Origin of the sequence: Propionivibrio dicarboxylicus, assembly GCF_900099695.1 — a bacterium.
Classification (GTDB): Bacteria; Pseudomonadota; Gammaproteobacteria; order Burkholderiales; family Rhodocyclaceae; genus Propionivibrio; species Propionivibrio dicarboxylicus.
Genome location: NZ_FNCY01000026.1, coordinates 1 through 50,473 on the forward strand (window position 1 = coordinate 1; position 50,473 = coordinate 50,473).

Sequence of the window (50,473 nt, forward strand, 5' to 3'; positions counted from 1 at the left end):
GTTCAATCTGAGCCAGGATCAAACTCTTCAGTTCAATCTCTGTTTAAACTCTCGCTTGACGTCCTGCAGATCCTCTCAGACCCACAGACTTTTTACATCGTGCGAGTTACTTCATCTTTTTAGCTCAAGCACCTAAATGCTTGCATCAAGACCAAGAACCCACACCTATCAATTGTCCAATTTTTAAAGAGCGTACTTCTTACCGCTTGCTTTCCCTTCACCGCCGAAGCAGCGAAGGCGCGCATTATACAGCCTTCAAACTACCTGTCAATCACTTTCTAAAACAAAAAAGCAATTAACTAAAACTCTTGGTTGCGGGGACAGGATTTGAACCTGTGACCTTCGGGTTATGAGCCCGACGAGCTGCCAGACTGCTCCACCCCGCGCCCGTTTCCACCGTTTGGCAAACACAAACAGCGCGTTTGTTTCGTCGTGCAGCGGAGAAGCGAGACTATAGCAAGGCGCGCAGGGGACGTCAACGCAATTCACAAAAATATATACACTCAAACATCATTCGGCCACTCACACAAAATGCCAAACGCTTGGCTCCGGCCTCTACGCATGACCACTATTTGCGTTCCGATCCCGCATGTCCGCGATACCGTTCTGCCATGCCGTTCTTTTCCGACCAATGCCTGCCGCTTATAATCTAGCTGTCCGGCATAGGAATCCAGCCTCATAGAATGCCCTCTGCCGAAAGCACGGAACAGCACTTAATGAAAATTCCCGTGGCTTGCCTGAGGCAGCGCAGAACGGTCTACATACATACCGACCCAAATCCGATGGAGGTGCCATGATTCTCGACAAACTCTTCCGACTGATGGCCGACAAACAAGCCTCCGATCTTTTCATTTCGGCCGGCGTGCCCATTCATATCAAGATCCAGGGAAATACGACGCCCATCAACCAGCAATCCATGACTCCCGACATGATCGAACAGATTGCCGGAGAGCTCATGACCTTGGAGCAATCAGAATCGTTTGGGCGCAGCAAGGAGATGAACCTTTCGCTGATCCTTCCTGATACCGGCAATTTTCGCGTCAATCTCTTCCGGCAAAGATCCTCGATTGCAATCGTCATTCGTTACATTTCCGCCGAAATTCCGCCGCTCGAAAGTCTTTCCCTCCCGCCGACACTTTCCGAACTCGTCATGGAAAAGCGCGGACTGATTCTCGTCGTCGGCTCCACAGGATCGGGAAAATCTACGACCCTGGCGGCCATGCTCGATCACCGCAACGCCCATAAAAGCGGGCATATCCTCACGATCGAAGACCCGATCGAGTTTCTTTTCAAGCCCAAGAAGTCAGTCGTTAACCAACGTGAAATCGGTATCGACACGCTCGGCTGGGAGCATGCTCTGAAAAATGCGATGCGACAAGCGCCTGATTGCATCCTCATTGGAGAGATTCGCGACAAGGAAACCATGCAGGCCGCCATCGCCTACGCCCAGACCGGCCACCTTTGCCTCGGAACACTCCACGCCAACAACAGCTATCATGCACTGACCCGAATCATCAACTTCTTCCCGTTGGAAAACCGATCCTCGCTTTATTCTGATCTGTCGGTCAGCCTGAAGGCCATCATTTCCCAGCGGCTTGTCAAGAAACAGGACGGAAAGAGAACCCCGGCCGTCGAAGTACTGCTCAATACACGACACATTCAGGAACTCATCGAGCGCGGTGAGGTTGCCTCCATCAAAGAGGCCATGGAACAGAGTCTCGCCCCTGGTTCGCAAACCTTCGAACAGGATTTGTTCCGGCTCTATCGCGATGGGACGATCGCGTTGGACGAGGCTTTGGCCAACTCCGATTCTCCGACCAATCTATCCTGGCTGATCAACAACGCGCAGACGCCCGACACTACAGACCGAAGTGGCGCTCAAGCAAGCGGAAACTCTCCGACACCGGAAGCAGGCGACAACAGTGCTTTCTTCAAGGATTTTGCGCTCAGCCTTAAGGCGAACGAGAATTCAACGCCATCCCATTAACCCCTGTTACCCTTATTCACCTTCAACCCCCAGTGATTACCACCATGTTCGATCAAGCCCAAGAGCAACTCAAAACCCTGCGAGACTTCATGCGATTTGCCGTCAGCCGCTTCAATGAGGCAGATCTCTATTTCGGTCACGGCACCGACAACGCCTGGGACGAAGCCGCCTACTTGCTGTTGCACTCGCTTCATCTGCCGCTCGATCGCCTGGAACCGTTCATGGACGCCCGACTGACCTCGGCAGAACGGGCCACCGTGCTGAACCTGATCCGCCGCCGCATCGACGAGCGTCTTCCGTCCTCCTACCTCACAAATGAAGCTTGGCTGGGAGATTACCGTTTCTATGTTGATGAACGCGTTATCGTCCCGCGCTCCCACATTGCCGAACTGCTCGGCGACCAGTTGAGCCCGTGGCTCGACGACCCCTGGGCGGTCGGACGCGTACTGGACCTGTGCACCGGCTCCGGTTGCCTTGCCATTCTTGCCGCACTCGCTTTCCCGGAGGCAACGGTTGACGCTGTGGACCTCTCCCCGGACGCACTCGCCGTCGCCCGGCGAAATGTCTCGGATTACGCGCTTGATTCGCGTGTCCGCCTCATTCAATCCGACGCGTTCGAATCGATCGACGGACAGCGTTACGACATCATCATTTCCAACCCGCCTTACGTCAATGCCGAATCGATGGCCTCTCTGCCACAGGAATACCGACGCGAACCCGAGCTCGCGCTGGCAAGCGGCGATGACGGCCTGGATTTCACGCGTGTCATTCTGCGTGAAGCAGCACACCACCTCACGCCAAACGGGATTCTGGTCGTGGAAATCGGCAACAACCGCGAGGCTCTCGAACACGCCTTCCCGGATACGGCCTTCACCTGGCTGGACACCGCCGCAGGCGATGACTTCGTTTTCCTGCTGCGACGCGAGGATTTACCCGCCGGCGCGTAAGGTCGCGAGCGGTGGCGCCGAGGTAAGTCGCGTCACCGCCAGCCAACCAACGCCGGTCACCAGCAAACCACCGACGACGACGCCCACGGGAATCAGCCAATAGGCGACCAGCACTTCCAACTGGAAAGCCCGCAGCGCGAGGACTTGTCCGACGATGACCGCCCCGAGCGCTCCAATCAGGCCGGCAAGTCCGCCAATAACCGCAAACTCTGTCGACATTGCCCTGCGCAACTGGACCCGCCGAGCCCCCAATGCGCGCATCACTGCCAGTTCGTAGCGACGTTCCTGCGCCGCGGACGCCAGCGCCGCATATAAGACGATTACGCCGGCCAGCAGAGCGAAAAGAAATACGAACTGAACCGCCTGCGCCACCTGGTCGATAATCGCTTGCAGCTGACGGACGATCGCCGCAACATCGATCACCGTCAGATTGGGATATTCCGCGACCAGCGCATTGACCGTCTCCGACCGATCCGGCGGCAAATAGAAACTCGTGATCCAACTGGTTGGAAAGTCATCGAGCACTTTCGGCGGCGTCAGCACGAAGAAATTGACACGCATCGAGTCCCAGTTAAGCTTTCTCAAGCCCACCACCATGACTTCGACGTGCTCGCCGGCAATCGTAAACTCAAGACGATCGCCGACCTTCAACCCCAATGTTTTCGCCAGCCCCTCCTCCACCGACGCCAGTCCACGACCGCTATCGTGCCGATCGAACCAACGCCCGGCGGTGATGCGATTTCCGGCCGGCAGATCGGCTTGATAGGACAAGTTGAACTCACGGTCGACAAGACGCTTGGCGCGCTCGTCCCCATAATTCTCGGGACTGATGGGCGCGCCGTTGATGCCCGCCAGTCGCCCCCGGATCATCGGTGAAAATTCCGGCTCCAGCCGATGTCGTGCGAACAATTCACGCACGCCTTGCAGTTGCTCGGGCTGAATATTGATGACAAAACGATTGGGCGCATCGACCGGAACCGCCCGTTGCCAAGCAGCAAGAAGGTCACCGCGGATGGCGGTCAGCAGGAAGAGCGCCATCAGCCCCAAGGCCAGCGCGACAATCTGCACGACGCTGGCCAAGGCATGTCGTTCCAGACTGGCCAGCCCAAAACGCCAACCGACCCTTCCGGCAGAACCGCCGCGCATCCGCGAAAGAAGAAATACGCTAACTCTTGCGACCAACGCAAACACCAGCATCGCGCCGACAAAACCGAAGACGATGGTAAGACCGAGGACACGGTCACCGGCCATCCAGACGATCAAACCAGTCAATCCGAGAAAACCGGCGGCATAACCGGCAAGCAAACGCCCGGGCGGCAATCCGCGTTCGATAAACTCGCGACGTAAAACCCGCAAGGTCGAGACCCGCTTGAGTTGCCACACCGGCGGCAACGAAAAACCAAAGAGCAGAACGAAGCCGACGAGAACGCCTTGCAGCGCCGGCATTGCTCCAGGCAAGGGCAAAGCCGTCGCCAACAGATGCGCCAGCCCCGCGTGCAACACAAAATGTGCGGCGAAGCCGATTAAACAACCGACTGCCGTGGAAACGCTCGCAATCAGCGCAAACTGCGTGACATAGATGCCCAGCAGAAACGACTGCGTCGCGCCGAGACAACGCATGACGGCGCAAGGGTCGAGGTGTCGCTGCACATAACGTCGTGATGCCAGCGCGATCGCCACCGCAGCGAGTACCACACTCAGCATCGCGGCAATACCGAGAAACTTCTGCGCACGCTCAAGCGCGACGCGGATTTCCGGACGGGCATTCTCGGCATCCTCGATGCGCTCGCCACGTCCCAAATCGGCGCCAACCAAGCCGCGCAAGGCCTTTACGCGACTTTCTTCCCCCGCCACCAGCAAACGATAGTTAACTCGGCTTCCTTGCTGTACGAGGCCGGTCGCTTCAAGATCGTCGAGCGATATCAACACACGCGGCGCGACACTGAAGAAATTGACACCCCGGTCCGGCTCGAAGGTCAGAATCGCGGCGACCATCAATTGCCGTTCTCCGACATCGATGGGCTCGCCGACACTGACGGATAGCGCCGATGCCAGGCGTTCGTCAATCCAGGCCGTCCCGCGCGCGGGCGTACCTTCAGCAGGCGCATCGGCCAGATGCACGCCAGGCGCCGTTCGCAACCGTCCACGCAAAGGATATACGGACGACACCGCCTTGATCTCGGTGAGTTGGGCCCGCCCTCCCCCTTCGCGGCGCCCGGCCATGACCATGCTGGGAAAAGTCTGCGTCTCGGCCATTTGCAAGCCGGAGGACGCAATCACGGCCCGCGTCGCGCCTGACCACGGGTGATCCGAAATCAACAGAAGATCGGCACCGAGCAACTGGTTGGCCTCGCGCGCAAGCGCCTGCCGGACGCGATCCGTGAAAAAACCGACGGCCGTCATCGCGGCCACGGAAACCACCAGCGCGGCAACCAGCAAGCGCAATTCCCCGGCATGAAAATCGCGCCGGAGCATCTGCACGGCAAAGCCAAAAAAGCGAAAGCCCATGAAGCGACGAGACTTCATGGGCTCTCTCATTGACGCACTACGCCGATTCTATTACTTGAACGGCGTAAACAGGACTGGATCGACCAGACGACGGCAGGCTTCTTCGATGTTGGCGCGGCTATTGAAGGCCGACAGACGGAAATAGCCTTCGCCGGCGGCACCGAAACCGCTACCCGGCGTCGTCACGATATTGGCATGTTGCAGGATGCGATCGAAGAGATCCCAGCTCGTCGCGCCGCTCGGACCCCGAACCCACAGATACGACGCATCGGCATAGCCGTTCACCAACAGTCCGACCGAGCTCAGTGCCTCCTTGAGCAGACGGGCATTTTCCTTGTAGAACGCAATGAGTTGCTTGACCTGAGCTTTGCCTTCCGGCGAGTACAGTGCTTCGGCCGCGCGCTGGACCGGATAAGCAACACCATTGAACTTGGTCGTGTGATTGCGCAGCCAGAGCGCGTGGAACGGATAGGTTTCGCCGTTGCGACGATAGCCCTTGAGCGTCTTCGGGATCACTGCGAAGCCGCAGCGCAGGCCGGTGAAACCGCCGTTCTTCGAGAAGCTGCGCAGCTCGATCGCGCATTCGCGCGCACCGGGAATTTCGAAGATCGAATGCGGAATCTCCGGCGAGCTGATGAACGCCTCATACGCCGCGTCATAGACGATGACGGCATGGCAGGACAGGGCGAAATCGACCCATTTCTGCAATTGCTCGCGCGTCGCCACGGCGCCGGTCGGATTGTTCGGATAGCACAGATAGATCAGATCCACCGGCTCCTTCGGCAATTCGGGAACGAAACCGTTCTCAGCCGTGCACGGCAGGTAGGTGAGCTTGTCGAAGCCACCCTTGCCATCGGGATCGCCGGCATTGCCGAGCATCACGTTGGTATCGACATAGACCGGATACACCGGGTCCATCATCGCGACGCGGTTACCCGGTCCGAAGATGTCGAGCAGATTGCCGCAGTCGCACTTCGAACCGTCCGACACGAAAATTTCGTCGGGATCGATATCGACGCCGCGTGCTTTGTAATCGTTATCGGCAATCGCATTACGGAGGAAATCGTAGCCTTGTTCCGGACCGTAGCCGCGGAAGGTTTCGCGCACACCCATCTCGTCGACCGCTTTGTGCAGCGCCGCGATGCAGGCTGCCGGCAGGGGCTCCGTCACATCGCCGATGCCGCAGCGGATAATGCGCGATGCCACGTCCGGACGTGCATCGGCAAACGCTTTGACGCGGCGGGCAATCTCCGGAAAGAGGTAGCCGGCCTGAAGTTTCAGATAGTTCTCATTGATGAATGCCACGATGATTGATCCTTGAAAGAATGACGAAACGACCAAGAGCCGTATTTTCCAACGTGTCGGGGGACAGAGCAAGTCGACGGGCAGGACAAATGAAACATGATCCCTCAATAAACGGGAATGCAGTGAGCTTCAGAGACCTTTCTATTCCAGACCGCGAAGGCGCTCGACCGCCTCGTCGACGCGCTTTACGGCAATGATTTCCATGCCGGCGATCGGTTGCTTCGGCCGATTCCCCTCGGGGATCAGCGCCAGTCTGAATCCCAGCTTGGCCGCTTCGCGCAAGCGCTCCTGCCCGCGCGGCGCCGGCCGGATTTCGCCGGCCAGGCCGATTTCGCCGAAAACAATCAGTTTTGCCGGCAAGGGCCGGTTCTTCAGCGAAGACATGATCGCCAGCAACACCGCCAGATCGGCCGCCGGCTCGCCAATCTTGACACCGCCGACGGCATTGACGAAAACATCCTGATCGAAACAGACGATACCCGCATGCCGATGCAATACCGCCAGCAACATGGCGAGGCGCTGCGCATCGAGCCCGACCGTCAAACGCCGGGGATTGCCGTGCGACTGATCGACCAGTGCCTGAATTTCCACCAACAACGGCCGCGTTCCCTCCTGCGTCACCAGCACGCATGACCCCGCGACATCCTGGCCATGCGGCGACAGGAACATCGCCGACGGATTATTGACCCCCTTAAGCCCCTTGTCGGTCATGGCGAACACGCCGATTTCGTTGACCGCGCCATAGCGATTCTTGACCGCGCGGATCAAGCGAAAACTCGAATGCGTGTCGCCTTCGAAGTACAACACCGTATCGACAATATGCTCAAGCACGCGCGGCCCCGCCAGCGCACCTTCCTTGGTGACATGGCCGATCAGGATGATCGTCACGCCGAGCTGCTTGGCCAGACGCGTCAATTGCGCGGCGCATTCGCGCACTTGGGCAACGGACCCCGGTGCAGAACTCAACTGCTCGGACCACAGCGTCTGAATCGAATCGATGACGGCAACCGACGGCCTTTCGGTCTGTAATGCCGCGAGAATTTTTTCCAGATTGATCTCGGCCAGCAACTTGAGCCGCGTCACATCCAGCACCAGCCGTTTTGCGCGCAAGGCCACCTGTTGTGCCGATTCCTCGCCACTCACGTAGAGGACATTACGCTCGAGCGACAGCACGGAGAGCGCCTGCAGTAGCAGCGTGCTCTTGCCAATACCCGGATCTCCGCCGATCAGCACGACACCGCCGGCGACCAGGCCGCCACCGAGCGCCCGGTCGAACTCGCCCAAACCGGTCGGCAATCGATCTTCCTCACGCGCATCGATTTCCGACAGCGTCTGCAAGCGCGTCGTCCCACCCAGAGCGGCGAACCGGTGTCCCGCCGACGCAATTTCGGCGATCGTCTCGGTCATCGTGTTCCAGGCATTACATCCGGGGCACTGCCCCTGCCATTTGGTCGCGCTCGCACCGCATTCGGAACACGAATAAATCGTTTTCGCTTTCGCCACGTCAGACCTCAACCACCGGCACACGACGCGCCAGCGCACAGAACAACTCGTAACAGATCGTCCCTGCAGCACGCGCCACATCATCCGCCGGCAGGCCACGTCCCCAGAGCACGACCGGACTGCCGACGCTGGCGTCCGAAATTTCTGTCAGATCGCAGACCAGCATATCCATCGACACACGCCCCAGCGTCCTTGTCCGCACGCCGTTCACGAGAATCGGCGTACCGGTCGACGCGTGCCTTGGATAGCCGTCAGCATAGCCGCACGCGACAACGCCGATGCGCATCGGACGATCAGCGACAAAGGTCCCGCCATAACCGACGCTTTCGCCGGCCGCAATGTCATGGATGGCAAGCACTTCGCTGCTCAGCGTCATGACTGGTTCAAGACCGAGGTCCGCCGCGGAAACATCATCGAATGGGCTGCCGCCGTAGAGCATCACTCCAGGCCTGGCGACATCCGCAATCGTTTCCGGATAACGCAGCAGTGCCGCCGAGTTGGCCATGGAAACGGCATAATTTCGGCATTCCGGCCACAACGCCCTGATCGCGTCGAAGCGCTCGACCTGCCATTCAACCCCTTTCGCGCCATCGGCTTCGGCGAAATGCGTCATCAGCGTCACGTCGCTGACTGCCTCCGTCATTGCCAAAGCCTTGCGCAAGTCGGAAACGTCATCGGCAGTAAACCCCAGTCTATTCATGCCGGTGTTGAGCTTGACGAAGACCGGCAAGCGTCCCGTCGCCGCCTGGCGGCGCAACATCGAAAACTGTTCGACGCGATGAACAGCCGGAATCAATTGATGCTGCAAGCATGCAGCCAGATCGGCTTCGTCAAAAAAACCTTCGAGCAAAAGAATCGGCTGGCTGAACCCGGCTTCACGCAGCGAAACGGCATCGCCGACATCGAGCAAGGCAAAACCGTCGGCGACATCGCGCAACGCATTCGCCACGCGCATCAGTCCATGACCGTAGGCATTCGCCTTGACGACCGGCAGGACTTTCGAGGATTTTCCGCAAATACGCGCACGATCTTTGGCGATTCCATAGTTGTGGCGCAACGATGCCAAATCGATACTTGCCTGGATGGGACGGGACATGAAACACGAATCCTTTGCGCTGATCAGCCGACGAAAACAGCCACATTGTGCCTCAATCAAGTCTGCTTCGGTATCCTTGAGCGTGGCCATATATTTGCATGTGCATACAACTTTCGTGGTATAAATCCGCCACTTCTCGTCAGAGCAAACGTCTTTTTTAGATGCCTTTCGGCTTTTACATCATCATGGCGGCGCAGTTTTTTTCAGCGCTTGCCGACAACTCGCTGCTCATCGTCGCTATCGCCGTCCTGCGCGAAATGCAGGCACCGGCAGCGTATGAGCCTTTGCTCAAGACGTTCTTCACGGTTTCCTACGTCGTCCTTGCCGGTTTCGTCGGTGCCTTTGCCGACTCGATGCCGAAATGGCGCGTCATGTTCATCAGCAATACGATCAAGATCATCGGCTGCAGCATGATGTTCTTCAACATCCATCCGCTGATTGCCTATGCCATTGTCGGACTCGGCGCGGCCGCGTATTCGCCGGCAAAATACGGAATCCTGACCGAGTACCTTCCGCACCGACTGCTGGTCGTCGCCAACGGCTGGATTGAAGGACTCACCGTCGGCGCCATCATCCTCGGCGTCGTCATCGGCGGAACGCTGATCCAGCCGACCATCGCCTATCGGCTGCTCAGTTTGGATTTTCCGATTATCGAAACCGGTATCGACACCGTCAGCGAAATGGCGATCATCTTCGTCGCCGCGTTCTATATCCTGGCCGCCGTCTTCAACCTCTACATCCCCGAAACCGGCGTCGATCACCGGGCTTTGCACAAGAACCCCTGGTATCTCATCCGCGAATTCAATCACTGCATGCTGCTGCTGTGGCGCGACCGACTGGGGCAAGTGTCACTCGCCGTCACCACGCTGTTCTGGGGCGCTGGCGCAACCCTTCAATTCATCGTCATCAAATGGGCGGAGGCTGCGCTTCATCTCGACCTCTCCAAATCCAGCATGCTTCAGGGCGTTGTCGCCATCGGCGTGGCACTTGGCGCGGTTGCCGCGGCGAAGATGGTCACGCTGCGGAAATCGGTGCGTGTCATCCCGCTCGGCATTGCCATGGGCATCATCGTACTGATCATGAACTTCGTTCGCGACATGTGGCTTGCCGTCCCGCTACTGATCATCATCGGCGGATTGTCCGGGTTCTTCGTCGTACCGATGAACGCGCTCCTTCAGCATCGCGGCCACATTCTGATGGGTGCTGGCCACTCGATCGCCGTACAGAACTTCAATGAGAACCTGTCGATCCTGATAATGACATGCCTGTATTACCTGATGGTGCGCATGGATCTCTCCATTTATGCCGTCATCACGCTGTTCGGACTCTTCGTCAGCGCCAGCATGTTCTTCGTCAAACGACGGCACGAAGCCAATCAGCGCGACCGGGATGACGTCATCCATCTCGACGACAGCAGCTGCCACTAACGCCGAGCGCAAACCGAGAGATTTAGGCTCCGCCTGAAGCGCGCTGCATCAGCGCTCGCGCACGGCAAAGATCTTCCCAAGCCTTCGCCTTATCGGGCAAATTACGCAGCAGATACGCTGGGTGATAGGTAACCACCACTGGAATTTCGCCCGCCCCATCCTTGTATGACAATGTTTTTCCGCGAAGACTGGCTAGCGATTTGTCCTCTCGCAGCACGGAAAAAACTGCTGCTCGACCAAGCAGGACGATCAACTTCGGACGAATCAGCTCGATCTGGCGCTGCAGGTAGGGCCAGCACGCCGTCATTTCATCGGCTTCCGGCGTACGGTTGTTCGGCGGTCTGCATTTCACGGCATTGGCGATATAGACGTTATTGCCGCGCTCAAGATCGATCGCAGCCAGCATAGCATCCAGCAGCCTGCCCGCCTGCCCGACAAACGGTTCGCCGCGTGCATCTTCCTCGGCACCGGGCCCCTCGCCGATAAAGAGCCAGTCGGCCTGTTCGTCGCCGACACCGGGAACGGTCTGTTTGCGCGCCTCGCACAAAGGGCAAGCACGGCATGTGCCTATGCGTTGACGCAGCTCATCCCATCCGAGCGCTTCCACCAGGCCAGCCCTCCCTTCAACCACAGGCGACGATTCGATGGACCTTTCCGACGCTATTGTCACCGGCGCCGGTTCGGTCTCCTCGACGAGAATCTGACTGAGCAGTTCTTCTCCGGACGAAGGACGGTCTCTCAGCACCCATGTCGGAGACATTCCCATCTCTTCGAAAAGCGCCTTGCGGGAGAGCTTCATGCGCACACCTCGCTCATCAACTCACGACGCAACACCAACGCGTCTTCACGACCGAAGCCAGCCGGATAGTAGCCACGCCGGAGACCGATTTTCTCGAAGCCAAAATGCTTGTAAAGAGAAAATGCCCGCTCATTCGACACCCGCACCTCAAGCAACATGAAGCGCCCACCCTTCTCATAGGCGGAATTCATCGCCACTCGCAAGAGACGGGCGCCGAGTCCCCTGCCCTGAAATGCGTCGGCAACGCTGATATTGAGCAGATGCGCCTCATCAACGGCAAGCATCACGACGAAATAACCGACAAGTTCGCCACCGATGCGGGCGACGCAGCAGACATAGCCACTGTCGAGCGAATCGGAAAAATTAGCGCGGCTCCAGGGATGCGAATAGAGCGAATACTCAATGCGCAAGATGTCGTCCACATCACGTAGCGCCATTGGCATGACTTCCAGTTCGGCACCGGAAAACTCCTTCATCATGCCCGACCGCCCTCCGCAAGGCGCTCGGCCACGGTCTTCGCGACCTTGTCACGCACATAGACCGGCAAGGCACGCTCCAGATCGAAAACTTCACCGTTCGACAGTCTCTGCGCCGCCAATCTTGCGACCGACTGCGCACAAGGCATGATCTCCGGCAACCAGACCTCGACACATGGCGAAAGCCTTTCGCGCAACTCCGGATAGGCGCCGAGTCCGTTGCCACAGGCAAGCCATCCTTGGCCGGGAGGCAATGGCACCGACGCTGGCGAATAGACCCCCAAATCCCCAATCTGCCTTCCCGCCTCGAACACCCCGAGATACACCTCCCCCATCCGGGCATCAAGCGCCACCAGTACACGCGAACCGCCCGACGATAATGCCATCGCTTCCAGGGTATTGACCCCGATCAGCGGCAGGGAACGTGACACGGCGAGGCCTTGTGCAACGCCGCAAGCGACGCGCAGACCAGTAAAGGATCCAGGACCTGAACCGAACGCAACGCCGTCCAGGTCACTGAATGTCAGTCCGCGCGAATGTAATAGATCAATCGCCAGCGGCAATAAACCGGCCGAATTCGAGACATCGGCGGGACACGTACGAGCGACAACTTCCCCGTCCAGCCAGAGCGCAACCGACCCGGGATCGGCGGCAGTTTCGAGTGCAATAATCTTCATCCCTCTATTCTACTGGATGCGACTTGAGGCACGTCACGATTAAAACCATCCACCGCCTCCGCGACCTCGAAATTTCACCGCAAGCCCCTGCTTGGCGCGAATTCGGTGCCAACGACGCAGAATAGCTTCAACCCATTTTCACGCCGCGAGAAATAGAATTTAAAAAAAGCTTGTACAAATCGAAACAGGTCTGTAGAATTCGCGGCTTCAAAAAACGCGTAGCGCCCGTAGCTCAGTTGGATAGAGTACTTGGCTACGAACCAAGGGGTCGGGCGTTCGAATCGCTCCGGGCGCGCCACGCAACTTTTTGAAAACAAGCAAATGAGCCACTCCTCACCGAGTGGCTTTTTTGTTTTCTGCGCCACAGAACATCGATGTGTCATAGACTCTTGCCGTCGAATTGCCTCCGGCACGATGACACAGCCTGAACGCAGGAGATCCCCCATGAAACATTCCCTACTCGGCGGATTTTTCTATTTTGTTATCGCATCTTCAGCCTTGGCCCAATATGCGGGGCCGAAACTGGCATTCGACGCGACAAGCGCTCCGGATCTGAACCTCCCCGAATCGGCGACCCCGGTATTTGAAGCCAACAGCCCGCGCATGATGCTACTCCGGCCGAACGGCGACGGACCATTTCCCGAGGTCGCGCGGGCACATCAATGCAGCGGGCTGATATTCAACGCGGCGAATCCGAATGCCGTGAATTGGTCAATGCTGGGCTGGGCCAAGACATTCTTCAAAAATGGCTAGGTGACCTTGCTGGTCGATTACATGACCCAGCGCGGTGCAAAATCCCTCTGCAACGGACCGGAAAACGGCGTGACCTACGGAAGGTCGGTAAAGGACTTCATGCAAGTGGCCGAGTACTTGCGCGGTCAGCCCAATGTCGATCCCGACCGTGTCGCCATGATTGGCTTCTCACAAGGCGCCATCGTTGCCTTGCTCAGCAACGGAAAAAACGTACGAGAGAGCATGGAACTCGGCAACGCCTTCGATGCATACGTATCCTTCTACCCCCTCTGCGGCTACTCGCGTAACGGCTCGGGCAATTTCGCCGGAGAAATTATTCAGAACGACATGGACCGCCCACAGTTGGTCTTTACCGGAGGTCTCGATAACGAAACGCTGTTCGAGGATTGCCAGAAACGACTCAAGCCAATGATCGAACAGGGAAAGCCAATCATCTATCAACACTACGACGAAGCCACTCACTGCTTCGACTGCAAAAACCTTAACGGCTTCAAGAAAAAGGGACATTTTGGCGAAGTTACCTACACGTTCAATCAGGAGCTCATGATCGACGCATCACGAAAGACTTTCGAATTTCTTCGAACACAAATGCCGACCAAGTAGATCGACATCGGAACGATGACGATCCTGATAACGATCATGCATAATCGTGTCCTGCGTGGGACCATGAAAACCACGGATGATGAGGACAATATGGCTTTCAGGGTAATTCGGAAAAAGAGCGGTCTTCACGGCATGGGACTATTTGCAGCGAGAGATCTCGCCGCGGGCGAACGGCTAATCGAATACAAAGGTATACGCTACGAAAAGGGGATCGTTCCGAACATGGACATCGACGGCCTTACCAAATTTCTTGGCCTGTCGGACGGCACGGGTATTGACGGCAACGGCTGGGCGGCACTGGCCAATCATGGCTGCAACCCCAATAGCGAACTCAGGGAAAGCGAGAGCCGTGGAAGACTTCGTGCATGGCTCTATGCACTTAAAGATCTCAAGAAAGGCGAAGAAATCCTCTGGGACTATCGTCTGGACGTCAAATCAGGAAAAGAAGCGTATTCCCTCTGGTCCTGCGCGTGTGGCGCCGACAATTGTCGCGGAACCATGGCAAACCCAGAAAAGCTGAAAAAACGCAGAGGCTAAGCCCCCCGCCGACGGTCTCGACCGAAGACAGTCCAAGTCGTTGCAAAAAAATCGGCGCAGGCAGCGGCACAGCGAGCGCACGCATGAACGCCGCCGCTGTGCAAAATATTGCCATAACGAGAAGCTCTATCATTCCTACCGAGAAGTCTTATCGTTCACTCCCGCACCAAAGATCACCATGGGACCGCCAGGATCCAGCCTATTACTTTGGCGCTAAAGGAACTTTTTGACGTAAAAAAAACTCAGCTTGTGTGACGTCTTTTGTATTAACATCTCGCGCCGTTAATCCCCACAAAGACGTTGAAGATGAGTTCCCAGCCTTTTCGCGCATCCTGGTTTGAAGATCGCTCGATCGCAACCAAGATCAACATCGTAACCATTGCCCTGTTCCTCGTGGTATTCGGGATTTGTAGTGCCGTGCTTTCAGGATTCCTGTCCAAGAAGCTTGAGCAATTGGCAACCGAAAACCTGAAAGCCTCCAATATCCAGATTATCCGGATGATCGAGGCATTTTCGGCAGAACTTGAGAAATCCGCGCAAATGCTGGGCGGTGCCTTCTCTGCCGATGTCACCGAAATCCTGATTCGGAACGACAGTGCCGCTGCCATGGACAAGGCCGTGGAATCTTTTTCCACCGCGACCGGCAGCATCGCCACAATCTTTGTCCGCGAAGGCGAGGATTTCATCCGCAAGAGCACGAGTTTGCGCGACACCGAAGGCAAACGTGTACTCGGGACAGCCCTTGATCGCGAATCATCGGCATTCAAGGCCATCGCGAGCGGTCAGCCGTACACCGGCCGTGCCACGCTGTTTTCCAAGAATTACATGACGCGCTACATCCCGATCCGAAACAGCGCGAACACGATTGTGGGCGCCGCATTCATCGGCATCGACTTTACGGAAGCGCTGAACGCACTCAAGAAGCAGATCCGTGAAACCAAAGTCGGCGATACCGGCTATGTCTTCGTCGTCGAAAGGAAAGGCGATGTCGGCCGAGCCATCGTTCACCCGTCGCTTGAAGGCCAGTCGATCCTCGACGTAAAGGCCGATGGCGGCCGTTTCATCGTGCGTGAAATACTTGAGCAAGGGCAAGGCGTCATCCGCTACACACCGAGCGACACAAACCTGAAACAGCAGGAAAAAGTGGCGGTATTCAACGTTTTCGATCATTGGAACTGGATCGTCGTCTCCGGAAGTTTTCTTGACGAGTTCACGGCCGACGCCAACGCCGTGCTGAAAGCCCTGATTCTCAGCTGTCTGGGGACTGTGCTGGTCATAGCCATCGCCATTCAGATGATCACCGGTGTCTGGCTGCGCAAACCGCTCACCGAATTGGGCGGCATATTTTCGAAAATATCGGGCGGCGACCTGAGGGTGGCAATCACGGTCCGCAACAACGACGAGGTGGGGCAATTGCTCTCGGCCTGCAAGACGATGTGCGCCCAGTTGCGCACGATGGTCGCAGGCATTCAGGCGGGAATGCGTGAGCTCTCGACCAATGCTGAGGCACTGTCCTTGACGGCGGAAGAGGTAGCGATGGGCTCGCACGACCAAAGCAACGAATCGATGTCCCTCGCCTCTGCGATCGAAGAACTGGCAACCAGCATCGAACAGATGTCGAGCCACTCGGAACAAACGCAGGAATTCGTCCGCCACTCGGACACCGTTTCCCGCAACGGTGCCGCCGTCATTTCCGAAGCGGTCGAATCGATGAACTCGATCGCCGGCGCCGTTCGCGAAGCTGCCGAAGTGGTTTCCAGACTCGGGACGGAAACCGAAAAAATCACGCAGGTCGTCGCGGTTATCCGCGAAATTGCCGAACAAACCAATCTGCTGGCGCTCAACGCGGCCATCGAAGCTGCCCGCGCCGGGGAGTCCGGGCGCGGCTTCGCCGTCGTCGCCGACGAAGTCCGGAAGTTGGCCGAGCGCACGACCATGGCCACGACTGAGATCGGCGCGACGATCCAGCAAATTCAGAACGGGACGAACGAGGCCGTCGCCAGCATGCGCGCCGGGGTCGCCCAGGTCGATACTGGCGTCGCCCTGGCTGGCAGGGCTGGCACCTGTATTGGCGAAATGCAGGAAGGCGCCCAACAGGTCGGACAAGCAGTCGTCGGCATTTCGGATGGCTTGCGCGAACAAACGACGGTCAGCGAAAACGTGGCGCGCAACGTCGAAGAAATCGCCCAACAAGCCGAAAGCAACCTGGCCCGCGCACGCCAAGTGGCAGAATCCTCTGCCCACATGCAAAAAATTGCCGCCAACACGCTGCAAAGCGTCGAGCGATTCGAAATCTGATCATTCCGGTTGGCGTATTCCCCATCAAACGCCGACCGGCATGCCCGGCCGGCGTTTGACGTCAGGAAACCAAAACCGGCGCAAACCTCCGGCAGCCCACCACGCCCATCGCGTGAAACACGGCAATCGATAGTACCAAGCGCCACTAACAACAAGAAGACCGTACAATCCCGAGGACATAATCCCCTCGCCCACGGCAATGAACCATAGACGCAACGCGGCTGGCACCGGAATCACTTCATCGGCATGTTGTCTTGCCTTCTGGCTGCTCTCCTCATGCGCCCAAGCCTCGGCCCAGACCGTTCGCGACGAGGAAATCGCCGAGTGCAGAAGCGGAGAATTGATCGTCTGGAATGACGGAACGGATCGTGCCATCGCCGACAGTGCACTCGTCGTCTCGTATCGCCATGACAATGCACCACTCTGGTTTAACCGATCCGAAGTCGAACAATCGATTGCAAACGCAGCAAGGGCCTGGAACGCCTGCGGCATACCGATCTCAATCGTTCCAGCCCCCCCGCAGCAGGACGGAAAAACTTCGCCCGGCACATTTCGCGTGCAATGGAGCGAAGCCGGTAGCCGAGGTAACTTCGGGCTCACCAACCTCTCGGACCGAACGCTCTCGCTAGGCCCCTCGGCATTCACCATGCTGCATGCACGCAACCCCGCCCATGACGCACGACAAACGCTACAGATGGTGCTGTCACATGAGATGGGCCATTTCCTGGGACTGATGGCGCATTCACGCCGCTGTGTCGACGTACTCTCCTATTATCAGGATACCAAGGGCACAAAATGCCAGACGCGGGACGGCAAAGGAATCGACTCGGTTCAGGAATACCGGAGCATATTGCCGACAGCATGCGACATTCAGCGCTGCCGGATCGTCAATGGGCGGCAGCACCAGACAGTTCGCCAAGGAACGGCCCAATAGGATTCAAGCCGCCGGCGATTGCGATCCGCTACGCACCGAGGCGGCATCCTCGTCCGCAACCCGACGCAATGCGGCGACAACTTCGCCGACCACGGCATCCCATTCACCGGGAACCCGCTGACGGAACACCCGCACGCCGGGATACCAACTGGACACCCCATCGGGATTATCCCATCGCCATTCACCGGAAGCGCGAAGCATCAGCCAGCACGGAGTTCCGAGCGCCCCAGCCAAATGCGCAATGACCGAATCGACGGCGATCACGAGATCGAGTTGTGCAACAACAGCAGCGGTATCGACAAAGTCGTCGAACTTGCCGCAATCGTTGAGCACGGCACCGAGTTCCGCATGGTCAGCGCAATCGCTTTCCGGGATATCTTTTTGCAGCGCAAAGAAATCGGCATCGACCGACCACAGGCGCGCCAGACATGCCAAAGGCACGTCTCGCGTCGGATTGATCATGCCACTCTGCCTGCCGGCCCAGGCCACACCAACCCGTAGACGACGCCTGACGCCGAGCCGCCGCGACCAATCGCCAACCTCGTTGGGCGACGGCTTGAGATATGGCGCACAGAGAAAATCGGCGGGCCGATCGAGTCCCAGCGCATGTGGCACACTCATCAGGGGACAATGACAGTCGTGTGCCGGAAGCGTCTCAAGCGCATCGATCACCAACACCCGTGGATCCAGCATCTGCAGCAAAGATTTCAGACTCGTCGGCACACGCAGAACAACGCGTGCGGCGCGATCAGCGACCCGTGGCACGAAGCGGACAAACTGAAGGGTGTCACCGAGCCCCTGCTCGTCCCACAACACGATTGTCTTGCCGGAAAGATCGAAATCCCCCAACCACGGCGGCGTTGCGTCCTTGAAGTAATACGGGCGTAACTGGCGCGTCGACCATCGCCATTCGAACTCCGCCCACCCCGCGGCGAACTGGCCGTCGCTGAGAAGGCACAAGGCATGCTCCATATGCGCTTCGGCAAACGCCGGACGCAACGCCAAGGCCCGACGATACGCATCGAGGGCGCAGTCCAATTGCCGCTCGTGGCGCAGCACATTGCCGAGATTGAGCCAAGTATCCGCATCGTCCGGCGCAGACGCGAGCATCGCCCGATAGCAGTCAATCGCCGGCGCATAGCGTTGCAACGCGACCAACGCGTAACCGAGATTGTTCAACGCTTCCGGATGATCGGGAAAAACGTCCAGCACGCGCCGACAGGTATCGACCACCTGCTCATGGCATTCGGCCAGCAAACAAATGCGGATCCGCCGCAACAAGCGATCAACATCGCTGGGGAATTCGGCGATTCCCGCATCGATGACATCGAGCGCACGCGCCGCCAACTGATCGCGAAGTTGTCTGGGCGCTCCCGCGTTCGACTGCGCGATGAGCGCCCGACAGTCCTCGAGACTCTCTTCGAATCGCCCCTGATCAGCAAAAAGCTGGGCGCGCTCGGTCAGCAGTGGCGGAAAGCGGAACCACGCCGGCGGCGCCGCCGAAAGAAGACGGACAGCCTCGTCAACGGCCCCCATGCATCTGAGCTGCACGCATCGCATCAACAGCGCCATGCAGTCCTGCAAAACGATTCCATCGTAGTTTTCTGGTTCCACTCGTCGTCACCCCGTGATTCGCGCAGCAAGATTATTCCCACTCCGGCAAAAACCGCAATCGAGACCGGGTAAATCACTGCAAATTCTGTTGCATCGAAACCAACAAAGTCGCCGGCCACGAGAGCGGACACCTTCTCGCCCGCATCCCGATTTCGTCTCGGGACCGTTGAAGTGATACGCTTGGGCTCTCAGTACGGGAGACGAAATATGCAACGATATTTTCGCCATGTAATCGGTCTGATTTCGGTCATCATCGCCATCGCCGCGGCGGGCTGTGCCAGCGACAAGGTGCTGGTCAATACGAATGCCAATGCGCAGGACCGCAAGACAACCGCGAACGACCCCCAGGCTGCGCTGCAGGTGTCTGACATTTCAATCCCGCCGGGGGCGAAACTCGACGCGGAAAAATCGCTGGTCATCGGAACCGGAGAGCGTTGGCTCGGGCGTCTGGTGATCAAGACCGACATCTCATCGGTGCACGCCTACAATCACTTTTTCAACGGCATGCCGGCAATCGGCTGGAGCCTGATCGCGGCCATCCAGAGCAATGTCAGTCAACTGACGTATTTGCGCGGCGAACGGGTTGTCATCGTTCAGATTGAATCCGGCTGGTTTGGCGGCACGACGATAACGATCTCGGCATCGCCACGCCAGTCTTCCGGCAACGAAGCAAAAGCGGCACGCTGACTCGCGCGAACACGGGTATGCCCTTTCAATCCTTCATCGGCCGCATTCCGAACAACTGCCTGTATTGCCGCGACACGGACATGTGGGTGCGCGACGACGACGGGCAGGTGCTGATCGGCGCAACGGCTTTCGGCCTTCACCGCGCCGGCGAAGTCATTGCATTCACGGCAAAGCCGAACGGCGCCGAAATCCTTCGCGGCAAAGGAATGGCGACGATCGAGTGCCACAAGACGGTACTTGCCGTTCATGCCCCGATTTCTTTTCGCCTGATTACCGGCAACGAAGACGCCGAAGCACGTCCTTCAGTGATTCGGGGGTCACCCTACGACGCCGGGTGGATGGCGCGCGGCCTGCCGCTAGCCTGGGCAAATGACAGCACCTGCCTTTGCAGCGCAGAGGAATACAAGCAGCACATTCTCAGTATCGACCCGGAGGCGCGCTTTGAGCCCTGAATCCCCCGGTCTTGCGTTCCTGATCTGCTCGCCCAGCATCGATCGGCCGGAGAGCTTTGTCACCCCGCTGATCCACGCCATCGCTGCACGGGCGCTCGACATACGCGTTGAAATCCACTTCGCTGGCCCCGCCGTCAGATTACTTGCCGACGGTGTTGCGGACGCGCTGTATCCGACGCCGGCAAGGGAAAAGTCGCTTGGCGTTTTTCTGCGCGAAGCATCTGCCTCAGGCGTCAGCCTCCTGGCATGTAGCATGGCTCGGGCAAACTGGCTCGACGCGGACTGTATGCTGATCTCCGAATGCGATGGAACAGTCGGCGCCACGGCATTTGTCGCGCGCAGCTTTGAGCCCGGCTGGAGAACAATGGTCTTCTGAAGACCTCGCCGCCCCTCACGCCCTTTTCAAAACCAGCGCAAGCGATTGAATTTTTTCCAATTCAGGCTATCCTATGGGTATGTGAGGTGGAATCATGAACATTACCGCAATGACCAATCAGTACCTTGGACTGTCTTCGCTGCAATCCGGGACGAGCACGACGGCATCGACCTCTTCGACGGCTGCCAACAAGGCTTATACGCAAGCCGCGGCACGACTTGAGCAAGATCGCCAGACAACGACCGCACAGATTTCCACGTATGGACAGGTCAAATCCAACTTTGCGCGTGTTCAGGACAGCAGCAAGGCACTGGCCGCCACCCAATCGACGACAAGCGCTTCAACGCTTCAGAAAAACCTGGAAACCTTCGTTTCCACCTACAACAGCGCCCGTAGCTCGGCCGCCAGCACCACCACGGGAACCGCTTCCCTAGCGGCAAGGGATCTGCAACGCACGCTGTCGTCCGACAGCGCCCGCAGCGATCTCAAATCCCTTGGTATCAGCCAGAACGCCGACGGCTCGCTGACTTTCGATGCAACGGCGCTCGCCTCTTCGCTGCAGTCGAATGCCACTACGGTCGCCAATGCCGCCAGCCGTATCGGCAACACGACCGCACAAAGTGCGACGCGGGCACTCTCCGACACGGGCAGCATCGGCACGTCCTTGAACCGGCTCAATGCGCGTGAAACGGCGATTGAATCACGTCAGGCGGACCAACAGAAGATGCTGGCCGCAGCCCAGCAACAGGTATCCGAGACGAGCGCGCAACTGACCAACGCCCTGTCGGGCATCAGCAGCTATAACCGCATCTTCTCGATGTAAGCTCGCTCAGCGACGACGTCGCGCCTCATACAGGCAGACACCGGTCGCCACGGAAACGTTGAGGCTCTGCACCGACCCAAGCATCGGGATCGTCACGAGTTGGTCGCAGCATTCGCGCGTCAACCGCCGCATGCCATCGCCTTCTGCTCCCAGCACCCAGGCCGTCGCCGCAGGCCATTGCGCCGTATAAAGACCATCTTTGCCTTCGGCGTCGGTTCCAATCACCCAGATATCGCGCTCCTTGAGTTCGCGCAGCGTCCGGGCGAGATTGGTGACGGTAATGTAAGGCACGCTCTCGGCGGCGCCGCTCGCCACCTTGATCGCCGTCTGCGTCAGCCCGACCGCGCGATCCTTCGGCGCGATCACCGCATGCGCACCGACCGCGTCCGCGACCCGCAAGCAGGCGCCAAGATTGTGGGGATCCTGAATCCCATCGAGCACCAGCAGGAATGCCGGTTCTTCAAGCGTATCAAGCACATCGTCGAGTGAAACATGACGAACCTCGCCGGTGATGCGGGCGACGACACCCTGATGGCGCATATCGCCACCGGACATGCCAGCCAGCCGCTTGGCATCGACCGGCATGACACGCACGCCTTGCAACTCGGCGTGCTTCAGCAGATCGCGAGCGCGTGCATCGTTACGGCCGGCATCGATGAAAATCTCAAGGATTGCCTCGGGCTGATGGCGCAACTTGGCGGTGATGGCATGGAAGCCATGGATGAAGCTCGAACGGGACATGAAAGGCTCAATAGAAAATAACCGGGGCGTATTTTACCCCGCCCCCGCGCCAAGCGCCTGTCCTATCCGACACCGCCTGTCTGACACCCTAAGCGCTGCGCTTGCGTCTGGTTTTTCGCGGCGCCTCGTCACCCGACACCGACACCGCCGGCATGCACAATTCCGGAGGCGGTTCGGCGAGAACGAAGTCGATGCGACCGGTTTCCAGATCGGCCCGCACTAACCGCACAAACAATCGATCCCCGAGCCGATAGCGCTGGCCGGTACGTTCGCCGAGCATCTCGTGCTTGACGCCGTCGAAGCGGAAGTAGTCCTCACCGAGCTCGGAGACGTGCACCAACCCCTCGACATAGACCGAATCGAGCGCGACAAAAACGCCAAAGGGCACGACCGACGCAATCGTCCCGGAGAACTCCTCGCCGATCCGGTCGCGCATGTAGTAGCACTTGAGCCAGTGCGTCACGTCGCGCGTCGCCTCATCGGCCCGCCGCTCGGTCATCGAACAATGCAGGCCGATGTCATCCCACTTGCCCGGCGTATACCGCTTGCCGTCGAGTGCCGCCTTGATTGCCCGGTGGACCAGCAGATCGGGATAACGCCGGATAGGCGAGGTGAAGTGCGTGTAGTGCTCGTAGGACAGGCCAAAATGCCCGACGTTGTCGGGACTGTACATCGCCTGCCGCAACGAACGCAGCATGACTGTCTGCAAGAGTTGGACATCCGGCCGTCCCTTGATGCTTTCCATCAATTTGGCATAATCCTTGGCGCTCGGATTCTCCCCGCCGGACAGCGAAAGTCCGAACTCTTTGAGGAAGGTACGCAGCCCCTCAAGCTTCTCCGGCGTCGGCCCTTCGTGGATGCGATACAGACAGGGATGCTCATGGCTTTCGAGAAACTCTGACGCGCAGACGTTGGCGGCCAGCATGCACTCCTCGATCAAGCGATGCGCGTCATTGCGCTGCACCGGCACGATATTGGCGATCTTGCCCTGGTCGTCGAAAAGCATCATCGTCTCGACCGTCTCGAAGTCGATGGCCCCGCGCTTATGCCGTGCCTTGAGCAGAATCCTGAAGACAGCCTCAAGCGCCTGCAGTCGCGGCTGCAGACTCTGATGCAAGTCGTTATCGGGTTGCAGCTCGCCCGACAGCCATCCCCACACCTGCGTGTAGGTCAGACGCGCTGCCGAACGGAAAACCGCCGGATAGAATTCGTAGGCCTTGATGATGCCACTAGCATTAATATCCATGTCGCAGACCATCGCCAGCCGCTCGACATCGGGATTCAACGAACACAGACCGTTGGAAAGCTTCTCCGGCAACATCGGAATGACGCGACGTGGAAAGTAAACCGAATTGCCGCGTTCCATGGCGTCGCGATCGAGCGCCATGCCAGGCTTCACGTAATGGCTCACGTCGGCGATCGCGACGACAAGCCGCCAGCCGCGTCCTTTCTTTTCGGCGAACACGGCATCATCGAAATCGCGCGCCGTTTCTCCATCGATCGTCACCAGCGCCAGATCGCGCAGATCCCGCCGCCCTTTCCATTCCGACGACTTGACCTTGACCGGCAGCGCTTTCACTTCCTCGATCGCCTGCGGCGAGAACTCGAAGGGCAGATCATGCTTGCGCAACGCGATCTCGATCTCCATGCCCGGATCGGCATAGTTGCCAAGCACCTCGACGATGCGTCCGATCGGCTGCGAATGGCGGCTTGGCTGCTCGATGATCTCGACCATCACCACCTGGCCGGCCTTGAACTTGGCTTTCTTGTCGGTTTTCTTGTCGGGAACGACGAGGATGTCCTGGCTGATCCGCTTGTTCTCCGGCGCCACCAGCGTGATGCCGTGCTCAACGACAACCCGACCGACAACGCGACTGTTGGCGCGTTCCAGCACCTCGACGATCGCCGCCTCGCGCCGACCACGGCTATCGGTACCGGTAATGCGAACCAGCGCTCGGTCGCGATGCAAGACCTTCGTCATCTGTTTGGCATCAAGGAAAAGATCCTCCCCGCCATCGTCAGGAACGAGGAAACCGTAGCCGTCGGCATGTCCCTCGACGCGGCCGGCGATGAGGCTCGCCCGTTCGGGAAGAATATAGGCGCCCTTGCGATTTCGCATCAGTTGCGCCTCGCGCTCCATGGCCGAGAGGCGCCGCGCGAATGACTCGCGCTCCGCTTTATGCACATCGAGCAAATCACACAGAAAATCAAAGCTCACCGGCCGTCCCTGGTCAGCGAGTACCTGAACGACATACTCGCGCGAAGGCAGCGGCATTGGGTAGCGCGCTGCCTCACGACCGAAGTGGGGATCATTTTTTCGTACTTTCGATAGTTTTTTTATTGACATTTATTTTTCTTCCTTTAGAATCTCGCCTTCGTTGCAGATGCCCAGGTGGCGAAATTGGTAGACGCGCTAGGTTCAGGTCCTAGTGGTGGCAACACTGTGGGGGTTCGAGTCCCTTCCTGGGCACCACGCAAATGCAACACAGAAGCCGCACAACCGACAGGTTTGCGGCTTTTTTGTTTGCACGATCGTCAATCGCAACGACATAAAACCTGGACGACAGGCCGCATGCTATCCCAGAACGGATTCGAAGCCAAATGAGACAGATCTCCCGCGACGATCTCGCCGCGCTGAGCGCCGCGGCCACCGCCTCGCCGCGTCGGCGCGCCAACCTCAACATTCACGAACACCTGGACGATCCTGTCCAGCGCCTGGCGATCGCGATGGAGCCCGACACACTCGTTCTGCCCCATCGTCATCCGCACACCTGGGAATTGCTCTTTCCCCTGAAAGGTCGTTTCATTGTGCTGTATTTCGACGATGCCGGTCACGTGACCCACCGCCAGATACTCGGCGAAGAAAGCGCGCTCATCGAAACACCGCCAGGACAATGGCACGCGGTGCTGTCGCAAGACACGGGCGGTGTCATTTTCGAAGTCAAACACGGGCCTTACACGCCGCTTGCATCGTACGACATCCATGACTGGCGCCAGGAAGACACACCACTCCAGACACGGGCGCTGCTCGACTGGTACGCCCGGGCGCAAATCGGCGACCGCTTTCCGGACTGACACGCGCGGTACATTCGCTTCGTATTTGCCGACGCAGCACGTATACTTGCCGTTTTCCTCAATTGATCCGGAAGCCGACCCACCGTGCAATTCACCCAGGACACGCCATCGAGAACCGCCCAGACAATCTTCTGGCTGGCCTTCGTGCTGGCCTGGCTGGTCCTGCTCGGCACCCGCGCGCTGATTCATCCCGATGAGGGACGTTATGCGATGCTTTCGCTCGGCATGCTGCAAAGCGGCGACTGGGTGACGCCACGCCTCAACGGCCTGCTCTATTTCGAGAAACCCGCCCTACAGTACTGGGCTGGCGCGATCGCTTTCAAGCTCTTCGGCATCAACGAGTTTGCCGCGCGATTCTGGCCGGGCCTGACCGGATTGCTGTCGATCCTGACCGTCGGCGTAACGGCACGACGCCTCTGGGGCAACGGACACCATGCGGCGCTGGTGATGGCCGGCACGACCTGGATCGCAGCCAACAGTCACTTTCTCAACCTCGACACCGGTCTCAGCTTCTTCCTGACCGTGGCGCTCTGCGCCTTCGTCGTCGCACAACAGGACGATGCACGCGCACCGACCATCCGACATGCCATGTGGCTCGCCTGGGCGGCAATGGCCGGCGCAACGCTATCGAAAGGCCTGATTGGCCTCGTCATCCCCGCCGGATCACTGTTCTGCTACAGCCTTTTCTGTTGGGACTGGCGCCCGTGGCGGCGCATGCACTGGCTGTCAGGCCTGCTGATTCTGTTGCTGCTCTGTGCACCGTGGTTCGTGCTGGTATCGCTGAGAAATCCCGATTTCGCTCGTTTCTTTTTCATCCACGAGCACTTCGAGCGCTTCCTCACCACCGTCCATGGCCGTGAGGCTCCGTTCTGGTATTTCCTCCCGGTACTGCTGATCGGCTTCATGCCCTGGACCTCGCTCCTGCCACGCCTCATCATTGACGGAATGCGCCGCGCTTCGAGTGACGGTTTCCAAACGGGGCGATTCCTGCTGATTTGGGCGCTGTTCGTATTCGCTTTTTTCAGCAAATCGAGCTCCAAGCTGCCGTCCTACATCCTGCCGATGTTCCCGGCCTTGGCGCTGCTGCTCGGCCAGTCGCTCACCAACATGCGCGCCGTCACACTCAAGAAACACCTGTGGGTGCCGCTCCTGCTCTGGGCCGCGCTGGCCTGCGCCCTGCCGCTCACCCACTTCCTGCCGGAAGACCCGGGGACCCCGGCAACGGCCTACACTGAGCTCGCCACCTGGTTGTCAATCGGCGGCATCCTCTTCCTGCTTTGCGGCGCCTTGGCCTGGAGAGCGCTGTCACGCGAAAAAACACTGGCCGCCATCATGTTCTTATGCGCCGGCAGTCTCGGCGGCGTGCTATGCGCCAGCCAGGGGCACGACGCGATCGGGCGGCTCAAGAGCAGCAAGGATCTCGTCGCGCAGATCCAGACCTACGTTCATCCCGAAACAGAAATATTCTCGATCAACGTCTACGAACAAACCTTCCCCTTCTATCTGCAGCGGCCGGTCGTGCTGGTCAATTACGAAGACGAATTCGCCTTCGGCCAACGCGTCGAGCCGACACGTTCGATCGCTTCGCTCGACGCTTTCGTTGCACGTTGGAAGGCAGCCCCGGAAGCCATGGCCATGATGCAGGAAGAAACCTTCAACACACTGTCACAACGCGGCCTACCGATGAAAACCGTGTATCGCGACATTCGCCGGATCGTGGTGGTCAAACAATGAAAGTCCTGGAATTTTCCCTGATCCTTCTCGGCGTGCTACTCAACGCATTCGCGCAGCTGCTGCTCAAGGCCGGCGTCCGCCAGATCGGTCATTTCGATTTCTCGATGGCCAACATCTGGCCGATTTCGACCTCGCTCGCCACCAACCTGCCGATCATCGGTGGGCTGAGCTGCTACGTCGTCAGCGTCGTCGTCTGGATCATGGCCCTTTCCCGTGTCGAAGTCAGCATCGCCTATCCGATGCTGTCGATCGGCTACGTCGTCAACGCTATTCTCGCCTACCTGCTCTTCGGCGAAGCCGTCGGCCCACAACGCCTGGCCGGCATCGCCGTCATCATCGTCGGCGTCGTCATTGTCGCGAAAAGTTAAGCCATGGATATCCTGCCCTTTACCCGTCCCAACATCGATGAAGACACCATCGCCGCCGTCGCCGACGTGCTGCGTTCTGGCTGGCTGACGACCGGCCCCAAATGCCGAGAGCTCGAAAGCGCGCTCTCGGCCCGTGCCGGCGGCCGCCCCGTGCGCGTCGTCAACTCGGCCACCGCAGCGCTCGAATTCGGTTTGCGCCTCGCTGGCGTCGGTCCCGGCGACGAGGTCATCACAACCTCGCTGTCCTGGGTCGCAACCTCGAACGTCATCCTGACTGTCGGCGCCACACCGGTCTTCGTCGACATCGACCCGGCGACCCGCTTGATCGACCCAGACCTGATCGAAGCGGCAATCACCAAACGTACGCGCGCGATCATTCCCGTCGACTTGGCCGGTCTGCCAGTCGACCGCGATCGACTCTACGCAATTGCCAACAAGCACAAGCTGCGCGTCATCGAGGACGCGGCGCAATCTCAGGGCGCGAACTGGAATGGGCGTGAGCTCGGCACCATCGGCGACCTCGTCGCTTTCAGTTTCCATCCGAACAAGAACATGACGACCGGCGAAGGCGGCTGCCTCGTCATGAACACCGACGAAGAGGCGCGCCTGTTCGAGAAACTCCGCCTGCAGGGCGTCACCCGCGACAGCGAGGGCACCTACGACTGCGACGTACTCGGCGGCAAGGCCAACCTGACCGACATCGCGGCAGCGATCGGACTCGGACAGATCAAGCACCTCGATCGCTTCAACGCGCGCCGCCGCGAACTGGCGCGCCACTACTTCAAGGCATTCGAGGGATTGCCGGTGGCATTGCCGCCCGCCGATTTCTCGCAAAGCAACTGGCATATGTTCCAGGTACTGCTGCCGGAAACCCTGGCGAGCCAGCGCGGCGAAATCATCCGCCGCCTGCGCGACGCCGGCATCGCCACCGGCGTGCACTACCCGGCGATCCACCTGACCACACTCTATCGCCGTCAGGGACTCGCCACGCGGCCGCTGCCGCATACGGAATCGGTCGCCGCGCGCATCCTGACGCTGCCGCTCTTCCCGGCAATGCAGGACAGTGTCATCGATCGTGTCGCCACGGCATTGCGCACGGTGTTGCGCCAACTTGACCCGGAGAGCATGCCGGCATGAGCACCGCATCGCCAAAGCTGAGCGTCGTCATTCCCGTCTATAACGAGGAAGCCACACTGCCGGCGCTGTTCGCCCGCCTCTATCCGGCGCTCGATCAACTCGGCATCGCGTACGAAATCCTGTTCACCAACGATGGCAGTCGCGACAAATCGGCGGCGCTCCTGGCCGACCAGTTTCGCGCCCGGCCGGACGTCACCCGCGTCATTCTGTTCAACGGCAATTTCGGTCAGCACCGCGCCATCCTCGCCGGCTTCGCGCACGCCCGCGGCGAGTGCATCGTCACGCTCGACGCCGACCTGCAAAACCCGCCGGAAGACATCGGCGTACTGCTTGCCGAATTCGACAAGGGACACGATTACGTCGGTTCGATCCGCCGCCAGCGCAACGACAGCCTCTGGCGCCATCTCGCCAGCCGGGCGATGAACCGTTTGCGCGAAAAGATCACCCGCATCCACATGACAGACCAGGGTTGCATGATGCGCGCCTACAGTCGGCGCATCATCGACACGATCAACCAGTGCAACGAGATGCACACCTTCATCCCGGCACTCGCGTATTCATTCGCCCAGAACCCGACCGAAGTCGTCGTCGGCCACGAAGAACGCCATGCCGGCGAATCGAAATATTCGCTCTACAGCCTGATCCGTCTCAACTTCGACCTGATGACCGGATTCTCCATCGTGCCGCTGCAGTTCTTCTCGATGCTCGGCATGCTGCTCTCGCTCGGCTCCGGCATACTCGTCGTCTATATGCTGCTGCGGCGCCTGCTGCTCGGCCCGGAAGTCGAAGGCGTGTTCACGCTGTTCGCGATCACTTTTTTCCTGATCGGCATCGCGCTATTCGGCATCGGCCTGCTCGGCGAATACATCGGCCGGATTTACCATGAAGTCCGCCACCGTCCGCGCTACCTGATCGCCGGCATCCTGCAGGCCGAGGACGACAAGCAATGACCCGTGCCGTCGTCTTCGCCTACCACAACGTTGGCGTCCGCTGCCTAAAGGTGCTGCTGGCACGAGGCATCGACGTAGCGCTCGTCATCACGCACGAGGACAACCCGAACGAAAACATCTGGTTCGGTTCGGTTCGCCAGGTCTGCGAAGAGAACGACATACCGTTCATTACCCCCGCCGATCCGAACACACCAGAAACGGAAGCGTGCGTCGCCGCTCTAGACGCTGATTTTCTGTTCAGTTTCTATTACCGCCACATGCTCAAGGCGCCGCTGTTGTCCGCCGTCAAACGCGGCGCTTACAACATGCACGGCTCGCTACTGCCCAAATACCGGGGCCGCGTGCCGATCAACTGGGCGGTCATCCACGGCGAGCGAGAGACTGGCGCGACGCTCCACCGGATGACCGAAAAACCCGACAACGGCGCCATCGTCGACCAAGTTGCGGTACCGATTCTGCCGGACGACACCGCACAGGAAGTGTTTGAAAAGGTCACGGTTGCTGCCGAGCTTTGCCTCCACCGCGCGCTTCCCGGCCTGATCGACGGTTCGGCGCCACACCGCGCGCAGGACCTGAGCCAGGGCGCCTATTTCGGCGGACGCAAGGCCGAAGACGGACGGATCGACTGGAGCCAGAACGCACGCCAGATCCATGACCTCGTCCGCGCCGTCACCCGCCCTTATCCCGGCGCATTCAGTGACCTCCCCACTGGAAGACTGGTATTATGGCGGACTCGCGTCGTCGCTGACGACGGCACAGGCCCGCTGACGGGAACTATCACTCACAACAACGGAATACTTGAGATCCACCCGATTGGCGGCGGCATCCTCCAGATTCTCGATGCCGAACTCTCCGGGGGGGACCTGCCGACAAGCGGAAACCCCGACGACATCATCAAACTTCCATCCTCAGACTCCTGAAACACTTCGCTGATCCCATGAAAAAAGTCCTGATCCTCGGCGTCAACGGCTTCATCGGCCACCATCTGACCAAACGCATTCTCGCAACGACCGACTGGCAAGTCTTCGGCATGGACATGTTCGACGACAAGGTGCGCGAGTTCACCGACCATCCGCGTTTCCACTTCTTCGAGGGCGACATCACGATCAACCAGGAGTGGATCGAATACCACGTCAAGAAGTGCGACGTCGTCTTGCCGCTGGTCGCCATCGCCACCCCGGCGACCTACGTCCAGGAACCGTTGAAAGTCTTCCAGCTCGATTTCGAAGCCAACCTGCCGATCATCAAGTGGTGCGTCAAGTACAAGAAGCACGTGGTCTTCCCCTCGACGTCCGAGGTCTATGGCATGTGCAAGGACGGCGAATTCGATCCGGAGAACTCCGATCTCGTCTATGGCCCGATCAACAAGCCGCGCTGGATCTACGCCTGCTCGAAGCAACTGCTCGACCGCGTGATCGCCGCCTACGGCCAGCAGGAAGGCCTCAAATACACCTTGTTCCGCCCCTTCAACTGGATCGGCGGCGGCCTCGACTCGATCCACACGCCGAAGGAAGGCTCGAGCCGCGTCATCACGCAGTTCTTCGGCCATATCGTGCGCGGCGAAACGATCAAACTGGTCGATGGCGGCCAGCAGAAGCGCGCTTTCACCTATGTCGATGACGGCATCAGCGCGCTGATGAAGATCATCGAAAACAAGGACGGAAAAGCGACCGGCCAGATCTTCAACATCGGCAACCCGAGCAACAACTATTCGGTTCGCGAACTGGCGACGATGATGCTCGAACTGGCCAAGGAATACCCGGAATATGCCGAAGGACTGGCCCGCGTCAAGATGGTGGAGACGACCTCCGGCGAGTACTACGGCAAAGGCTATCAGGACGTCCAGAACCGTGTGCCGAAGATCGAGAACACCATGCGCGACCTCGACTGGGCACCGACAGTGACGATGGCCGACGCGCTCCGCCATATTTTCGATTACTACCGCAGCCAGGTTGCCCACGCCAAGGATCTGGTCAATTAAATGACGACGCCATTGCTCGCGCTGAAAGTCGACGTCGACACTTGGCGCGGCACGCGCGAGGGCGTCCCGCGCCTGCTCGCCCTGCTCGAGAGGCACGACGCGCGGGCTACCTTCCTGTTCAGTCTGGGCCCTGATCATACGGGACGCGCCATCAAGCGTGTCTTCCGCAAGGGATTTCTGAAAAAGGTCTCGCGCACCTCGGTGGTTGAGCACTACGGTGTACGAACGTTGATGTACGGCACTTTGCTGCCGGGACCGGACATCGGCCGGCGCGAGGCAGACCTGATGCGTAGCGTCCGCGACGCGGGCCATGAAGTCGGCATCCACTGCTGGGACCATATCCGCTGGCAGGACAATGTCGTTGCCCAAACGCCCGACTGGACCCGGCGGGAAATGAAACGGGCGGCCGACCGCTTTGCCGAAATTTTCGGCACACCGGCAATGACGCACGGGGCCGCCGGATGGCAAATGAACGAAGCCGCCTACGCCTGTGAGCGGGAACTCGGCTTCGATTACGCTTCGGATGGCCGCGGCACCCATCCCTTTCTACCGGTCGATGGATCCGGAAAGTTGATTGGCGTGCCACAACTGCCGACCACCTTGCCGACGCTCGACGAGTTGATCGGCATCGACGGTCTAAGCGGCGACAACGTCGACCAGCATCTGCTCGGACTTACGCAAAATGCCACGCACGCTCAGGTCTACACGCTCCACGCCGAACTGGAGGGCATGCGCCTGGGGGGCACCTTCGAGCGCCTGCTGACCGGATGGAAGGCGCAAGGCTATCGGCTCGACACCTGCCGGCGCTATTTCGAGTCACTCGACCGTTCGGTGCTTCCGCGTCATCAGGTCATCCTCGACGAAATTCCTGGACGCAGCGGAATATTGGCGCTTCAGGGCCCAGTCTGGTCGTAGCAGGCTAAAGAACGCCTAGAGCAGTCGCTCTGCGTTCGCCCAATCAATACGCTGGGAAGGCACGTCGCTACGTTTGACACGGCCGATTACAAAGGCACGCCTTGTCTTCGGTACACCGTCAAGCACCGCCATCGTAAATTCGACGTCCGAGGCCATCTCCGTTCTCGAGGCATCGAGGATGACGTTGAGGGTACTCAAGCGCAGATGTGTAGGCTCAAACCGGATATAGCGCTCCGGGGTACCCAGCACTTTGCATAAATAGTCGAGTTCCGTCTCAAGGATCGCCTGGGAATCGCCAAGTTCCGAAAGCTGGCGTTCGTTGTCGAGCAGCTGTGACTCCAGCACCTGTTGCGCGCCGCCGCCCGCCGGCGCCGTGGCGAACACCGACCCCAATCCAGGCCCCTGCATCTGCAGCATGCGCAAGCGCGCCCGGATCAATGACCGGCTTTCCTCGAGTTCCTGCCGCTCTGAACGCAATTCACTGATTTCTCGCATTGCCTGTGCGACCAGATATTCAAACGACTGATTGCCGAGCAGATGCTTGACCTCAGTTTCGGAATGACCGCAGATCCGCACGTTTGGCGAGGAAAAATCGACGACGCGCTGGGCAATGTCGCGCTGCAACACGTCACCCTGCAGCAATGCGCCTTCCACATGCTGCTCCTGATACGTCATGCCAAAGACAATGAAGGCCTCGCTGACATCGGGGAAGCGCGCAAAAAAAGTCCGCAAATTGTGAGACCGCCCCAGCGCCGCAGGCACCTCGGAGGCACTGGCAAAAAAGGCACGGAGCACCGGCGTCGAGGACCACTGCGCTTCGGAAACATCGATGGCCGGTGGCAAGGCGAGTATTCGCGTTCTCAGGTAATCGGCGGTCAGACGCACGGCCGGCGCCAAGCGTTCAGGACAGGTGCGTAACAGGCACAGACGGGGATTGGTCAGCGACAGCGCCTTATCGACAGCTTTGCGCAATTCCGCCTCGGCATCGCTGATGGCTTCGAAATGCGACGGACGGATTTTGAACCAGTCCAGAATCCCCATGACGGCTCACCCCGAATAACTTTGCACTTATCATACGCCTCGACAGACACAAAAAAACCGGCCTGAAGCCGGTTTTTTTGAACGTCTGCAAGGATCAGGCAAATGGATGCCGACGCAGAATGGTTTCGTCACGCTCGGGACCGGTCGACACGATATCGATCGGCACCTCGCACAGCGCCTCAATCCGCGCGAGATACGCCTGCGCGGCCGCCGGCAGCGCTGCATGCGATTTGACACCAACCGTCGACTCGCTCCACCCCGGCATCGTTTCGAACACGGGTTCGCAGCCGGCAACATCATCCGCACCCATCGGCAGCAGATCGACGACTTCCCCATTCAAGCGGTAGCCGGTGCAGATCTTCAGTTCTTTCAAGCCATCGAGCACGTCGAGCTTGGTGATGCACAGGCCAGTAATACCGTTGATCTGGATCGAGCGCTTGAGCGCAGGCATATCGAACCAGCCGCAACGGCGCTTGCGCCCGGTGACCGTGCCGAATTCGCGGCCGACCTGCGACATCTGGTAGCCCGGCGTGCCTTCCGTCTCGATGTCGAGTTCGCACGGGAAGGGGCCGCCGCCGACGCGCGTGCAGTAGGCCTTGGTGATCCCCAGAATGTAATTGAGCATGCCCGGGCCGATACCGGCGCCGGCCGCAGCCTGGCCGGCAACGCAGTTCGACGAGGTGACGAACGGATAGGTACCGTGGTCGATGTCGAGCAGCGTGCCTTGCGCGCCCTCGAACAGCATGTTGCATCCAGCCTTGTAGGCAGCGTTGAGCTCAGCCGACACATCGGCAACCATCGGCTTGATCTTCTCTGCATCGGCCAGCGCCTGCGCCAACACCGTCTCGTAATCGACAGGATCGGCCTTGAGGTACTGCGTCAGCACGAAATTGTGATACTCGAGGTTTTCCTTGAGTTTCTCGGCGAAACGCTCGGGATAGAACAGGTCATAGACGCGCAGTGCACGCCGGGCGACCTTGTCCTCGAAGGTCGGGCCAATGCCCTTGCCGGTCGTACCGATACGCTTGTCAGCGCATTTGGCCGCCTCGCGCGCGCGATCGACGGCGATATGGTACGGCAGCACCAGCGGGCATCCCGGACTGATCTTCAGCCGCGAGGCAACCTGCAGGCCACCAGCCTCGAGCTGCTCGATCTCGGACAACAGGTGGTGAATATCGAGCACGACGCCATTGCCGATATAACACGTAATCCCGTCGCGAACGATGCCTGAGGGCACCAGGTTGAGCTTGTACACCTTGTCGCCGACCACCAGTGTATGCCCGGCGTTGTGTCCGCCCTGGAAGCGGACGACGCCACTGGCATGATCCGTGAGCCAGTCGACGATCTTGCCCTTGCCTTCGTCGCCCCACTGGGTTCCAACCACCACCACATTCTTAGCCATGTTTATTTCCCGTCAATCACCTGAATAATCCACTCGCCAGACTGCTGGACCAGACGTCGATCGCATAGCAGCCCATCATTTTCTTCTTGTCCCGGAAGCAATTCGACGACAACCTCGCCTTGCGCCCGCAACGCCGCGATCTTGTCGGCCAGCGCCGCATTGTCCAGCGCCCAGGGCGCCAGGATGGCACCGGTCGTTTCGCCATTGCCGGCCAATCGGGCGATTTCGCGCAAATCCATCGAAAAGCCGGTCGCCGGCCGGGCTCTTCCGAAATTCGCCCCCACGCCGTCATAACGACCGCCTCGCGCAATGGCGCTCGGGTAACCCGGATAGTACGCGGCAAACACCACACCGTTGTGATAGTGATAGCCACGCAAATCGGCAAGATCGAAGGACAAGGGCAGATCCGGCAAGGCTGCGCGCAACTGTTTGAGCGTCGCCAGCGCCTCCCGAATTTCCGGCAGATCCGGCAAGCGGTTGGCCGCGCTGTCAAGCAACTCGTCACCGCCGAACAATTCCGGCAACAGCATCAACGCGGCACCATAGGGCGCGGCAATTCGGCTACAAAAATCACGTAGGCCGGGCACATCCTTGGTTTGGAGAAGTTGCAGCAGACCTTCTTCTTCCGAGCCATTCAACCCCGCCGCATTGGCCAGCGCACGGAATACGCCAACATGCCCGACATCGATCCGCGACGCAGGCGTGCCCGCCGCCTTCAATGCCAAGGCCAGGAGGCGCAGCGCTTCCAGGTCGGCTTCGATGCCGGCGTAGCCGTACAATTCGGCACCCAACTGGATCGGCTCGCGACTGGCCGCCTGTGAGGTTGGCAAGGTATGAAGCACGCTGTCGCAATAGCACAGGCGCGTCACGCCGCGACGATTGAGCAGGTGCGCATCGATACGCGCGACTTGCGGGGTCATATCGGCGCGCACCCCGAGCGTGCGTCCCGACAACTGATCGACGAGTTTGAAAGTCCGCAACTTGAGGTCAGAACCGGAGCCCGTCAGAAGGGAGTCAAGAAACTCCAGCAAGGGCGGCTGGACGAGTTCATATCCATGAGAACGGAAAAGATCCAGCGTGGCACGGCGCAGGCGCTCGATGTTCGCCGCTTCGTGCGGCAGGGCATCGGAAATATGATCGGGAAGTAACCAGTTCATTTGAATATCATCAACAGGACAATGCCGGCCAGCATCGAGGACAGGCCGATAAAACGAAGTTGCCCGTCCGACATCTGGATCAGGCGACGAAATGTCTCACGCCATGCCGACGGTGCCAGGAAGGGGACCAAGCCTTCCAGCACCAGCATCAGGGCAAAAGCAACCAGCAGACCATTGGTCATTTGACGGATTTTTCGCCACCGCGACCAACACCCTTCATGTACTTGAAGAAGTCGGAATTCGGCTCGACCACCATCACGTCATTCTTGCTCTTGAAACTACTACGATACGCCTCCATGCTGCGATAAAAGGCGTAGAACTCGGGATTCTGATTGAATGCCTGAGCATACGTCGCCGCGGCCTTCGCATCGCCTTCCCCCTTGATTTTCTGCGCATCGCGGTAAGCTTCGGCAACGATCACTTCGCGTTGCTTTTCGGCATCCGCACGGATTTTTTCGGCTTCTGCCGAACCTTCCGAACGCAGTTCGTTGGCGACCCGCTTGCGCTCGGCCTCCATCCGCCGATAGACCGACTCGCTCACCTCGGACGGCAAATCGACGCGCTTGACGCGCACATCGACGATCTGCACGCCGATCTTGCGTGCATCGAGGTCCGCCTTGGCGCGCATCTGCTCCATGATCTTGTCGCGTTCGCCCGACACCACTTCGTGCACGGTGCGCTTGCCGAATTCCTCGCGCAGTCCGGCATTGACCGTTTGCGACAAACGCGTCCGCGCGCGTGCTTCGTCACCGGCGACGGAAATGTAGTACAGCTTCGGATCGACGATGCGCCACTTGACGAATGAATCGACGAGGACGTTCTTCTTCTCCGACGTAATGAAGCGCTCCGGATCCGGCGTATCCAGCGTCAGGATCCGCTTGTCGAAGTAGCGCACATTCTGGATCATCGGCCACTTCAGATAGAGCCCCGGCTCGGTAATGACCTCACGCACTTCGCCAAGCTGGAAAATGATCGCCGACTGACGTTGATCGACCGTAAAAATCGACGTCGCCAATACTGCCAGACCTGCAGCGACAAGCGCCGCCAGGAAATTGAGTTTCATCCGCATCAACGCACCTCCCGATCACGCGAGCGCAGTGCTTCGCGGTCCCGCTGGATGGAATAGGCGCCACCCCGCTCCGCCTGAATCGGCTTTTCAAGTTGCGGCGGCGTTTCATTCGAAACCGGCTGCGCCGCGCTCCGCGCCGACGCTTGTGCTTCATTGGCCGCCGGCGATTGCGCCGACGCGACGGCGCCAGACGCCTGCATCAGTTTGTCGAGCGGCAAATACAACAGGTTACCCTGCCCCTTGGCATCGACCATGACCTTGCTGGTGTTGGCATAAACCTGTTGCATGGTTTCGAGATACATCCGGCTGCGCGTCACTTCCGGCGCCTTCGCGTATTCGGCATTGATCTGGCGGAAACGGCTTGCATCGCCTTCCGCCGTCGCAATCAGACGCTGCTTGTAGCCTTCAGCCTCCTGAATCAGACGCGCCGCCGTGCCGCGCGCTTTCGGGATGACGTCATTGGCATACGCCTGACCTTCGTTCTTCTGCCGCTCGCGATCCTGCCCTGCCTTGACGGCATCATCAAACGCCGCCTGGACCTGTTCCGGCGGCTGCGCGTTTTGCATCGTCACTTTGGAAATCAGGATGCCGGTCTTGTATCGATCGAGAATTTCCTGCATCAGATTCGACGCCTTGACGGCGATCTGCTCGCGACCTTCGTACAGCACGAAATCCATGCGGCTCTTGCCGACGATCTCGCGGATCGCCGTTTCGGCCGCCTGCATCACCGACTCATCAGGATTGCGATTATTGAAGATGTAATCGACCGGATCCTTGAGAATGTACTGAACGGCAAACTGGATATTGATGATGTTTTCATCATCGGTGAGCATCAGGGCTTCCTTGAGCACCTTGTTCCGTTCGCTGCCACGGTAACCGACCTCAATCGTGCGGACACCGGAGATATTGACGATCTCATGCGACTGAATCGGATACGGCAAACGCCAGCGCAATCCAGACTCGGTACTTTCCTTGTAGCGGCCGAACTGAAGCACCAGCGCACGCTGCGAGGCATCGACGATGTAGAAACCGCTCGCCAGCCATACCAGCAAGACCAATCCGACCAGCACACCGATCCCACCGCCGAGAAATCGCGGGTTGATATCCACCGGGGGACGCTCGCTTCCCCGATTGCCGCCGCCGTTGCCACGCTTGCCGAACATGCCGGACAGACGGCGATTGAGATCTCGCCACATTTCCTCCAGATCAGGGGGACCCTGATCCGGACGCTTGCCGCCGCCGTTGTTGCCGCTGTCGTTGCCACGATTTCCCCATTGCGGGTCATTGAGTGACATGAGTACTCCGATACCAGAAATCATAGGAAAAAACCTGGGTTATCATCCGATTCATCGCCAAGCGCTTCGGCGTCACTGTGTGACGCGACACGATTTGACCTGGCCTTCTCCAGTGCGATCTCGGTCAAGGCTTCGCGCAGCAAGGGCAACCCGTCGCCGCACTTGGCGCTAACACGCACTCGATCGATTCTACCATACTCATCCCGCTCGACTGACGGCGGAAGACCTGTCAAATCAAGCTTGTTGAGCACGATCAACTGGGGCACGTCGCTCGCCCCGATTTCCTTCAGCACCTTGTCAACTTCGCGCATCTGCTCTTCCCTGACCGGACTGGCCGAGTCAACGACATGAAGCAGAACATCGGCGTGCGCCGTCGCCTCCAGCGTGGCATGGAATGCAGCCACCAGCGCATGCGGCAGGTCGCGGATAAAACCAACCGTATCCGAGACAACGATATTGCCGGCCTCGCCGAGCCAAACCTTACGCGAGGTCGTATCGAGGGTGGCGAACAACTGATCGGCCGCATAGGCGCCGGCATGGGTCAGCGCATTGAACAAGGTCGACTTGCCGGCATTGGTGTACCCGACCAGCGACACGCTCAACGACTCGCCTCGTACCCGTGCCTTGCGTTGCACGCCTCGCTGCCGCTCAAGGCGCGACAGGCGCTCCCTGAGCAGTTTGACTCGCTTGCCAAGCAGGCGCCGGTCCGTTTCGAGCTGGGTTTCGCCAGGTCCGCGCAGACCGATGCCGCCCTTTTGCCGCTCTAGGTGCGTCCAGCCTCGCACCAGGCGCGTCGCCAAGTGATCGAGTTGGGCCAGTTCAACCTGGAGCTTGCCCTCCGCACTCTGCGCCCGCAAGGCGAAGATATCGAGAATCAGGCTAGTGCGATCGATGACGCGACACTGCAGACGCCGCTCCAGATTGCGTTCCTGCGCCGGCGACAACTCATGATTGAAGATCACGAGATCCGCATCATACGCACCGATTTCGGCCGCAACCTCCTCCACCTTTCCCTTGCCGGCAAACGTCGCCGCGTCGGGGCTACGGCGTTTGCCGGAGACCTCGGCGCATACGGTCGCACCTGCCGAAGCTGCGAGCAGGCGAATTTCTTCAAGCCGGTCGGGAATATCGTCGTAGCCGAGATCTAGCTGAACGATGATGGCACGTTCGCCAGACTCAGGACGATCGAACATTGGATGTAATTAACAAGGTCGCGACATGACGAAGGCTCGCGCCAGCGATACGGAGATGCCGCGAACGCTGGCTATCTTAGAGTTCTTCCCCGCTATCCTGATGAATATTGACCGGACGGGAAGGAACGACCGTCGAGATGGCATGCTTATAAACCATCTGGGTCACCGTGTTCTTCAAAAGAACTACATATTGGTCAAATGATTCCACCTGACCTTGCAGTTTGATACCGTTGACCAAATAGATCGAAACGGGAACATGCTCACGGCGCAGCACGTTCAGAAACGGGTCTTGTAACAATTGCCCTTTGGTACTCATGGTTCAACTCCATGTGTCGTTGTTGGTATTGGTGAGGCCAAGCTTAAAGGATTTCGGCCCGCTTTGCCAGCGCGAAACCGAATTCAGCCTTTCGATGTGCGCCCTTTTGCCTTTGCCGTCGCTGACTGACGCCGCTGCGGCGAACGCGTATCGGACGATTTGACCGCAGCCGCCGCTTTTGGTTTCGCGCCATTAGCCTTCGGTGCAGACGAACGCGCCGGCTTCCCGGTCGCGTTTTCCTCGCGCTTCGGCTTTCGACGATTGGTCTCGGGCGCCTTGCGCTCGGCAAACGGATTCTCGGTCACGTTGTACTGGATCCGTAAGGGCGTGCCCTTGAGCTTGAAAACCTCACGGAACGTGTGCTCCAGATAACGCGTATAGGAATCGGGAATGCGATCGAGCGCATTGCCGTGAATCACAATGACAGGTGGATTACGTCCGCCCTGGTGCGCGTAACGCGGTTTCGGACGGAAGGCTCCGGTACGCGGTGGCGACTGCCGGGCCACCGCATCGATCAACGCCCGCGTCAGCCGCGGCGTCGACAAATCTGCCGTCGCCGCCTTGTAAGCTGCATCGACCGAGCGGAAAACCGTGTTCAGCCCCTGTCCATTCAGCGCCGAGACATAATGGAAATTGGCGAAATCGAGGAACTTGAACTTGGCCTCGAGCGCGCCCTTGATCTGCTCGCGCTGATACGCGTCCAGTCCGTCCCACTTATTGACCGCCACCACCACGGCACGCCCCGACTCAACGACGAATCCGGCGATGTGCGCATCCTGGTCGGAAATATCCTGGCGCGCGTCCAGCACCAGGATAACGACATTAGCATCCTCGATCGATTGCAACGTCTTGATGACGGAGAATTTCTCGATGGTTTCAAAAACCTTGCCCTTGCGCCGCAGACCGGCCGTATCGATCAGCGTGTAGCGTTTGTCCTCGCGTTCGAAATCGACATAGATCGAATCGCGCGTCGTGCCCGGCAAATCAAAGGCGATGACGCGATCCTCGCCGAGCAAGGCATTGATCATCGTGCTCTTGCCGACATTGGGCCGGCCGACAATGGCCACCTTGAGCGCATGATCCTCGGTCGCGTCTTCGTCAGGCTCTGCGTAAGGCTCAAGCACCTCCTCGATCAGGCTGCGCACGCCTTCGCCATGCGTTGCCGACACAGCTACCGGATCGCCCAATCCGAGTTCATGAAAATCGGCGACGACGACACCGCGATTCAGGCCTTCCGACTTATTGACGGCAACGAAGGTCGGACGGTTGATCTTGCGCAGCTTGTTGGCGATTTCCTTGTCCAGGGCCGTCACCCCGACGCGCCCATCGACCAGGAAAATGACCGCATCCGCCTCGGCCACCGCCTGCTCGGTCTGGCGTGCCATCTCGTGCATGATGCCGTCTTTGGCCAGGGGCTCGAAGCCCCCGGTATCGACAACCAGATAGGCCTTGCTGCCGAGCTTGCCGTGACCGTAATGCCGATCGCGGGTCAGGCCCGGCATATCGGCGACCAAAGCGTCGCGGGAGCGCGTCAAACGATTGAACAGCGTCGATTTGCCCACATTGGGGCGCCCGACAAGAACGATGGTTGGTTTCATTCAGCCTCTATGGCAAAAACACCGCCGTCGATCGTTTGCACCACGACTGACGACCTCAGCGAACGGATCGGCGCCCGAACGGGCGAGCCGTCTGTCTTCACCCGTGTGGCAAAGGAGCCGTCTTCGCGATTCAAGAAATGGACGACGCCCTCGACGTCGGCGACAACGACGAACCCTCGCAGCACAGTCGGCGCCGACACTTTGCGCGTCATCAGTTTGTCCTGCTTCCAGAGACTCGCGCCGCTGGCCAAATCGAGCGCGTGCACCGCGCCCTTATCGTCGGTCACGAACAAGGTCGGCCCATCGATGGCGAGACCGAGCGCGCTCGACATATCGCGCGCCCAGACCTGCTGGCCGCTGCCCAACTCGAAGCAGGCAACTCGGCCTTGATAGGCCACCGCGCAGATATAACGTCCGGAAATAACCGGAGGACTCGTGATGTCGGCGACGCGGTCGAGTTCCGTCACGCCTTTCGGCAAGGCCACCGCACCTTCCCACACCGCCGCGCCATTGTTCGGACTGACGGCGATCAGTTTGCCGCCGGGAAATCCCGCCATCACCAGCTTGCCATCAATGATCGGCGCGCCGGTCGAACGCACCGACAGCGCCGGGATGGGACGTTGATAAATCCACTTCCGCTTCCCATCGGTCGTGTCAAATGCCGCGAGCCGGTTATCGCCACTACGGACGACGACCAAGCCATCGCCAATCGCCGGCGGTGCCAGCACTTCGGCTGTCGCCCGGGCTTTCCATACCAGCTTGCCATCGGCGCTATTGAAGGCCAGCACATCGCCCTTCAACGAGCCCACCACAACCAGTTGCTCGTCCGCACCGACACCGCCCGACAGCGGCATACCGGCATCGATTTTCCAGACCAGCTTGCCGTCGTCGATCCGCGCTACCGTACCCCCTACCCCAGCCGCGTACACCGAATTGCCGACAACCGCCGGCGAAAACACATACAGATCGCCCTTGCCGACCCGCTCGCGCCAGACCACACGCGCATCGGCTGTCGGCTTGATCGACGGCAATTCCGCCATTTTCGGCGCACTGCTGGAGAACGGATTGATAGCATCCAGCACTGAACAGCCGCCAAGCAGCGTCGCAGCACAGGCAATGACGAAGTATTTTTTCATCGCTTACTTGCTTCCCCCGAGGGCATCGAGCTTTTGCTGAATGATTTCGCGATAGATCGCGTTCGACTGCAACTGCCAACTCTGCGAATTGATGCCCTTGCCCGTCTTGTCGACTTCACCCAGTTTGGCAAGCGCCGACTGGTAAGCCTTGACCGCATCTTCCTTCTTGCCTTGTGCGCTCAACAGATCACCGCGCGTATCGGCGAAACGCGGTTCAAAGGCCGGCGTCACGCTGCCATCCAACTGCTTCAGCGCTTCGTCGTAGGCCTTTTCGTCCAGCAACAGCGCGGCCAGACGCAAGCGGGCGAGATCGCGGATTTCGTCTTTGCCCTTGTCGGCCGCCCATTGCAACTGCGCCTTGGCCGATTTCTGATCGCCGCTATCGATCATCACCCGCGCCGCCGTCAGCGCGCCCAGCGGGGCGTAGCTCGTCCGCCCGAATTTTTCGACCAATTCGCCGCTGGCCGCCTTGACGCGCTGGGTATCGTGCTCCAGAACCGCCTGTTGCAGTACGTGATAGATCATCGACGCCTGGCCCGACTGGCTGCGCTGGTACCAGTTCCAGCCCTGCCATGCCAGCACGGCCACAGCTGCCGCCGTCGCGACATTGATCAGCAGATTTCCATGCTGCTTCCACCAGGCCTTAATTTCGGCAAGTTGTTCCTGCTCTTCAAGATCGTACGCGGCCATCAGCTTTCATCTCCGTCAATAACTGCATTCATGATTTCTTCAGCAACCTTATCGATACCGACGCGCTTCTGCGCCCGCTCGGCGTCGCCATTATCGCGCAAAGGCTTGAGTGTCACTTGCCCGGCATTCGCCTCATCGTCGCCGATGATGACGGCAAACATCGCCCCCGAAGCATCGGCCTTCTTCATTTGCGCCTTGAAGCTGCCGCCACCGCAATTGAAGAGCACGTCGATCCCCTGATCGCGCAAGCCCTCGGCAACGCGCGGCGCCAGTCGCGACGCCGCTTCGCCCTGATAGACCAGATAGACATCGACGCATTCCGGCGTCGGCTCGCCGCCCGATTCGCGAATCAGCGTCACCAGACGCTCGACCCCCATGGCGAAGCCACAGGCGGGCGTCGGCCTGCCACCGAGTTGCTCGACAAGACCATCATAGCGTCCACCGGCGCAGACCGTTCCCTGTGCGCCGAGTTTGTCGGTCACCCACTCGAACACGGTCAGGTTGTAATAATCGAGACCGCGCACGAGGCGCGTGTTGATTTCGTAAGGAATACCGACGTCGCGCAGCACCTGTTGCACGCCCTCGAAATGGGCCATCGATTCCGCGCCCAGATGCGCCATCAGTTTCGGCGCACCGGCGATCATTTCCTGCATCGTCGGATTCTTGCTATCGAGAATACGCAAAGGATTGGTGTAGAGCCGCCGACGCGCGTCCTCGTCGAGCACGTCCTGATATTTCTCGAAGTAGCTCACCAATCCGGCCCGATACTCGGCACGTTCATCGGCCTGACCGAGCGAATTGAGTTGCAGGCGGATACCGTCCAGGCCCAGATCATCCCAGAGACGGGCGCCCATGACGATCTGCTCGGCATCGATATCGGGTCCGGCAAAACCGAAGGATTCGACACCGACCTGATTGAACTGCCGATAGCGCCCCTTTTGCGGACGTTCATGACGGAACATCTGCCCCATGTAATAGAGCCGCTGCGGGCGCTGGGCCGCCAGGCTGTGCTGAATGACAGCCCGCACGCAACCGGCCGTACCCTCGGGACGCAACGTCAATTGCTCGCCATTCAGACTGTCTTCAAAAGAGTACATCTCCTTTTCGACGATGTCGGTGACTTCGCCAATGGCGCGCTTGAACAGCGGCGTTGGCTCGACGATCGGCAGACGGATCGGCTTGTATCCATAGCTCTTCAGCCATGAACGGACCGTTTCCTCGAAAAGTTCCCACAACTCGGACTCTCCGGGCAGGATGTCATTCATCCCGCGCACGGACTGGATCACCTTGCTCATGATGCGTTTCGGCTCTTTCTCTGGTAAGTACGCGCCACGTAACGATCAACGATGGCGACAAATTCGGCGGCAATATTCTCGCCGCGAAGGGTGACCGTTTTCACTCCATCCTCGAACACCGGAGCTGCGGGCGTTTCCCCCGTCCCCGGCAGACTGATGCCGATGTTGGCATGCTTGCTCTCGCCCGGCCCATTAACGATACAGCCCATCACCGCCAGGGTCATGTTCTCGACGCCGTCGAACTCGACGCGCCATGCCGGCATACGGTCACGCACATGATTCTGGATGGTCTGCGCCAGCTCCTGGAACACTGTGCTGGTCGTCCGTCCGCACCCCGGACAGGCCGTCACCATCGGCGTAAAAGCACGCAACCCCATGGTCTGCAGCATTTCCTGGGCAACGACGACTTCCTGCGTGCGCTTGCCACCCGGTTCGGGTGTCAGCGACACGCGAATCGTATCGCCGATGCCTTCCTGCAAGAGCACGGCCATGGCCGCCGTCGACGCGACGATGCCTTTCGACCCCATGCCAGCCTCGGTCAAGCCGAGATGCAGAGGATAATCGGCACGCCGCGACAACTCCCGATAAATCGCGATCAGGTCCTGTACGCCCGAAACCTTGCAGGAAAGGATGATGCGATCGCCCGCCAGACCGTATTCCTCGGCTTTCGCCGCCGACTCCAGGGCCGAGGCGACCATCGCCTCGCGCATCACGCCGATGGCATCCATCGGCGTCGCGCTGCGCGCATTGGCGTCCATGATCCGGGCCAGCAATTCCTGATCGAGACTACCCCAATTCACGCCTATCCGCACCGGTTTGTCGTACTTTCCGGCAATCTCGATCATCTGCGCGAACTGCTCGTCACGCTTTCTGCCGTGCCCGACATTCCCCGGATTGATACGATACTTGGCGAGAATCTTCGCGCACTCGGGAAAATCCGCCAGCAATCGATGTCCGTTGTAGTGGAAATCGCCGATCAGCGGCACATCGACATCCATGCGATCAAGCTGCTCGCGAATCGCCGGTACGGCTGCGGCAGCCTCCGGCGTATTTACCGTGATGCGAACCAGTTCGGATCCGGCGCGCGCCAGTTCGGCGCATTGAATCGCCGTTTTCAGCGCGTCCGCGGTATCGGTATTGGTCATCGACTGAATTACCACCGGCGCACTGCCACCGACGGTAAGCGCGCCGACGCGCACAGCGCGTGTCAGGCGTCTTCCGGTTGTTGTATTCGAAATGTCGTCCATCATCATTCAAGCGTTATCCGGGCAACATCATCCTTGCTGCGCCGCGATGAGAGGTCGACCGGCTTTCCCTTGTATTCGAGGGTCACGCCGGCGGCATTGCCGACGATCAGCGAAAACGGCAGCTGTCCGCTAATTTCACGCTGCGCGCCCGCCGGACTCAACTGCGAAAAGATCACCTGCCCGCTACCGTCCTTGATCTCAACCCAGGAGGGTTTGGCGAAGACGAGCTTCACGCCTCCCGTCGCCGACGATGCCTTAGCTGGGGGCGGTGCGACTGAAACCGCAGGTGCTGCCACTGCCGTCTGAGTTGGGGCCACCGCGACAGGCGCGGTGGCGCCTGGCGCAGCTGCAGGGGTTGCCGGAGCAGTCTCCGTCGAAGCGGAAGGAGCAGCCATCGCCGGCTCCGCTGCGGGCTCGGCTGCCTTGCGCTCCGGCTCCGCTACGGCCGGCGCTTCGCTCTGCGAACCGCCAAAGCGCTCCTTCACCGCCAAATACGTCGATTGCATGAAATCGGACGGCAGGAAGAAATAAACCAGGATCGCGACGACCAACACCAACAGGCCGCTCACCACCCGTACATAGTCGCGACGCTCGACCCCGTGTTCGCTCGGGACCTTGACGTTGATGCTGGTCGGCACGGAGAGCTCCTTGGACTGCGGCTTGGCAATCCGGTCCAGTGCCGCCATGAGTTCAGCCGCATTGAGTTCTACCAGACGCGCATAATTACGCACGAAACCTCGCGTGATCGTCGTGCATTTGAGCCGATTCCAGTCGTCGCTCTCGAGGTCCTCAACCTGATGCTGGCTCAGTTTCAGACGTCCGGCCACATCGACCACCGTCATACCCCTGGCTTCGCGCGCCGTACGCAATCGCTGGCCGACGGACGGCTCGGGTGCGGCGTCCTGCGTTGCCTCCTCGACAACCGTCTCGACGCCGGGGGACGAGTCCTGCTCGGGCTCGACCGCCTCCGTCTTGACCTGCGGCGAATCGCTTTCCGCGTTCATTCAAAATTTCCTTTCAACAGCATCTGAGTTTCTTGAGAATCCGGATACTTCCGCCTCAATTGAGAGGCAAGGCTGGCTTCAGCCGTCGCATCGCCGAGTCGCCGCTCGACGCGAAGCAACAGCCACAACACTTCCGCCGAAGGTTCTTGCGAGCGAACGATGCTCATCAACTGCGCGCGTGCCGCATCGACATTTCCACGCTGGTAGCTGATATTCGCCAACTGAAACAATGCTTGCGGATTATCGGGCGAGAAGCGCAGCGTCTTGCGCACATAAGCCTCTGCCGTATCCAGTTCACCAAGCATTGCATGACAGGCGCCGGCATTGAGATGGGCTATCTCCGGCGTCATATAAAGCGGGTTGCGAATCGCCTTTTCGAAATAGGGAATCGACTCCCGTACCTTACCGGTATGACAGAGATACCATCCGTAATTGTTGTTGATTTCCGGATCTTTCTCGTTCAGTGAAAGCGCCCGCCTGAAGTCCTTTTCCGCCGAGTCGAATTCGCGAATATGGTAAAGCGCGAGACCGCGGGTACTGTAGGCAGGGGCATAGTCAGGGTCGATCGAAATGGCGATGGTCAGTTCCTCGAGCGCCACGATCAGGTTGCCGCTCTGGAAATAGAGCGATGCCAATTCCGTATGAAGTTTGGCACGGGTCCGATTGTCCTTCGGCACTGCCGGCTGCGCCGCCTCGGGCATGTACACCGGCGACGGACTTTGCGCCCGGACGAACGGAACGCTCACTACCGTCGCCAAGAGAAAAACGAAGAGGGATCGGAAAATCGTCGTCACGAGCGGACCTCCCGAATCGGAACGACGGACTTTGCCGTCCGCCGTGTCTTATCCTTGATTTGACCCGCCAACTGACCGCAGGCGGCGTCGATATCGTCACCGCGCGTCTTGCGCGTTGTCGTCACCACGCCCGCCGCCATCAGCACCTCGGCAAACTGACGGATGCGCGGCGTCGGCGAGCGCCGGAAGGGGGATCCCGGAAACGGATTGAACGGGATCAGATTGAATTTGCACGACACGTCGCGCGTCAAGGCCAACAGTGCACGGGCATGCGCGTCGCTGTCATTGACCCCGTCGAGCATGACATATTCGAAGGTAACGAAATCGCGCGGCGCCTTCTCGAGATAGCGCACGCAAGCCGCCATCAATTCGCGCAAGGGATACTTGCGGTTGATCGGTACCAGATCGTCGCGCAGCGCATCGGTCGGCGCATGAAGCGACACGGCAAGCGCCACCGGACAGGCATCGCGCAAGCGATCCATCATTGGCACAAGACCCGAGGTCGACACGGTCACGCGCCGCCGCGACAAGCCGTAGGCATTGTCATCGAGCATCAGGCGCAAGGCGGAGACGGTGTTGTCGAAGTTGGCCAGCGGCTCGCCCATCCCCATCAGCACCACATTGCTGATAACGCGCTCACCCTTGGGGTCAACACCGAGTGCCCGATTGGCCTGCCACAGTTGCCCGATGATTTCGGCGACCGTCAGGTTGCGATTGAAGCCCTGCTTCCCGGTCGAACAGAAAGCGCAATCGAGCGCACATCCGGCCTGGGTCGACACGCACAGGGTCCCGCGATCGTCCTCTGGAATGAACACCGACTCGACGGCGTTGCCATTGCCGACGTCGAAGAGAAATTTCCGTGTCCCGTCGTCGGAGAGTTTGTCGGACACGATGCCTGGCGGCACGACACTGGCCACTTGGACCAGCTTTTCGCGCAACGACTTGGCAATATCGCTCATTTCCATGAAGTCCGTCTGCCCGAAACGATGCATCCAGCGCAACAATTGCTTGGCGCGAAACGGCTTCTCGCCGAGTTCGGCGAAGAACCCGGTCAAGGCGGCGGCATCGTAATCGAGCAGATTGACAGTCATGAAACGAACGCCTGCTTAGCGACCCGAATAGACGTTCATCGCCGGGAAGAAGAAGGCGATCTCGACTTGCGCGGTTTCGGGTGCGTCGGAGCCATGCACGGCATTGGCATCGATCGACTCGGCGAAATCGGCGCGGATCGTTCCCGGAGCGGCCTTCTTCGGATCCGTGGCACCCATCAGGTCCCGGTTCTTGGCGATGGCATCTTCACCCTCAAGAACCTGAATCATCACTGGGCCCGAGGTCATGAACTTGACGAGATCCGCATAGAACGGACGCGCCTTGTGCACGGCATAGAACTCACCGGCTTCCTGCGCCGACAGCCACGCCATCTTCGCCGCGATAACTTTCAGGCCGTTGGTCTCGAAACGGGAATAAATCTTCCCGATTACATTCTTGGCAACTGCATCAGGCTTGATGATGGAAAGGGTACGTTCGATTGCCATGAGGATTCTCCTTATAAAAACCTACTGTGGTAATGCCGCAATAACGTCACGGATAACCTGCCATTGTATCAAAGTGCCGACAAAGGCTCCATGCCGGCTTTAGCCCGATGCGGAACCGACAGGCTTGCACTCAGTTCGCCCAGCCCCGGCAACGACCACCCACCGGCGCGCAGCCCAAACACAGACACAAAACCAATGATAATCAGCAGCTTACAAAAAACGACACTTGCATTCCGAAAACAAAGCCAATACCATGCGAACCTCGTCAAACCACAGGAGGCAGTATGCCGTCACTACCGCTTGGCCAACGCATACTGGGCGCGATAGGCGCTTTATTCCTGCTGGCGTCGTTATCATTGCCGGCAGTTGCGGCGGAGGGTGCTGAAGGGCCGGCTGCAGTGGTGCCGGCGGTAGCGCCGACAGCGGGTCCATCGGAGAAGGTTCGCGAGGCGAACGGCGAGTGTTTTGCCTGTCACTCCGAAGCCGGCATCAAAGCGCCGCCCAAAGAGGGAATGGACCTCAAGAAGCTCAAGGGCCTGCTCCAGGATCCGGCGCATTTCTATGGCGCCGATCACCAGAAGCTCCTTTGCACCAAGTGTCATAGCGAAGGCTATGACGATTTCCCGCACGAGCCCAACGCCAAGGAATCGACCGGCACTTGTACCGACTGTCATTCCAAGAAGGCCAGCATCATCGAGAAACAGTTCGACAAGTCCGTTCATGCCGAACTCAGTGACACCATCACCTGTACCACCTGCCACAACCCCCATCTCATGCGTGTTGCCGACAAGCTCGGCGACACCCGCAAGATCGTCGCCCAGGACAATCGCGTCTGTCTCGACTGTCACGATTCCGAGGAGCGTTTCGCCAAGTTCGCCCCCGAGAAAAAGAAGCGTCCGCAGATCGACGACATTCACGACTGGTTGCCCAACACCCGTCTGCACTGGAAGGCCGTCCGCTGTGTCGAATGCCACACCCCGGCCGTCGCCGCCGGCGAG

Annotated in this window: 48 protein-coding genes and 3 tRNA genes; 23 read left to right on the forward strand and 28 right to left on the reverse strand. The window is 59.3% G+C overall.

Features of this window, described 5'->3' with window-relative positions:
- Positions 1-309: 309 nt before the first annotated feature.
- Positions 310-386: transfer RNA gene (locus BLR25_RS19395), tRNA-Met, on the reverse strand.
- Between the two features lie 407 nt (positions 387-793).
- On the opposite strand from BLR25_RS19395, the gene BLR25_RS19400 reads away from it, so the two are divergent.
- A complete protein-coding gene (locus BLR25_RS19400) occupies positions 794-1,987 on the forward strand; it encodes a PilT/PilU family type 4a pilus ATPase (RefSeq protein ID WP_091940222.1) in 1,194 nt (397 codons plus the stop codon).
- A 44-nt stretch (positions 1,988-2,031) separates the two neighbouring features.
- Complete coding sequence (gene prmB, locus BLR25_RS19405; RefSeq protein ID WP_091940224.1) at positions 2,032-2,934, forward strand: 50S ribosomal protein L3 N(5)-glutamine methyltransferase; 903 nt, start codon at positions 2,032-2,034, stop codon at positions 2,932-2,934.
- On the opposite strand, the gene BLR25_RS19410 is transcribed toward prmB, so the two are convergent.
- The 4 genes from BLR25_RS19410 to alr all read right to left on the reverse strand — a co-directional run bounded on the left by BLR25_RS19410 (position 2,917) and on the right by alr (position 9,346).
- Complete coding sequence (locus BLR25_RS19410; RefSeq protein WP_245715616.1) at positions 2,917-5,460, reverse strand: ABC transporter permease; 2,544 nt, start codon at positions 5,458-5,460, stop codon at positions 2,917-2,919. The genes prmB and BLR25_RS19410 overlap by 18 nt on opposite strands.
- A 33-nt stretch (positions 5,461-5,493) precedes the next feature.
- Positions 5,494-6,747 (reverse strand): LL-diaminopimelate aminotransferase, encoded by a 1,254-nt coding sequence (locus BLR25_RS19415; protein WP_091940228.1) that lies wholly within the window; start codon positions 6,745-6,747, stop codon positions 5,494-5,496.
- A 141-nt stretch (positions 6,748-6,888) separates the two neighbouring features.
- On the reverse strand, positions 6,889-8,250 hold the full coding sequence (gene radA / locus BLR25_RS19420; RefSeq protein ID WP_091940230.1) for a DNA repair protein RadA: 1,362 nt from the start codon (positions 8,248-8,250) through the stop codon (positions 6,889-6,891).
- Position 8,251: 1 nt separating this feature from the next.
- Positions 8,252-9,346 carry an alanine racemase gene (alr, locus tag BLR25_RS19425; protein WP_091940310.1) on the reverse strand — a complete coding sequence of 365 codons (1,095 nt, stop codon included), beginning with the start codon at positions 9,344-9,346 and terminating at the stop codon, positions 8,252-8,254.
- 161 nt (positions 9,347-9,507) lie between these two features.
- On the opposite strand from alr, the gene lplT reads away from it, so the two are divergent.
- A complete protein-coding gene (gene lplT, locus BLR25_RS19430) occupies positions 9,508-10,773 on the forward strand; it encodes a lysophospholipid transporter LplT (RefSeq protein WP_091940232.1) in 1,266 nt (421 codons plus the stop codon).
- 22 nt (positions 10,774-10,795) lie between these two features.
- On the opposite strand, the gene BLR25_RS19435 is transcribed toward lplT, so the two are convergent.
- The 3 genes from BLR25_RS19435 to tsaB are packed head-to-tail and all read right to left on the reverse strand — an operon-like array spanning position 10,796 to position 12,725.
- On the reverse strand, positions 10,796-11,572 hold the full coding sequence (locus BLR25_RS19435; RefSeq protein ID WP_091940234.1) for a uracil-DNA glycosylase: 777 nt from the start codon (positions 11,570-11,572) through the stop codon (positions 10,796-10,798).
- Positions 11,569-12,051, reverse strand: coding sequence for a ribosomal protein S18-alanine N-acetyltransferase (gene rimI / locus BLR25_RS19440; protein WP_245715617.1), 483 nt, complete (start codon positions 12,049-12,051; stop codon positions 11,569-11,571). The genes BLR25_RS19435 and rimI overlap by 4 nt, the downstream gene beginning before the upstream one ends.
- Positions 12,048-12,725, reverse strand: a complete 678-nt coding sequence (gene tsaB / locus BLR25_RS19445; protein WP_091940236.1) for a tRNA (adenosine(37)-N6)-threonylcarbamoyltransferase complex dimerization subunit type 1 TsaB — start codon at positions 12,723-12,725, stop codon at positions 12,048-12,050. The genes rimI and tsaB overlap by 4 nt, the downstream gene beginning before the upstream one ends.
- 221 nt (positions 12,726-12,946) lie before the next feature.
- Here tsaB and BLR25_RS19450 point away from each other — a divergent pair.
- The 6 genes from BLR25_RS19450 to BLR25_RS19475 all read left to right on the forward strand — a co-directional run bounded on the left by BLR25_RS19450 (position 12,947) and on the right by BLR25_RS19475 (position 17,850).
- Positions 12,947-13,023: transfer RNA gene (locus BLR25_RS19450), tRNA-Arg, on the forward strand.
- A gap of 146 nt (positions 13,024-13,169) precedes the next feature.
- Positions 13,170-13,478, forward strand: a complete 309-nt coding sequence (locus BLR25_RS19455) for a hypothetical protein (RefSeq protein ID WP_143009935.1) — start codon at positions 13,170-13,172, stop codon at positions 13,476-13,478.
- Complete coding sequence (locus BLR25_RS19460; protein WP_091940240.1) at positions 13,479-14,081, forward strand: dienelactone hydrolase family protein; 603 nt, start codon at positions 13,479-13,481, stop codon at positions 14,079-14,081.
- Positions 14,082-14,096: 15 nt separating this feature from the next.
- A complete protein-coding gene (locus tag BLR25_RS19465) occupies positions 14,097-14,618 on the forward strand; it encodes an SET domain-containing protein (protein ID WP_091940242.1) in 522 nt (173 codons plus the stop codon).
- A gap of 306 nt (positions 14,619-14,924) precedes the next feature.
- Positions 14,925-16,916 (forward strand): methyl-accepting chemotaxis protein, encoded by a 1,992-nt coding sequence (locus BLR25_RS19470; RefSeq protein ID WP_091940244.1) that lies wholly within the window; start codon positions 14,925-14,927, stop codon positions 16,914-16,916.
- Between the two features lie 199 nt (positions 16,917-17,115).
- Positions 17,116-17,850 carry a zinc metalloprotease gene (locus BLR25_RS19475; RefSeq protein ID WP_091940246.1) on the forward strand — a complete coding sequence of 245 codons (735 nt, stop codon included), beginning with the start codon at positions 17,116-17,118 and terminating at the stop codon, positions 17,848-17,850.
- A gap of 3 nt (positions 17,851-17,853) precedes the next feature.
- Here the strand turns inward: BLR25_RS19475 and BLR25_RS19480 are convergent, their stop codons facing one another.
- A complete protein-coding gene (locus tag BLR25_RS19480) occupies positions 17,854-19,386 on the reverse strand; it encodes a tetratricopeptide repeat protein (RefSeq protein WP_176785992.1) in 1,533 nt (510 codons plus the stop codon).
- A gap of 285 nt (positions 19,387-19,671) precedes the next feature.
- Between BLR25_RS19480 and BLR25_RS19485 the strand changes: the two genes are divergently transcribed.
- From BLR25_RS19485 to BLR25_RS19500, 4 genes are all read left to right on the forward strand, one after another.
- Positions 19,672-20,151: a hypothetical protein gene (locus tag BLR25_RS19485; RefSeq protein ID WP_091940250.1), complete on the forward strand. Its 480-nt coding sequence runs from the start codon at positions 19,672-19,674 to the stop codon at positions 20,149-20,151.
- Between the two features lie 17 nt (positions 20,152-20,168).
- Positions 20,169-20,603, forward strand: a complete 435-nt coding sequence (locus BLR25_RS19490) for a glycine cleavage system protein H (RefSeq protein WP_091940252.1) — start codon at positions 20,169-20,171, stop codon at positions 20,601-20,603.
- Complete coding sequence (locus tag BLR25_RS19495; protein WP_091940254.1) at positions 20,593-20,979, forward strand: DsrE family protein; 387 nt, start codon at positions 20,593-20,595, stop codon at positions 20,977-20,979. The genes BLR25_RS19490 and BLR25_RS19495 overlap by 11 nt, the downstream gene beginning before the upstream one ends.
- Before the next feature lie 94 nt (positions 20,980-21,073).
- On the forward strand, positions 21,074-21,802 hold the full coding sequence (locus BLR25_RS19500; RefSeq protein WP_143009936.1) for a hypothetical protein: 729 nt from the start codon (positions 21,074-21,076) through the stop codon (positions 21,800-21,802).
- Positions 21,803-21,808: 6 nt separating this feature from the next.
- Here the strand turns inward: BLR25_RS19500 and rlmB are convergent, their stop codons facing one another.
- Positions 21,809-22,543 (reverse strand): 23S rRNA (guanosine(2251)-2'-O)-methyltransferase RlmB, encoded by a 735-nt coding sequence (gene rlmB, locus BLR25_RS19505; RefSeq protein WP_091940258.1) that lies wholly within the window; start codon positions 22,541-22,543, stop codon positions 21,809-21,811.
- An 88-nt stretch (positions 22,544-22,631) separates the two neighbouring features.
- On the reverse strand, positions 22,632-24,890 hold the full coding sequence (gene rnr, locus BLR25_RS19510; protein WP_091940260.1) for a ribonuclease R: 2,259 nt from the start codon (positions 24,888-24,890) through the stop codon (positions 22,632-22,634).
- Positions 24,891-24,929: 39 nt separating this feature from the next.
- On the opposite strand from rnr, the gene BLR25_RS19515 reads away from it, so the two are divergent.
- The 9 genes from BLR25_RS19515 to BLR25_RS19555 all read left to right on the forward strand — a co-directional run bounded on the left by BLR25_RS19515 (position 24,930) and on the right by BLR25_RS19555 (position 32,703).
- Positions 24,930-25,016, forward strand: a tRNA-Leu gene (locus BLR25_RS19515).
- A 128-nt stretch (positions 25,017-25,144) separates the two neighbouring features.
- A complete protein-coding gene (locus BLR25_RS19520; RefSeq protein WP_091940262.1) occupies positions 25,145-25,618 on the forward strand; it encodes a WbuC family cupin fold metalloprotein in 474 nt (157 codons plus the stop codon).
- Positions 25,619-25,702: 84 nt separating this feature from the next.
- The gene (locus BLR25_RS19525) at positions 25,703-27,352 is read left to right on the forward strand and encodes a phospholipid carrier-dependent glycosyltransferase (RefSeq protein WP_091940263.1); all 1,650 of its coding nucleotides are present in this window, start codon (positions 25,703-25,705) and stop codon (positions 27,350-27,352) included.
- Entirely contained in the window at positions 27,349-27,720 is a 372-nt protein-coding gene (locus tag BLR25_RS19530; RefSeq protein WP_091940265.1) for an SMR family transporter, read from the forward strand. The genes BLR25_RS19525 and BLR25_RS19530 overlap by 4 nt, the downstream gene beginning before the upstream one ends.
- A 3-nt stretch (positions 27,721-27,723) precedes the next feature.
- A complete protein-coding gene (locus BLR25_RS19535; protein ID WP_091940267.1) occupies positions 27,724-28,857 on the forward strand; it encodes a DegT/DnrJ/EryC1/StrS family aminotransferase in 1,134 nt (377 codons plus the stop codon).
- On the forward strand, positions 28,854-29,807 hold the full coding sequence (locus BLR25_RS19540; protein ID WP_091940269.1) for a glycosyltransferase: 954 nt from the start codon (positions 28,854-28,856) through the stop codon (positions 29,805-29,807). The genes BLR25_RS19535 and BLR25_RS19540 overlap by 4 nt, the downstream gene beginning before the upstream one ends.
- Entirely contained in the window at positions 29,804-30,727 is a 924-nt protein-coding gene (locus BLR25_RS19545) for a formyltransferase (RefSeq protein WP_091940271.1), read from the forward strand. The genes BLR25_RS19540 and BLR25_RS19545 overlap by 4 nt, the downstream gene beginning before the upstream one ends.
- Before the next feature lie 17 nt (positions 30,728-30,744).
- On the forward strand, positions 30,745-31,788 hold the full coding sequence (locus tag BLR25_RS19550) for a bifunctional UDP-4-keto-pentose/UDP-xylose synthase (protein WP_091940273.1): 1,044 nt from the start codon (positions 30,745-30,747) through the stop codon (positions 31,786-31,788).
- Positions 31,789-32,703, forward strand: a complete 915-nt coding sequence (locus tag BLR25_RS19555) for a polysaccharide deacetylase family protein (RefSeq protein ID WP_091940275.1) — start codon at positions 31,789-31,791, stop codon at positions 32,701-32,703.
- A gap of 15 nt (positions 32,704-32,718) precedes the next feature.
- On the opposite strand, the gene BLR25_RS19560 is transcribed toward BLR25_RS19555, so the two are convergent.
- From BLR25_RS19560 to ndk, 17 genes are all read right to left on the reverse strand, one after another.
- Positions 32,719-33,588, reverse strand: a complete 870-nt coding sequence (locus tag BLR25_RS19560) for a hypothetical protein (protein ID WP_218122826.1) — start codon at positions 33,586-33,588, stop codon at positions 32,719-32,721.
- A gap of 250 nt (positions 33,589-33,838) precedes the next feature.
- Positions 33,839-35,146 (reverse strand): adenylosuccinate synthase, encoded by a 1,308-nt coding sequence (locus BLR25_RS19565; protein WP_091940279.1) that lies wholly within the window; start codon positions 35,144-35,146, stop codon positions 33,839-33,841.
- 2 nt (positions 35,147-35,148) lie between these two features.
- Positions 35,149-36,303, reverse strand: coding sequence for an ATP phosphoribosyltransferase regulatory subunit (locus BLR25_RS19570; RefSeq protein ID WP_091940281.1), 1,155 nt, complete (start codon positions 36,301-36,303; stop codon positions 35,149-35,151).
- Positions 36,300-36,485 carry a DUF2065 domain-containing protein gene (locus tag BLR25_RS19575; RefSeq protein WP_091940283.1) on the reverse strand — a complete coding sequence of 62 codons (186 nt, stop codon included), beginning with the start codon at positions 36,483-36,485 and terminating at the stop codon, positions 36,300-36,302. The genes BLR25_RS19570 and BLR25_RS19575 overlap by 4 nt, the downstream gene beginning before the upstream one ends.
- On the reverse strand, positions 36,482-37,366 hold the full coding sequence (hflC, locus tag BLR25_RS19580) for a protease modulator HflC (protein WP_425438700.1): 885 nt from the start codon (positions 37,364-37,366) through the stop codon (positions 36,482-36,484). The genes BLR25_RS19575 and hflC overlap by 4 nt, the downstream gene beginning before the upstream one ends.
- 5 nt (positions 37,367-37,371) lie before the next feature.
- Positions 37,372-38,667 (reverse strand): FtsH protease activity modulator HflK, encoded by a 1,296-nt coding sequence (hflK, locus tag BLR25_RS19585; RefSeq protein ID WP_091940288.1) that lies wholly within the window; start codon positions 38,665-38,667, stop codon positions 37,372-37,374.
- 20 nt (positions 38,668-38,687) lie between these two features.
- Entirely contained in the window at positions 38,688-39,860 is a 1,173-nt protein-coding gene (hflX, locus tag BLR25_RS19590; RefSeq protein ID WP_091940290.1) for a GTPase HflX, read from the reverse strand.
- A 76-nt stretch (positions 39,861-39,936) separates the two neighbouring features.
- The gene (gene hfq, locus BLR25_RS19595; RefSeq protein ID WP_091940292.1) at positions 39,937-40,176 is read right to left on the reverse strand and encodes an RNA chaperone Hfq; all 240 of its coding nucleotides are present in this window, start codon (positions 40,174-40,176) and stop codon (positions 39,937-39,939) included.
- 83 nt (positions 40,177-40,259) lie between these two features.
- On the reverse strand, positions 40,260-41,774 hold the full coding sequence (der, locus tag BLR25_RS19600; protein ID WP_091940294.1) for a ribosome biogenesis GTPase Der: 1,515 nt from the start codon (positions 41,772-41,774) through the stop codon (positions 40,260-40,262).
- Positions 41,771-42,910, reverse strand: coding sequence for an outer membrane protein assembly factor BamB (bamB, locus tag BLR25_RS19605; protein WP_091940296.1), 1,140 nt, complete (start codon positions 42,908-42,910; stop codon positions 41,771-41,773). Before bamB ends, der begins: the two co-directional genes overlap by 4 nt.
- Positions 42,911-42,913: 3 nt before the next feature.
- The gene (locus BLR25_RS19610) at positions 42,914-43,600 is read right to left on the reverse strand and encodes a YfgM family protein (RefSeq protein WP_091940298.1); all 687 of its coding nucleotides are present in this window, start codon (positions 43,598-43,600) and stop codon (positions 42,914-42,916) included.
- Positions 43,600-44,895: a histidine--tRNA ligase gene (hisS, locus tag BLR25_RS19615; protein ID WP_091940300.1), complete on the reverse strand. Its 1,296-nt coding sequence runs from the start codon at positions 44,893-44,895 to the stop codon at positions 43,600-43,602. The genes BLR25_RS19610 and hisS overlap by 1 nt, the downstream gene beginning before the upstream one ends.
- Complete coding sequence (ispG, locus tag BLR25_RS19620; RefSeq protein ID WP_245715618.1) at positions 44,892-46,148, reverse strand: flavodoxin-dependent (E)-4-hydroxy-3-methylbut-2-enyl-diphosphate synthase; 1,257 nt, start codon at positions 46,146-46,148, stop codon at positions 44,892-44,894. Before ispG ends, hisS begins: the two co-directional genes overlap by 4 nt.
- On the reverse strand, positions 46,145-47,146 hold the full coding sequence (locus BLR25_RS19625) for a RodZ domain-containing protein (protein WP_091940302.1): 1,002 nt from the start codon (positions 47,144-47,146) through the stop codon (positions 46,145-46,147). The genes ispG and BLR25_RS19625 overlap by 4 nt, the downstream gene beginning before the upstream one ends.
- Entirely contained in the window at positions 47,143-47,940 is a 798-nt protein-coding gene (gene pilW, locus BLR25_RS19630) for a type IV pilus biogenesis/stability protein PilW (protein WP_091940304.1), read from the reverse strand. The genes BLR25_RS19625 and pilW overlap by 4 nt, the downstream gene beginning before the upstream one ends.
- The gene (gene rlmN / locus BLR25_RS19635; RefSeq protein ID WP_091940306.1) at positions 47,937-49,031 is read right to left on the reverse strand and encodes a dual-specificity RNA methyltransferase RlmN; all 1,095 of its coding nucleotides are present in this window, start codon (positions 49,029-49,031) and stop codon (positions 47,937-47,939) included. The genes pilW and rlmN overlap by 4 nt, the downstream gene beginning before the upstream one ends.
- A gap of 15 nt (positions 49,032-49,046) precedes the next feature.
- Positions 49,047-49,475 (reverse strand): nucleoside-diphosphate kinase, encoded by a 429-nt coding sequence (ndk, locus tag BLR25_RS19640; protein WP_091940308.1) that lies wholly within the window; start codon positions 49,473-49,475, stop codon positions 49,047-49,049.
- Between the two features lie 284 nt (positions 49,476-49,759).
- Between ndk and BLR25_RS21105 the strand changes: the two genes are divergently transcribed.
- On the forward strand, positions 49,760-50,473 hold a 714-nt coding region (locus BLR25_RS21105), incomplete at its 3' end, for a cytochrome c3 family protein (RefSeq protein WP_176785994.1).

Excerpts from the sequence above, each read along its gene's own strand:
- BLR25_RS19490 (WP_091940252.1), top strand. The coding sequence starts at position 20,169 with ATGCCCTTTCAATCCTTCATCGGCCGCATTCCGAACAACTGCCTGTAT.
- BLR25_RS19565 (WP_091940279.1), bottom strand. The coding sequence starts at position 35,146 with ATGGCTAAGAATGTGGTGGTGGTTGGAACCCAGTGGGGCGACGAAGGC.
- hflX (WP_091940290.1), bottom strand. The coding sequence starts at position 39,860 with ATGTTCGATCGTCCTGAGTCTGGCGAACGTGCCATCATCGTTCAGCTA.
- BLR25_RS19530 (WP_091940265.1), top strand. The coding sequence starts at position 27,349 with ATGAAAGTCCTGGAATTTTCCCTGATCCTTCTCGGCGTGCTACTCAAC.
- rlmB (WP_091940258.1), bottom strand. The coding sequence starts at position 22,543 with ATGTCCCGTTCGAGCTTCATCCATGGCTTCCATGCCATCACCGCCAAG.
- BLR25_RS19500 (WP_143009936.1), top strand. The coding sequence starts at position 21,074 with ATGAACATTACCGCAATGACCAATCAGTACCTTGGACTGTCTTCGCTG.
- bamB (WP_091940296.1), bottom strand. The coding sequence starts at position 42,910 with ATGAAAAAATACTTCGTCATTGCCTGTGCTGCGACGCTGCTTGGCGGC.
- BLR25_RS19545 (WP_091940271.1), top strand. The coding sequence starts at position 29,804 with ATGACCCGTGCCGTCGTCTTCGCCTACCACAACGTTGGCGTCCGCTGC.
- ispG (WP_245715618.1), bottom strand. The coding sequence starts at position 46,148 with ATGATGATGGACGACATTTCGAATACAACAACCGGAAGACGCCTGACA.
- BLR25_RS19470 (WP_091940244.1), top strand. The coding sequence starts at position 14,925 with ATGAGTTCCCAGCCTTTTCGCGCATCCTGGTTTGAAGATCGCTCGATC.
- rlmN (WP_091940306.1), bottom strand. The coding sequence starts at position 49,031 with ATGACTGTCAATCTGCTCGATTACGATGCCGCCGCCTTGACCGGGTTC.
- BLR25_RS19570 (WP_091940281.1), bottom strand. The coding sequence starts at position 36,303 with ATGAACTGGTTACTTCCCGATCATATTTCCGATGCCCTGCCGCACGAA.
- BLR25_RS19410 (WP_245715616.1), bottom strand. The coding sequence starts at position 5,460 with ATGAAGTCTCGTCGCTTCATGGGCTTTCGCTTTTTTGGCTTTGCCGTG.
- hfq (WP_091940292.1), bottom strand. The coding sequence starts at position 40,176 with ATGAGTACCAAAGGGCAATTGTTACAAGACCCGTTTCTGAACGTGCTG.
- BLR25_RS19540 (WP_091940269.1), top strand. The coding sequence starts at position 28,854 with ATGAGCACCGCATCGCCAAAGCTGAGCGTCGTCATTCCCGTCTATAAC.
- BLR25_RS19455 (WP_143009935.1), top strand. The coding sequence starts at position 13,170 with ATGAAACATTCCCTACTCGGCGGATTTTTCTATTTTGTTATCGCATCT.
- BLR25_RS19485 (WP_091940250.1), top strand. The coding sequence starts at position 19,672 with ATGCAACGATATTTTCGCCATGTAATCGGTCTGATTTCGGTCATCATC.
- BLR25_RS19475 (WP_091940246.1), top strand. The coding sequence starts at position 17,116 with ATGAACCATAGACGCAACGCGGCTGGCACCGGAATCACTTCATCGGCA.
- BLR25_RS19400 (WP_091940222.1), top strand. The coding sequence starts at position 794 with ATGATTCTCGACAAACTCTTCCGACTGATGGCCGACAAACAAGCCTCC.
- alr (WP_091940310.1), bottom strand. The coding sequence starts at position 9,346 with ATGTCCCGTCCCATCCAGGCAAGTATCGATTTGGCATCGTTGCGCCAC.
- BLR25_RS19555 (WP_091940275.1), top strand. The coding sequence starts at position 31,789 with ATGACGACGCCATTGCTCGCGCTGAAAGTCGACGTCGACACTTGGCGC.
- BLR25_RS19550 (WP_091940273.1), top strand. The coding sequence starts at position 30,745 with ATGAAAAAAGTCCTGATCCTCGGCGTCAACGGCTTCATCGGCCACCAT.
- prmB (WP_091940224.1), top strand. The coding sequence starts at position 2,032 with ATGTTCGATCAAGCCCAAGAGCAACTCAAAACCCTGCGAGACTTCATG.
- BLR25_RS19520 (WP_091940262.1), top strand. The coding sequence starts at position 25,145 with ATGAGACAGATCTCCCGCGACGATCTCGCCGCGCTGAGCGCCGCGGCC.
- der (WP_091940294.1), bottom strand. The coding sequence starts at position 41,774 with ATGAAACCAACCATCGTTCTTGTCGGGCGCCCCAATGTGGGCAAATCG.
- BLR25_RS19625 (WP_091940302.1), bottom strand. The coding sequence starts at position 47,146 with ATGAACGCGGAAAGCGATTCGCCGCAGGTCAAGACGGAGGCGGTCGAG.
- hflC (WP_425438700.1), bottom strand. The coding sequence starts at position 37,366 with ATGAAACTCAATTTCCTGGCGGCGCTTGTCGCTGCAGGTCTGGCAGTA.
- lplT (WP_091940232.1), top strand. The coding sequence starts at position 9,508 with ATGCCTTTCGGCTTTTACATCATCATGGCGGCGCAGTTTTTTTCAGCG.
- BLR25_RS19535 (WP_091940267.1), top strand. The coding sequence starts at position 27,724 with ATGGATATCCTGCCCTTTACCCGTCCCAACATCGATGAAGACACCATC.
- tsaB (WP_091940236.1), bottom strand. The coding sequence starts at position 12,725 with ATGAAGATTATTGCACTCGAAACTGCCGCCGATCCCGGGTCGGTTGCG.
- BLR25_RS19435 (WP_091940234.1), bottom strand. The coding sequence starts at position 11,572 with ATGAAGCTCTCCCGCAAGGCGCTTTTCGAAGAGATGGGAATGTCTCCG.
- rimI (WP_245715617.1), bottom strand. The coding sequence starts at position 12,051 with ATGATGAAGGAGTTTTCCGGTGCCGAACTGGAAGTCATGCCAATGGCG.
- ndk (WP_091940308.1), bottom strand. The coding sequence starts at position 49,475 with ATGGCAATCGAACGTACCCTTTCCATCATCAAGCCTGATGCAGTTGCC.
- hisS (WP_091940300.1), bottom strand. The coding sequence starts at position 44,895 with ATGAGCAAGGTGATCCAGTCCGTGCGCGGGATGAATGACATCCTGCCC.
- BLR25_RS19575 (WP_091940283.1), bottom strand. The coding sequence starts at position 36,485 with ATGACCAATGGTCTGCTGGTTGCTTTTGCCCTGATGCTGGTGCTGGAA.
- BLR25_RS19465 (WP_091940242.1), top strand. The coding sequence starts at position 14,097 with ATGACGATCCTGATAACGATCATGCATAATCGTGTCCTGCGTGGGACC.
- rnr (WP_091940260.1), bottom strand. The coding sequence starts at position 24,890 with ATGTCAATAAAAAAACTATCGAAAGTACGAAAAAATGATCCCCACTTC.
- BLR25_RS19480 (WP_176785992.1), bottom strand. The coding sequence starts at position 19,386 with ATGGGGGCCGTTGACGAGGCTGTCCGTCTTCTTTCGGCGGCGCCGCCG.
- BLR25_RS19610 (WP_091940298.1), bottom strand. The coding sequence starts at position 43,600 with ATGGCCGCGTACGATCTTGAAGAGCAGGAACAACTTGCCGAAATTAAG.
- hflK (WP_091940288.1), bottom strand. The coding sequence starts at position 38,667 with ATGTCACTCAATGACCCGCAATGGGGAAATCGTGGCAACGACAGCGGC.